Source organism: Anaerobacillus alkalidiazotrophicus, from assembly GCF_001866055.1.
The window spans coordinates 1-57,671 of sequence record NZ_MLQS01000018.1; the positions used below are offsets into that span (position 1 = coordinate 1).

Annotated in this window: 54 protein-coding genes (1 of these 54 running past the window's edge); 46 read left to right on the top strand and 8 right to left on the bottom strand. The window is 33.9% G+C overall.

Annotated features, from left to right (window positions below; genetic code table 11):
• The first annotated feature begins 392 nt into the window (after nucleotides 1-392).
• The 8 genes from BKP45_RS13235 to panF all read left to right on the top strand — a co-directional run bounded on the left by BKP45_RS13235 (nucleotide 393) and on the right by panF (nucleotide 8,367).
• Nucleotides 393-1,151: a carbon-nitrogen hydrolase family protein gene (locus BKP45_RS13235; protein ID WP_071390174.1), complete on the top strand. Its 759-nt coding sequence runs from the start codon at nucleotides 393-395 to the stop codon at nucleotides 1,149-1,151.
• Between the two features lie 218 nt (nucleotides 1,152-1,369).
• Entirely contained in the window at nucleotides 1,370-2,050 is a 681-nt protein-coding gene (locus tag BKP45_RS13240) for a YdeI/OmpD-associated family protein (RefSeq protein WP_071390175.1), read from the top strand.
• Between the two features lie 170 nt (nucleotides 2,051-2,220).
• Nucleotides 2,221-2,526 carry a GIY-YIG nuclease family protein gene (locus BKP45_RS13245; RefSeq protein ID WP_456061768.1) on the top strand — a complete coding sequence of 102 codons (306 nt, stop codon included), beginning with the start codon at nucleotides 2,221-2,223 and terminating at the stop codon, nucleotides 2,524-2,526.
• Between the two features lie 304 nt (nucleotides 2,527-2,830).
• Nucleotides 2,831-3,280 carry a MarR family winged helix-turn-helix transcriptional regulator gene (locus BKP45_RS13250; protein ID WP_169824115.1) on the top strand — a complete coding sequence of 150 codons (450 nt, stop codon included), beginning with the start codon at nucleotides 2,831-2,833 and terminating at the stop codon, nucleotides 3,278-3,280.
• A gap of 102 nt (nucleotides 3,281-3,382) precedes the next feature.
• The gene (locus BKP45_RS13255) at nucleotides 3,383-4,189 is read left to right on the top strand and encodes a hypothetical protein (RefSeq protein ID WP_071390178.1); all 807 of its coding nucleotides are present in this window, start codon (nucleotides 3,383-3,385) and stop codon (nucleotides 4,187-4,189) included.
• Between the two features lie 417 nt (nucleotides 4,190-4,606).
• Nucleotides 4,607-6,265, top strand: coding sequence for a hydroxylamine reductase (hcp, locus tag BKP45_RS13260; RefSeq protein WP_071390179.1), 1,659 nt, complete (start codon nucleotides 4,607-4,609; stop codon nucleotides 6,263-6,265).
• Between the two features lie 375 nt (nucleotides 6,266-6,640).
• On the top strand, nucleotides 6,641-6,925 hold the full coding sequence (locus tag BKP45_RS13265) for a YhdT family protein (protein WP_071390180.1): 285 nt from the start codon (nucleotides 6,641-6,643) through the stop codon (nucleotides 6,923-6,925).
• The gene (gene panF / locus BKP45_RS13270; protein WP_071390181.1) at nucleotides 6,922-8,367 is read left to right on the top strand and encodes a sodium/pantothenate symporter; all 1,446 of its coding nucleotides are present in this window, start codon (nucleotides 6,922-6,924) and stop codon (nucleotides 8,365-8,367) included. The genes BKP45_RS13265 and panF overlap by 4 nt, the downstream gene beginning before the upstream one ends.
• Nucleotides 8,368-8,626: 259 nt before the next feature.
• Here the strand turns inward: panF and BKP45_RS13275 are convergent, their stop codons facing one another.
• A complete protein-coding gene (locus tag BKP45_RS13275; protein ID WP_071390182.1) occupies nucleotides 8,627-8,827 on the bottom strand; it encodes a capping complex subunit for YIEGIA in 201 nt (66 codons plus the stop codon).
• On the bottom strand, nucleotides 8,827-9,750 hold the full coding sequence (locus BKP45_RS13280) for a YIEGIA family protein (protein WP_071390183.1): 924 nt from the start codon (nucleotides 9,748-9,750) through the stop codon (nucleotides 8,827-8,829). Before BKP45_RS13280 ends, BKP45_RS13275 begins: the two co-directional genes overlap by 1 nt.
• A gap of 211 nt (nucleotides 9,751-9,961) precedes the next feature.
• Between BKP45_RS13280 and BKP45_RS13285 the strand changes: the two genes are divergently transcribed.
• The 3 genes from BKP45_RS13285 to BKP45_RS13295 are packed head-to-tail and all read left to right on the top strand — an operon-like array spanning nucleotide 9,962 to nucleotide 13,591.
• A complete protein-coding gene (locus BKP45_RS13285; RefSeq protein WP_139193830.1) occupies nucleotides 9,962-12,286 on the top strand; it encodes a xanthine dehydrogenase family protein molybdopterin-binding subunit in 2,325 nt (774 codons plus the stop codon).
• Nucleotides 12,283-13,131, top strand: a complete 849-nt coding sequence (locus BKP45_RS13290) for an FAD binding domain-containing protein (protein WP_071390184.1) — start codon at nucleotides 12,283-12,285, stop codon at nucleotides 13,129-13,131. The genes BKP45_RS13285 and BKP45_RS13290 overlap by 4 nt, the downstream gene beginning before the upstream one ends.
• Nucleotides 13,118-13,591: a (2Fe-2S)-binding protein gene (locus tag BKP45_RS13295; protein WP_071390185.1), complete on the top strand. Its 474-nt coding sequence runs from the start codon at nucleotides 13,118-13,120 to the stop codon at nucleotides 13,589-13,591. Before BKP45_RS13290 ends, BKP45_RS13295 begins: the two co-directional genes overlap by 14 nt.
• Before the next feature lie 123 nt (nucleotides 13,592-13,714).
• Here the strand turns inward: BKP45_RS13295 and BKP45_RS13300 are convergent, their stop codons facing one another.
• A complete protein-coding gene (locus BKP45_RS13300; protein ID WP_071390186.1) occupies nucleotides 13,715-13,990 on the bottom strand; it encodes a hypothetical protein in 276 nt (91 codons plus the stop codon).
• 375 nt (nucleotides 13,991-14,365) lie between these two features.
• Here BKP45_RS13300 and BKP45_RS13305 point away from each other — a divergent pair, with 375 nt between their 5' ends.
• The 16 genes from BKP45_RS13305 (at nucleotide 14,366) to BKP45_RS13380 (ending at nucleotide 27,794) form a co-directional block, all read left to right on the top strand.
• Nucleotides 14,366-14,857, top strand: a complete 492-nt coding sequence (locus BKP45_RS13305; RefSeq protein ID WP_071390187.1) for a flavodoxin domain-containing protein — start codon at nucleotides 14,366-14,368, stop codon at nucleotides 14,855-14,857.
• A 15-nt stretch (nucleotides 14,858-14,872) separates the two neighbouring features.
• Nucleotides 14,873-15,739 (top strand): DUF6920 family protein, encoded by an 867-nt coding sequence (locus BKP45_RS13310; protein WP_071390188.1) that lies wholly within the window; start codon nucleotides 14,873-14,875, stop codon nucleotides 15,737-15,739.
• A gap of 264 nt (nucleotides 15,740-16,003) precedes the next feature.
• Nucleotides 16,004-16,210 (top strand): zinc ribbon domain-containing protein, encoded by a 207-nt coding sequence (locus BKP45_RS13315; RefSeq protein ID WP_071390189.1) that lies wholly within the window; start codon nucleotides 16,004-16,006, stop codon nucleotides 16,208-16,210.
• A gap of 202 nt (nucleotides 16,211-16,412) precedes the next feature.
• Complete coding sequence (gene sigY / locus BKP45_RS13320; protein WP_071390190.1) at nucleotides 16,413-16,958, top strand: RNA polymerase sigma factor SigY; 546 nt, start codon at nucleotides 16,413-16,415, stop codon at nucleotides 16,956-16,958.
• Nucleotides 16,942-17,268: a YxlC family protein gene (locus BKP45_RS13325; protein WP_071390191.1), complete on the top strand. Its 327-nt coding sequence runs from the start codon at nucleotides 16,942-16,944 to the stop codon at nucleotides 17,266-17,268. Before sigY ends, BKP45_RS13325 begins: the two co-directional genes overlap by 17 nt.
• Nucleotides 17,265-17,474 carry a transcriptional regulator gene (locus BKP45_RS13330; RefSeq protein ID WP_071390192.1) on the top strand — a complete coding sequence of 70 codons (210 nt, stop codon included), beginning with the start codon at nucleotides 17,265-17,267 and terminating at the stop codon, nucleotides 17,472-17,474. Before BKP45_RS13325 ends, BKP45_RS13330 begins: the two co-directional genes overlap by 4 nt.
• A gap of 2 nt (nucleotides 17,475-17,476) precedes the next feature.
• Entirely contained in the window at nucleotides 17,477-17,677 is a 201-nt protein-coding gene (locus BKP45_RS13335; protein WP_071309126.1) for a PLD nuclease N-terminal domain-containing protein, read from the top strand.
• 11 nt (nucleotides 17,678-17,688) lie between these two features.
• Entirely contained in the window at nucleotides 17,689-18,582 is an 894-nt protein-coding gene (locus BKP45_RS13340) for an ABC transporter ATP-binding protein (RefSeq protein ID WP_071390193.1), read from the top strand.
• Nucleotides 18,579-19,355 (top strand): ABC transporter permease, encoded by a 777-nt coding sequence (locus tag BKP45_RS13345; protein ID WP_071390194.1) that lies wholly within the window; start codon nucleotides 18,579-18,581, stop codon nucleotides 19,353-19,355. Before BKP45_RS13340 ends, BKP45_RS13345 begins: the two co-directional genes overlap by 4 nt.
• A 494-nt stretch (nucleotides 19,356-19,849) precedes the next feature.
• Nucleotides 19,850-20,023 carry a hypothetical protein gene (locus BKP45_RS22140; protein WP_211272974.1) on the top strand — a complete coding sequence of 58 codons (174 nt, stop codon included), beginning with the start codon at nucleotides 19,850-19,852 and terminating at the stop codon, nucleotides 20,021-20,023.
• A gap of 183 nt (nucleotides 20,024-20,206) precedes the next feature.
• Complete coding sequence (locus tag BKP45_RS13350) at nucleotides 20,207-20,608, top strand: GNAT family N-acetyltransferase (protein ID WP_071390195.1); 402 nt, start codon at nucleotides 20,207-20,209, stop codon at nucleotides 20,606-20,608.
• A 614-nt stretch (nucleotides 20,609-21,222) separates the two neighbouring features.
• A complete protein-coding gene (locus tag BKP45_RS13355; protein WP_071309130.1) occupies nucleotides 21,223-21,555 on the top strand; it encodes a hypothetical protein in 333 nt (110 codons plus the stop codon).
• Nucleotides 21,556-21,795: 240 nt separating this feature from the next.
• Nucleotides 21,796-22,296, top strand: a complete 501-nt coding sequence (locus tag BKP45_RS13360; protein ID WP_071390196.1) for a YkyB family protein — start codon at nucleotides 21,796-21,798, stop codon at nucleotides 22,294-22,296.
• 940 nt (nucleotides 22,297-23,236) lie between these two features.
• A complete protein-coding gene (locus BKP45_RS13370; RefSeq protein WP_071390198.1) occupies nucleotides 23,237-25,012 on the top strand; it encodes an SLC13 family permease in 1,776 nt (591 codons plus the stop codon).
• 308 nt (nucleotides 25,013-25,320) lie between these two features.
• Nucleotides 25,321-25,698 carry an ArsR/SmtB family transcription factor gene (locus BKP45_RS13375; RefSeq protein ID WP_245747490.1) on the top strand — a complete coding sequence of 126 codons (378 nt, stop codon included), beginning with the start codon at nucleotides 25,321-25,323 and terminating at the stop codon, nucleotides 25,696-25,698.
• The gene (locus BKP45_RS13380) at nucleotides 25,680-27,794 is read left to right on the top strand and encodes a heavy metal translocating P-type ATPase (protein ID WP_071390200.1); all 2,115 of its coding nucleotides are present in this window, start codon (nucleotides 25,680-25,682) and stop codon (nucleotides 27,792-27,794) included. The genes BKP45_RS13375 and BKP45_RS13380 overlap by 19 nt, the downstream gene beginning before the upstream one ends.
• Nucleotides 27,795-28,003: 209 nt before the next feature.
• On the opposite strand, the gene sigH is transcribed toward BKP45_RS13380, so the two are convergent.
• Nucleotides 28,004-28,642: an RNA polymerase sporulation sigma factor SigH gene (sigH, locus tag BKP45_RS13385; protein ID WP_071390231.1), complete on the bottom strand. Its 639-nt coding sequence runs from the start codon at nucleotides 28,640-28,642 to the stop codon at nucleotides 28,004-28,006.
• A gap of 517 nt (nucleotides 28,643-29,159) precedes the next feature.
• On the opposite strand from sigH, the gene BKP45_RS13390 reads away from it, so the two are divergent.
• Nucleotides 29,160-30,857 carry a methyl-accepting chemotaxis protein gene (locus BKP45_RS13390; protein WP_071390201.1) on the top strand — a complete coding sequence of 566 codons (1,698 nt, stop codon included), beginning with the start codon at nucleotides 29,160-29,162 and terminating at the stop codon, nucleotides 30,855-30,857.
• 642 nt (nucleotides 30,858-31,499) lie between these two features.
• On the opposite strand, the gene BKP45_RS13395 is transcribed toward BKP45_RS13390, so the two are convergent.
• Nucleotides 31,500-31,976, bottom strand: a complete 477-nt coding sequence (locus tag BKP45_RS13395) for a glutathione peroxidase (RefSeq protein ID WP_071390202.1) — start codon at nucleotides 31,974-31,976, stop codon at nucleotides 31,500-31,502.
• A gap of 526 nt (nucleotides 31,977-32,502) precedes the next feature.
• Between BKP45_RS13395 and BKP45_RS13400 the strand changes: the two genes are divergently transcribed.
• The 11 genes from BKP45_RS13400 (at nucleotide 32,503) to BKP45_RS13450 (ending at nucleotide 44,047) form a co-directional block, all read left to right on the top strand.
• Nucleotides 32,503-32,769 carry a hypothetical protein gene (locus BKP45_RS13400; RefSeq protein WP_071390203.1) on the top strand — a complete coding sequence of 89 codons (267 nt, stop codon included), beginning with the start codon at nucleotides 32,503-32,505 and terminating at the stop codon, nucleotides 32,767-32,769.
• An 823-nt stretch (nucleotides 32,770-33,592) separates the two neighbouring features.
• Entirely contained in the window at nucleotides 33,593-34,123 is a 531-nt protein-coding gene (locus BKP45_RS13405; RefSeq protein WP_071390204.1) for an RNA polymerase sigma factor, read from the top strand.
• Nucleotides 34,124-34,552, top strand: a complete 429-nt coding sequence (locus tag BKP45_RS13410) for an anti-sigma factor (RefSeq protein WP_071390205.1) — start codon at nucleotides 34,124-34,126, stop codon at nucleotides 34,550-34,552.
• A gap of 17 nt (nucleotides 34,553-34,569) precedes the next feature.
• Entirely contained in the window at nucleotides 34,570-35,652 is a 1,083-nt protein-coding gene (locus BKP45_RS13415; protein ID WP_071390232.1) for a hypothetical protein, read from the top strand.
• Nucleotides 35,649-36,545 (top strand): hypothetical protein, encoded by an 897-nt coding sequence (locus tag BKP45_RS13420; protein ID WP_071390206.1) that lies wholly within the window; start codon nucleotides 35,649-35,651, stop codon nucleotides 36,543-36,545. Before BKP45_RS13415 ends, BKP45_RS13420 begins: the two co-directional genes overlap by 4 nt.
• A 173-nt stretch (nucleotides 36,546-36,718) precedes the next feature.
• On the top strand, nucleotides 36,719-37,363 hold the full coding sequence (locus BKP45_RS13425; RefSeq protein ID WP_071390207.1) for a hypothetical protein: 645 nt from the start codon (nucleotides 36,719-36,721) through the stop codon (nucleotides 37,361-37,363).
• 120 nt (nucleotides 37,364-37,483) lie between these two features.
• Nucleotides 37,484-38,284, top strand: a complete 801-nt coding sequence (locus tag BKP45_RS13430; RefSeq protein ID WP_071390208.1) for a carbon-nitrogen family hydrolase — start codon at nucleotides 37,484-37,486, stop codon at nucleotides 38,282-38,284.
• Nucleotides 38,285-38,400: 116 nt separating this feature from the next.
• Entirely contained in the window at nucleotides 38,401-38,910 is a 510-nt protein-coding gene (locus BKP45_RS13435) for a GNAT family N-acetyltransferase (protein WP_071390209.1), read from the top strand.
• Nucleotides 38,911-39,207: 297 nt separating this feature from the next.
• Entirely contained in the window at nucleotides 39,208-41,613 is a 2,406-nt protein-coding gene (locus BKP45_RS13440) for an EAL domain-containing protein (RefSeq protein ID WP_071390210.1), read from the top strand.
• A gap of 330 nt (nucleotides 41,614-41,943) precedes the next feature.
• Nucleotides 41,944-42,183, top strand: a complete 240-nt coding sequence (locus BKP45_RS13445; protein WP_071390211.1) for a hypothetical protein — start codon at nucleotides 41,944-41,946, stop codon at nucleotides 42,181-42,183.
• A 661-nt stretch (nucleotides 42,184-42,844) separates the two neighbouring features.
• On the top strand, nucleotides 42,845-44,047 hold the full coding sequence (locus BKP45_RS13450; RefSeq protein WP_139193832.1) for a glutaredoxin family protein: 1,203 nt from the start codon (nucleotides 42,845-42,847) through the stop codon (nucleotides 44,045-44,047).
• A 762-nt stretch (nucleotides 44,048-44,809) separates the two neighbouring features.
• Here the strand turns inward: BKP45_RS13450 and BKP45_RS13455 are convergent.
• Together BKP45_RS13455 and BKP45_RS13460 are read right to left on the bottom strand one after the other, a co-directional pair.
• Nucleotides 44,810-45,304 carry a L,D-transpeptidase family protein gene (locus BKP45_RS13455; RefSeq protein WP_071390213.1) on the bottom strand — a complete coding sequence of 165 codons (495 nt, stop codon included), beginning with the start codon at nucleotides 45,302-45,304 and terminating at the stop codon, nucleotides 44,810-44,812.
• Between the two features lie 229 nt (nucleotides 45,305-45,533).
• The gene (locus tag BKP45_RS13460) at nucleotides 45,534-46,535 is read right to left on the bottom strand and encodes a DUF3231 family protein (protein WP_071390214.1); all 1,002 of its coding nucleotides are present in this window, start codon (nucleotides 46,533-46,535) and stop codon (nucleotides 45,534-45,536) included.
• A 433-nt stretch (nucleotides 46,536-46,968) separates the two neighbouring features.
• Between BKP45_RS13460 and BKP45_RS13465 the strand changes: the two genes are divergently transcribed.
• Entirely contained in the window at nucleotides 46,969-47,175 is a 207-nt protein-coding gene (locus BKP45_RS13465; RefSeq protein WP_071390215.1) for a hypothetical protein, read from the top strand.
• A 305-nt stretch (nucleotides 47,176-47,480) separates the two neighbouring features.
• A complete protein-coding gene (locus BKP45_RS13470) occupies nucleotides 47,481-50,258 on the top strand; it encodes a tetratricopeptide repeat protein (RefSeq protein ID WP_071390216.1) in 2,778 nt (925 codons plus the stop codon).
• Between the two features lie 176 nt (nucleotides 50,259-50,434).
• Here BKP45_RS13470 and guaC read toward each other — a convergent pair whose 3' ends face one another.
• Complete coding sequence (gene guaC / locus BKP45_RS13475) at nucleotides 50,435-51,418, bottom strand: GMP reductase (RefSeq protein ID WP_071390217.1); 984 nt, start codon at nucleotides 51,416-51,418, stop codon at nucleotides 50,435-50,437.
• A gap of 484 nt (nucleotides 51,419-51,902) precedes the next feature.
• On the opposite strand from guaC, the gene BKP45_RS13480 reads away from it, so the two are divergent.
• The 5 genes from BKP45_RS13480 to BKP45_RS13500 form a co-directional block, all read left to right on the top strand.
• On the top strand, nucleotides 51,903-53,363 hold the full coding sequence (locus BKP45_RS13480) for an NADP-dependent isocitrate dehydrogenase (protein WP_071390218.1): 1,461 nt from the start codon (nucleotides 51,903-51,905) through the stop codon (nucleotides 53,361-53,363).
• A 768-nt stretch (nucleotides 53,364-54,131) separates the two neighbouring features.
• Nucleotides 54,132-54,596, top strand: a complete 465-nt coding sequence (locus BKP45_RS13485; protein ID WP_071390219.1) for a hypothetical protein — start codon at nucleotides 54,132-54,134, stop codon at nucleotides 54,594-54,596.
• Between the two features lie 523 nt (nucleotides 54,597-55,119).
• On the top strand, nucleotides 55,120-55,578 hold the full coding sequence (locus BKP45_RS13490) for a DUF421 domain-containing protein (protein WP_071390220.1): 459 nt from the start codon (nucleotides 55,120-55,122) through the stop codon (nucleotides 55,576-55,578).
• A 172-nt stretch (nucleotides 55,579-55,750) separates the two neighbouring features.
• Nucleotides 55,751-55,951: a hypothetical protein gene (locus BKP45_RS13495; protein ID WP_071390221.1), complete on the top strand. Its 201-nt coding sequence runs from the start codon at nucleotides 55,751-55,753 to the stop codon at nucleotides 55,949-55,951.
• A gap of 621 nt (nucleotides 55,952-56,572) precedes the next feature.
• Nucleotides 56,573-57,671, top strand: the 5' portion of a protein-coding gene (locus BKP45_RS13500; RefSeq protein ID WP_071390222.1) for a MotA/TolQ/ExbB proton channel family protein. It continues 728 nt past the right edge of the window; only the first 1,099 of its 1,827 coding nucleotides appear in the window; the start codon lies at nucleotides 56,573-56,575; its stop codon lies beyond the right edge, outside the window.

Sequence of the window (57,671 nt, forward strand, 5' to 3'; positions counted from 1 at the left end):
ATGGTGGACATGGAAGGCAATATCATTTTTTTGTAATTTTACTTCTAAATCTAAAGGCAAAACTAATTGGTTCATGTTATAATCTTTAAACATATCATTTTTTTGTAATTTTACTTCTAAATCTAAAGGCAAAACTAATTGGTTCATGTTATAATCTTTAAACATAAGGACCCTTCTTTCTGTTGAAATTTGGTATGGTAACTTTATTTTATCAGAAGTGGTCCTTATTTTTATTAAAAATAATCAAAGCCGGTGAAATTTTACTCGTCGTAAAATTTCACCGGCTTTTTTCATCTAAGAGGTGGTTTTGTCCCAGCCCCTTATAATTTGAATATTATGTTATGATCGTTGTAAGATAAAGGTGAAATACTAATAAAGGAGTACATACATTTATGAGAAAGATAAAAGTTGCCTTATTACATTTGTTACTAGTTGCCGGTGATCTTAAACATAATCAAAGTCTTATTGAAAAAGCGGTTAAGGAAGCAGCAAGAAAAGGTGCTGATTTGATAATAACACCCGAATTAGCAACTAGTGGTTTGCAGTTCACCAATATTATCGGAGAAAATTGGATTGAGCATCAACCAAATGAATGGATGGTTAAATTTTCGAACTTTGTAAAATCGAATAATACAACTGTATTTCTTGGCTGTGCAGAAAGGTCAGCTGAAGGGAAGTTACATAATTCAGTATTTGTCATTGATAAAAAAGGTAGGTTACTAGGAAAACAAAAGAAGATTACAAGAGTAGATCATTGGTCTTCACCAGGTGAAAGTGTTGAAGCAATAGATTTAGGGTATATAAAAGTTGGTGTATTAATATGTGCAGATGCCTATCCGAAGACCATAGCTAGTACATTAGCGAAGAAAGGCGCAGAAATTTTAGTAGCTCCCTCATCTTGGGGACCAGGTTTACACGGACCAGAAGGAGAGTGGGAAGAAAGATCTATTGAGACCGGGTTGCCTATATTTGTTTGCAACCGCACAGGAGAGGATAAGACAGTGGTTTTTTGGGATGCAGAAAGTAGCGTAATCAAGAATGGTGAGCGACTTCTCTCACATAAATCTTCTTATTCGGCTCTTTTAATGTTTGACTGGAATTTGGATAAGATGGATGTCATGAATTCTAAATTTGAAGTTCTTGCTTTATAAGAAACATAGGTAATTTTTCAAATAAAAATTCATTTTATGAATATCATATTCAGTTATTTTATTAAAATTATTTAGAGATAAACCTTTATCCCACTCTTAAGGGGCCGATATAGAATAACTTTCATCAGAGAAACTGATGATTAGTTCAGGTTTATGCAAACTACTTGGTGACATCAACCATAAAATGATATTATGAATAAAAAACTACGGAGAATATCATGACAATTATAAATAAATTAAAACTTGATACGTTTACGAATATGGCAGTCATTAATCAACCAAACGATTACCAAGTATTTACTGACCACGCGACTATACTTTCTAAAGATCATGATGCTATTTTCTTTTTTGTTGAAACGGTTGAGGAAATGGTTACGCATGCACAACATATCATTAATAATCAGCTTTTACTTGAGAAAGGCTACGTCTTTTTTGCTTATCCAAAAAAAGGTAACAAACGCTATCATACATTTGTACATAGAGATGAAATTTTTCCGAAAATGGGTGTTGGAGAAGATGGGTATGTGGGTAATAGCGATGTGAAATTTTCACGGATGGTAAGTATGGATGATGTTTTCACTGTTGTTGGATTAAAGCGTGAAAAAAAGAAGGAACTAAAATCATCAACCCCAAGTCAATGTATTGCTGATTATGAGGACAAGGTTGAGGATGTCGAGATCCTGTTAGTGGACTATCCTGAGGAGCTAAAATTTTATCAAAGCTTAACGCCGGGTTACAAGAAAGATTGGGCACGTCAGATTTTCTCTGCAAAACAAGAGAAGACAAGAGAAAAGCGAATTCATCAAATGATTAATGTGTTATCGCAAGGCTATAAATCGATCGATTTGTATCGGCAGAAGGTGATCACTTTAAAAAAACGTGTGCATTATGACTTGTAAAGAAGTTGTTCAGTTATGTTTTAATGGTAAGGAGTGGTACTAGTAGGAGCCTCCCCTTAGTATAGTGAAAATTAGAAAGGGTAAGTTTTATGATGAAACCGGTAAACTATAATTCGAGTGATAACCTATATGCGATAAAGACGGTGATGACCGAAGAGCACTCAGAGATTATGATAGGAAAGCTAGGTAATTTTTCTTTTCAAAAAGGAATATATGTTTACGTTGGAAGTGCCAAAAGAAATATACAGTCTAGAATAGAAAGACATTTGAAAAAAGAAAAAAAGCAACGCTGGCATTTTGATTATTTACGACCTTTTCTTCAAGTAGTAGAGGTCGAAACTTTTTCTGGAGAGGAAGGGGAATGTCAGCTTTTTCATCGATTAATGATAGAAAATAAGGGAAGTATACCTGTACGAGGCTTCGGTTCCTCTGATTGCAAGTGTAGATCTCNTTTGTTTTATAGTGAAACTATGTAATACGAAAGAGAACTCGTTCTAGCTTCGCTAGAACATCGAAAATTCAGATGGAGTCTCAACTCCAGAATGGAAGTTCCCACCTACGCTACGCTTAGAGGTGGGGGTCTATGACCCTTAAGAACAAATCATTTGATTGAGATTACATGTACTGTCCTGTGAAGAAGCCTGAAATGGAAAGGGGAGTTAAATGTAAATAGCTCAGGTTTATTTCGCTACGTTTGTTTATGAAATTCATTAAAATGACTAAAAATAAGCTTGCAAAAAAACAATTATGTAATATATTACATATATAGAGGTGATGAAAGTGCGTGAAACAATAGATGAACAAAAATATATATTTGGAGCATTATTTATATTAGCAAACAAGCTTCAAGTAAAAGGAGACCAAATGCTTGAAGATGATGGGATGACACTTCGGCAGTGGTTTTTAACCGTTATGATTCTTCAATTTAAAGATCGGCCTCCAACACTAACTGAAGTGGCAAACCTTATGGGAACATCTCACCAGAATGTGAAGCAAATAGCCAAAAAACTCGAAGAAAAAAACTTCTTAACGTTTATCAAAGACGAAAAAGATGGTCGCATTCTTCGCCTTCAACTGACTGAATTAAGTCGGAATTACTGGAACAAACGCGAACAAGATGGAGATCATTTTATTGAAAAATTGTTTGAACATGTAACCGATGAGGAGATCAAAACGATAGTCGCTGTCTTCAATAAACTATTTCAGTCTCTCGAAAATTGGCAAGAGTGAACCCCGCTCTTTTTTGTTGCCTTTGGAGACCTTTTGACCCGAATAAGAATTTGATTAAAAAGGTAATATATTATGTATTTTCAATAAAGAAAGGGTGATAAGATGAAAAATATTTCGAGAGTTTTTCTGAGAATTGGAATAGCTATTATGCTTTTAAGTGCAACACTTAGTTTAATAGGTTTATTGTGGGAGGAACTTTATCAAGATACTAATTTGTTAATAGTAGAAGGTTGGTGGATGAACGACTGGGTCACTCTTTTACTAGCGGTACCACTTTTTGCGATTGCAATTTTTCTAGGGAAGAAAGGTTCAAAACATGGTTTCGGATTACTTGTAGGATTAATGATGTATACCGTCTATAATTATTCTTTTTATTTATTTGGTGCTGCTTTCAACGCAGTGTTCTTAGGTTATGTTGTTGTGTTTGTTCTTGGGTTATTTGGTCTATTAACTGGAGCTTTGACATTGTTCACCTTACTCAGAAAAGAAGACGTACCATCTATTAAAGTTGCGAGAGTCATTAGTATTTATATGGTTGTCACTGCTTTGTTCCTATGTATAGGCTGGGTTGGACAGTGGCTAAGCTTTGTAGTAACAGGAACTACTCCAGCGTTAATGGAACAACTTGAGGCGACAAATCATCTTGTAGCTGCACTAGATTTAACGTTTGTTGTGCCTTGGTTTATATTTGGTGCCGTTTTATTGTGGAAGTATCGTGTTTCTGGACTAATCGTTTCGTTGATGGTACACATGAAGACTGTTATTTATAATGTGATTTTGTTATGGAGTTCAATTTCTCAGCACACGTCAGGAGTTGAAGGAGCCATTGACTTTATCCCACTTTGGGGCTTCTTCTTCGTTGGATCATCTGCAGCCATGGTAGGATTGCTTCGATCGTTAAAAAAATAATATGTGTTAGGTTTCTTCTTAAAAGGTTGCTAAAAATATAAAAGTGTATTGAGAGGACTCTCGTTCCGTTATTTTGCGAAAGTACTTTAATTTTGCACTTTTTCGGACACAGGATCCTTTATTCTGGTTTTAGTTAGCTGAAGTTTGATAATTTTGATCAAATAACTGATCTGGTGTCCGTAAGCACCACTATAATTCAATATTTTCGGTAAATAGAGGAATGTATGTCCGCTTATTTTATAAAGCTCTTAGATAGTACTAAGTGAATGAAGAGAGTGGCAGCTTCCTAATCCGATCTAAAATTAATTATTTTTTTCTTGAACTTGTGACAAAGGTCACCTCATAAATTTCTCCTAACTGATATTCTATTCTTAGCAAAAGAAAGCAAACAAGTTTTAGCAAGGGGGACTTTTATTAATGAGTATGTTTTGTCATCAATGTCAAGAAGCTTTAAAAAATACTGGCTGTAATTTAGCGGCTGGGGTTTGTGGAAAAACAAGTGAGGTTGCAAATCTTCAAGATTTATTAATTTATACATTGAAGGGTGTTGCAGAATTTAATCAACAAGCTCGTATTGCGGGGATTAATCAATTAAAAACAGATCGAATAATTTTAGATGGACTATTCACGACGATCACAAATGCTAACTTTGAAGATAGTTCGGTTGCGAATCGCATAGAAAAAGCACTAGAAGTACGCGATTCAATCAAACAAGAATTAGTAGATAAAGGTGTTTTAAAAGACAAAGAATACCCTGACTATGCAACATGGGATGGTTCGTTTGCAGATTTTGAAAGAAAATCTGAGGAAAAGCAAGTCGGTATTTTGGCTACTGAAAATGAAGATGTACGTAGCTTACGTTCATTAATTTTATTTGGTTTAAAAGGAATGGCAGCTTACGCTAAACATGCATTAAACCTAGGACATGAAGGCAATGAAATTTATGACTTTATCGAAAAAGCATTACTTGCTACTGAAGACGATTCGTTAACTGCTGACGAACTAGTTAGCTTAGTAATGGAAACAGGGAAATACGGTGTCGATGTAATGGCATTATTAGATAAAGCGAACACATCTAGCTTCGGTCACCCAGAAATGACAGAAGTAAAAATTGATACACGTAACAATCCTGCTATTCTCGTAAGTGGTCATGACTTGAAAGATTTTGAGGAATTACTTCAACAAACAGAAGGAACAGGAGTCGACGTTTACACTCACTCTGAAATGCTTCCAGCAAACTATTATCCAGCGTTCAAAAAATATGAGCATTTCTATGGAAACTATGGAAACGCTTGGTGGAAACAAAAAGAAGAATTTGAAAGCTTTAATGGACCAATTCTCTTTACGACAAACTGTATCGTGCCGCCAAAAGGAAGCTATAAAGATCGAGTTTATACGACTGGTTCAGTAGCTTATCCTGGATTTAAGCACATTTCAGATCGTGAAGATGGTAAAACGAAAGATTTCTCTGAAATCATTGAACATGCGAAGAAATTACCTGCACCAACTACAATTGAAGAAGGGACAATTGTTGGTGGATTTGCTCATAACCAAGTAACACAATTAGCTGATAAAGTTGTAGATGCAGTTAAAACTGGAGCAATCAAGAAATTCTTTGTAATGGCAGGTTGTGACGGACGAATGAAGTCACGTGACTACTATTCAGAATTTGCACAAACTCTACCACAAGATACTGTGATTTTAACGGCTGGCTGTGCGAAGTACCGTTACAACAAACTACCTTTAGGTGACATCGGTGGTATCCCACGTGTTCTTGATGCTGGACAATGTAACGATTCGTATTCATTAGCTGTTGTAGCAATGAAATTAAAAGAAATCTTTGAATTAAACGACATTAACGAATTACCGATTGAATATAACCTAGCTTGGTATGAACAAAAAGCCGTAATCGTTTTATTAGCTCTATTATACCTAGGTGTGAAAGATATTAAATTAGGGCCAACACTACCAGCGTTCTTATCTCCAAACGTAGCGAAAGTTTTAGTGGAGAACTTCGGAATTAGTGGTATTACTACTGTAGAAGAAGACATGGATGCGTTCATGGCTAAAGCATAAAATAAACGAAAAACCCCAATTCCTTTTTATGATGGAATTGGGGTTTTCGTTTATTATGAGCTTCTAAATATCAAGGTTAGAATGTTACCGATTACGTAAAATTTACGTGGTATTGTCCTTCGTGTTTAGAGGCAGATATTCATAGGAATTTCCAATTTTCCATTTGATAAAATGAACGTTTATCGTATTTTTTCTCTTTTCATAATTTACTAATACTACGTATTGTACTGAGTTTTTTGCCGCAATTTACACCATAATATTTAAATAAATGGAAATGATAGGAATAATATCATTTTTCGTTTATAATAAAATTTTTGAAAGTTATTGATGTTTTGTCATTGAAAATTTGTTTATTAAAACGAAAGGAGATGGAAAATGACTCAATTTGATAAAAAAAATGATCCTAGGTTTAAAATTGCCCATCGTGAAGCTTTGATTGGTGTTGGACTAGTTATTTTTAATTTTATTTGGTGGTTTGGTTTTGCATATGGACTAGGTTCTACTCCAGTAGAAGAATACACGTATATTTTTGGATTACCTGCATGGTTTTTTTATAGCTGCGTAGTTGGCTTAATTGTGATGATCTTTTTAGTTATCGTCATTGTAAAGAAGTTTTTTGTTGATGTAGATTTTGAGACCGAAGCGGAGGATACTGAATGAATTGGTCGGTTATTATTCCATTAATTATTTTCTTAGTTATCATATTTGGGATTGGATTTTGGTCTTCATTTCATTTAAAGAAGACGAATAATTTTTTACAAGAGTACTTTTTAGGTAGTCGTGAGTTGGGTGGGTTCATACTAGCAATGACGATGATTGCAACATATGGAAGTGCAAGTAGTTTTATTGGTGGGCCTGGGGCTGCTTATACACAAGGTTTAGGGTGGGTTTTACTTGCTATGATTCAAGTGGCGACAGGGTATTTTGTTTTGATGATACTTGGAAAGAAATTTGCTATTTATGCAAGAAAATATAAAGCGATAACTTTAATTGATTTTTTACGAAAAAGATATGATAACAGCAAATGGCTCGTATTAGTGTCAGCCTTTAGTATTATCATTTTCCTATTTTCAGCTATGGCTGCACAATGGGTTGGCGGAGCAAGATTAATTTCATCACTAACAGGATTAACTTACTCATCAGCTTTGTTCATTTTTGCGATTGCAGTTTTACTTTATGTTATTATTGGTGGATTTAGAGCAGTTGCTGTTACGGACTTACTTCAAGGGATTGTCATGTTTGTCGGAACGTTAATTATTCTAATCGGTACAATTGTCGCAGGTGGCGGAATTCCGAATATCATGGCTACTTTAGTGGCTGAAAATCCTAATCTTGTAACGCCGTTTGGACATGATGGTGGTTTATCACCAGCTTATGTTTCGTCTTTTTGGATTTTAGTCGGCGTCGGAGTTGTTGCTTTACCACAAGTAACCGTTCGGGCAATGTCTTATAAAAATTCGAAGGCCATGCACCGAGCATTAATTATCGGTACGATTGTCGTAGGCTTTATTATGCTTGGCATGCATCTAACAGGTGTGTTTGCAAGAGCAGTTCTACCAGGAATTGAAGTAGGGGACACGGTTATGCCATTGATTGCGATGGAAGTACTCCCACCTTGGGTTGCGGGAATAGTTTTAGCTGCTCCAATGGCAGCAATCATGTCAACAGTGGACTCATTGTTATTACTTGTTAGTTCGACAGTTGTGAAAGATGTTTATATGAACTATATCAAACCCCAAGCCTCAATAAAGGAAGTAAAACGAGTAAGTTTTGGTGTCACAGCAGTATTAGGTGTACTCGTATTTATCATGGCACTAAGTCCACCTAACTTATTAATTTGGCTAAATTTATTCGCGTTTGGTGGCCTGCAAGCAACATTTATCTGGCCAGTGATAATGGGTCTTTATTGGCAAAGAGGAAATAAATATGGTGCCATTGCTTCAATGGTTGTTGGAATTAGTTCCTATATATTAATCCATACATATTATCCAAATTTATTTGGCGTTCATACCGTGGTTTTTCCGATTGTCTTTTCATTGTTAGCCTTTGTAGGTTTTAGTTTGCTAACAAAACAAAGTAGAGAGGAACAGCTGTCGGCTTAGGTATTAGCAGCACACTAGGAATAAAAATGATGTCAATTTATCATTAATAAGTGATTACTGACAAAACAAAAGGTAGGCTTATCACCAAATATTTGAAAATATAATTTTTAGGTTGTTTGTATTTAATCAATGAGCTGCTCAAAATAAATTATAATAAAAAGGATGTTACAAAATTTGTATGTAACATCCTTTATTACTTGACGGGCGCACGGATCCATTAATTATAAAAAAGTGATGATGATTGCCAATGAAAATGGTGTTATTTTTTAATAATCAAATAGTCCCCGCTTTTAAGTTCAAGAATATCTGCTAAAAAAGCTTCAGCAATTGCTTCGGAAAATTCAACTACTTCATCTTTATCCCTTGCTAATATCGAGAGAGGGGCCCCACCTAGATACCTATCTTTATCAGTTGTGATAAATGCGAGAATCCCTTGGATCCTTCCAGCTGATTGTCCCATTATTTATTCGCCCCCAGTGTTGTATTTAATAATTCAGGATTTTTCTTAACAGTTTCTAATATTGGAGTAAGTAAAATCGTTTCTTTTAGCAAGTCAAAGTTTTTAATAATTGGTACTACTGCGATAACAATGGTTCCTTTTCCAGGGTCCTGAACACTATATAATTTCTTTTGTCCTAGTCTTCTAGTTACCTCAAATATAATTGCTTGCCTTTGCCCACCATTTAGCAAAGGAATTAAATAGTGTTCTTCATTTGGTTTGATAACAGCAGCGATACCATCATTTAAAAACCAGTCTTTGGCTTCCTCTCTACCCATTAGATGAGAAACGAAATTTCCATTGACATACAAATCAGATCCTTTAATTTCCATTTTCCCTTCCGTTACAGTAGCAATATCTCTTACTTTTTGTCTTGATGTAAAACGTTTTAGGAGATAATAGATAATAAAACCTACGATGGAGCCTGAGGCTACTTGGATCCAGAAATCAACCTCTAAAAAGTGTTGAATTAATTGGATAGTTAGCGCAGTTGAAAAGGAAACAAGAAATACGATATAGTTTCTTGCTTCAAATATTTTTGAGATCCCGTCAATATATGCATTTCCTCGTTTCGTAAACTCTTCTCCTTCAAGGTCCATTAAGCTTTCTCTTTCAATTTTACGAACTTCTCTAAAATGTTGAATAGCTAAGGCGAGAAATGTAACAGCTGTGAATTCTTTTTCCATTAAAGCGGGAATAATGAACGCTCCGATTCCTGCTGCTAGTGCTCCTGTAACAATATGTATTAAGTAACCATTAGGATAGTTCGGATACTGCCGATAATCTAGTTTAATCGAAATGATACGTGCAATTGTTCCGATAACGGTTGCTGTAATGATAATAACTAAAATTTCTGGTGATATAACGTCATTGTTATTTGGCATCATATAAAGCTCCTAATTAAGAATTGGTTTATAAATAAAAGAAAATCGATTATTAGGTTATGTTTTTTAGGAATTTCTATGCAATAACAAAATTTTAATCTGAGTTGGCATTTTCTAGTAAGGGGCGAATGAATAAGAAAAGTAAAGGAATAATAAACCAATGTACAACTACATAGAAAATTGGATTTTGTTTTAAAGGTGGTGTTATTTGATGAGTTGGAGTGTAGGAAAGAGCATTTATCGAAAAGATTCTTTTGAAAAAGTAACTGGAACAGCGAAATATACCGATGATTATTCATCTACTAATATGTTACATGTGAAATTGGTTGTGAGTTCATATGCACATGCAAAAATAAAAGGAATTGATATATCAAAGGCTCGAGAAGTGATTGGAGTAAGAGCCATCATTATTGGACAACCACAGCCTCTTACAGGAGAAGAAATTAAAGATCGTCCACCAATTGCCTATGATCGAGTCCGTTATCATGGGGAACCTGTTGCGGCAATAGTAGCAGATACTCCGGTACAAGCAAAAAAGGCTGCAGACTTAGTAAAGGTGACATATGAACCGTTACCAGTTATAAACTCACCAACTGACGCGCTTCTTAACGATGCTCCATTAGTACATGAGAATTTAGAAAATTATGTAAAGATTGAACATGTTTATCCAGAACCAAATTCGAATATTGCAGATCGAATAAAAATTCGAAAGGGGAATGTAGAAAAAGGTTGGGATGAAAGTGATGTTCAGATTGAGGCTAACTTTTCCTTTTCTCCTTCAGACCATATTGCAATGGAAACTAGATGCGTGACAGCAGAAATACGTTCAGATGGTTTTGTTGTATTTTCCTCTGCTACTCAATCACCTTATATGATAAAAAAGTTAGTAAGTAATTATTTCAATCTAGAGGAAGGGAAAATTATTGTTAATACACCATTAGTAGGTGGTGGGTATGGTGGGAAAGTAGCGATTCAACTTGAACTAATAGCCTATATGGCCACACTTGCTGTTGGGGGAAGGCCTGTTAAACTGTTAAATTCAAGAGAAGAAGATATGATTACTTCTCCTGTACATATCGGATTAGATGCAAATATAAAACTTGGAGCGACAGGAGATGGAAAGTTAACTGTTGCAGAAATTTTGTATATGTTTGATAGTGGTGCATACTCTGACAAAGGTGTAACAATCAGTCGAGCAGCTGCCGTTACTTGCACTGGCCCTTATCAAATCGAAAATATTTGGTGCGATTCTCTTTGTGTTTATACAAACCATCCATATGCAACCGCTTATAGGGGTTTTAGTCATTCTGAAATTTTATTTGCTTTCGAACGAGCACTTGATATGTTAGCACAAAAATTAAATATTGATCCATTCGTGTTAAGGAAAAAAAATGCATTTTTGCCAGGACATATAACACCTACGCAAATCAGGCTAAATCAGAGTACGATTGGGAATTTACCAGAATGTATAGATCGATTACAACAATTGATGAATTGGAAAGAAGGACAAATTGTAAAAGTCGATGAGCGAAAAATTAGAGCAAAGGGAATCAGTTGTTTTTGGAAAACATCTACAATAGATTCTGATGCGAGTTCAGGTGTCACAATTACTTTTAATCGAGATGGTAGTGTTAATATAATTTCAGGCATTGTTGAGATTGGAACAGGAACAAAAACGATCCTCGCACAATTACTTGCAGAGAAGCTCAAAATGGATATTAATAAGATTTTTGTGAAAATGGAAGTAGATACACAATCAACTCCTGAACATTGGAAAACAGTCGCAAGTAGAGGTACTTTGATGGCTGGCAGAGCTTTACTAAAAGCTGCCGAAGATGCTGTTGAACAATTAAAGGATATTGCTTCACGAGTGTTAATGTGTGCACCTGATGACCTTGAGGTAGGTGGAGATAAAGTTTACGTGAGAGATGAGCCAGATACTTTTGTCCATTTGAAAGACGTTTGCCATGGATATAAATACCCTAGTGGATATGCGATTGGTAAACAGGTTATTGGTAGAGGTAATTATATGTTGCGACATTTAACTCATCTTGATCATGAAACCGGGACTGGCAAACCTGGACCTGAATATACGGTGGGGGCCCAAGGTGTAGAGGTTGAATTTGATACGAGAGATTTTACTTATAAAGTATTGAGCGCATATTCAGTAATTGATGTAGGAAAAGTGTTAAATAACAAAGCTGCAAAAGGGCAAGTAATGGGTGCCATGGCTATGGGATTAAATTTTGGTAGCAGTGAAACATTTGTGTTCGATGATGAAGGAAAGGTGCTAAACAACCGACTTCGCACATATGTTCCATTTCGGTATGGAGATCATCCGAAATATATCGTTCATTTATTGGAAACGCCTCATATGGATGGCCCTTATGGTGCTCGTGGTATAGGTGAACACGGGTTGATTGGAATGCCAGCAGCCTTAGCTAATAGTTTATCAATTGCAGCTGGTGTTGACTTAAATAAACTGCCACTAACTCCAGAATTAATTTGGAAGGAAAAAAGGCGGTGTAAGAAATGATTTCCTATGATTTTGAATATCACAAACCTATATCGATAGAAGAAGCTATTGACCTATTCCATACGCTTGATGAACAAGGGAAGAAGCCCGTTTATTTTTCAGGCGGTACAGAAATTATTACATTTGGTAGAGAAAATAAAATTGTAACGGGTGCGGTTATTGATATAAAAGCTATCCCTGATTGTCTCATAGTAAAAAATGATGAACACTTGCTAACGATAGGAGCAGCGCAATCTTTAACAAAAATAAGAGAAATGCAGTTATTTCCTTTTTTAAGTAAAACAATTGTAGAGATTGCCGATCAAACAGCCCGAAATAAAATAACATTAGGCGGTAATATATGTGCAAACATTAGGTATAGAGAAACCGTATTACCGCTTTTATTAACAAATAGTAAAGTTGTTATTGCGAGTAAAGATGGTTTAAAAGAACAACAAATTAATAAAGTATTCGATAAGACGTTACAGTTAGAAAAAGGAGAGTTTCTTGTTCAAGTAATAACAGAACAAAGTGAAATTGCACTACCTTTTCGAAGTGTGAAAAAGCGTAGACAATGGGATGTCGGTTATCCACTAATAACGACTGCCGCTATTAAAAGGCAAGATCGGATCGAAGTTGCCTTTAGTGGATTATGCTCTTTTCCATTTCGAAATAAAAATGTAGAAGATAGTTTAAATAACAGAAAATTATCTAAAGAATCAAGAATTGAAGAAGCTATTCATTCTATACCAGCACCAATTCTTGATGATGTACATGGTTCTTCAGAATATCGTCAATTTGTTTTAAGAAATACGTTATACGATGTTTTGGATGCATTGGAAGGAGTAGGAAATGGACAAAGCTGAAGTGACATTAAATATAAATGGTGAAGAACGCATGGTGTATATACGGTATGCAGACACATTATTGTATGTCCTGCGAGAAAAGCTAGGACTAACTGGTGCGAAACCTGGATGTTTAAATGGTGATTGTGGTGCTTGTACGATTGATGTTGACGGGCATCCAATGAAGTCATGTTTGATGTTGGCGGTTGAAGCTATAGATAAAAAAGTTACGACTGTTGAGGGGTTAAAAAACGCCCCTATTCAGATGGAGTTTATTGAAAAGTTTGCCTTCCAATGTGGCTATTGCACACCAGGTTTTATTATGAACTGTCATACATTAATGAAAAAGCACCCAAATGCAGACGAAACAGTAATAAAAGATTGGTTAGAATCTAATATATGTCGTTGTACTGGCTACCAAGAAATTGAAGAAGCGATAAAATCAGTTTTATTTAAACCTACGGCCTCAAATGGTAATTGAATATTTTTTTGAATAATTGGAAGGTGAAAGCTGATGATTAGTGATTGTTATGTCCGTCGTATAAGTGAAACTAACAATCAGTGGGATGAAGGAAAACCCCCACTGATTTGAAGTTCACCTTTATTATTGTTGTTGATTTTGCTGTTGTTGAGCTTGCTGCAGTACTTGAGAAGCTTGTTGTAATTCTTGTTGGACTTGTTGAAATTGCTGTTGTTGAGCTGGTATAGCGCTACTTTGAGCTTGTTGAATCATTTCAGTAGCTTGTTGTAGCTGTTGTTGAGTCTGCTGAATAGCTAAGGGGTTGTTTTGTTGGGTAGCTTGTTGAATAGATTGCTGAGCTTGTTGAATTATTTGTTGAGCTTGCTGAGCTGCTTGTTGAGCTTGTTGGTTTTGTTGCATACTGTAGCCCTCCTACAAAGTTTTTGTTAACACTTAATATCATCCCATTATCATTTTGAAGTATACAACATAAAAATAAAATTAAGAGAAAGTGAAAAGAAAACAATTAGAGTTGCGTACTATTGTGCGACATCTGCCATGTCATCCTGTTCACATATATTCACTGAATTGTCATAAAATAATAGGCCGATTGCGCACTATATGTAATATATTACATATTGTAAAGAATGAATAATGATAATCTTTTATGAGAAGTTCATGGCGAGAGTAGTAGTTATTCCGCTGTGTCCCATCTTTGTGTTGACTTTTAGATTAAGACCTTTAGTCGTCTCAAATAGGAACAAAGATAATAACTTAAATGTAGGAGGAGAGAGTATGAAAACGGCAATCATTTACGCTACTTCGCGAGGGACAACAGAAAAAGCAGCAAATATTTTAATGAACGAGTTGCACAGTGATGTAACTCTTATTAATCTAAAAAAGGAAAAATCTATTCATCTATCTACCTATGATTCTGTCATTTTAGGCAGCTCGATTCATGCAGGGATGGTTCAAGGTAAGATGAAAAAATTTATTAATATTAATCAAGAAGAGTTACAGTCAAAAAAGCTAGGGTTGTTCATTTGTTGTATGTACGACGGGGAGAAAGCAAAGCTACAATTTGAAATGGCCTACCCCGAACAATTGCGAAAAAATGCAGTTGCTACTGGAATTTTTGGTGGTGAATTTGACTTTGCAAAAATGAATTTTTTGGAAAAATTTATTGTAAAAGTAGTAGATCAGAAAGCATCAAATATTTCTACTTTGAGCCAACAAGAAATTAAAAAATTTGCGAATGCATTTAACGATAATTTAAGTCTTGTGTAAATTGGGGTCGATTTTATGAGATTTTTAAAAATGGGGTTAATTTGTATCTTAGTCATTGTTTTTATTCTACTAATGGTATCGTTCGTTGGAAATTATGTTTTTCGCCAACAAGTGAATAAAGAGATTGATGAATTTTTAAATGCACAAAAAGAAGTAGCAATGAAAACGATTCGTTTGGAAGATATCGAACATTTGCCGACACCAGTAAAAAACTGGTTGAAAAAAGCAGGTGCCATTGATTCTGAATCTATTCATACTGCTCGTTCGAAACAAACTGCTCTTGTGCGTTTAGACAAAACCACCGATAATTGGCTGCCTCTTGAAGCAGATCAATACTTTACAGTCAATGAACCGGGGTTTCTTTGGAAAGCAAAGTTTAAAATCGCTCCCTTTATCCATATCGTTGGTAAGGATAAGTACCATCACGGAAAAGGGCAAATGCTGATCAAGTTTCAATCGCTACTTACCATTGCTGATGCAACAGGTTATGAAATTGATCAAGGTTCACTCGTACGGTATTTAGCAGAAATAGTTTGGGTTCCTACTGCAGCTCTAGCAGAATACATTACTTGGGAAGAAATTGACCAGCAATCTTCCAAAGCAACGATTGATTTCGAAGGTGTATCGGCCACAGGGGTTTTTACTTTTGATGATGATGGAAATCCCATTCATTTTGTTGCTGATCGATATGGTGAATTTGACGGAAAGTTTATGATGCAACCTTGGTCGATAAAAATGCATGACCATCAATTCGTGAACGGATTTAAAGTTCCATTTAAGGCGGAAATTACTTGGAAACTAGATTCTGGAGATTACACTTGGTACTCACTTGAATTAAAAGAATTAGAATTTAATAGGGCTACTCGGTTTAAGATGAATTAAATGGGAGTTAAGAATACATTGGTTCTTATTCGCCTTGTTACAAACCAATTCGCAATTATTTCCTTTTATGTTAGTAAAATAGTGAGTGAGTAGAGGAAAAGCGGTACAAAAGCGTATGATACTTACAGGAAGTGTGTGTGAAGAGGAAAATTGTCGCGAATACGTACAATACGAACTCACTAACAGTGTATGAAAGAGAAAAAAAGGTAAATCACATGAAGTAATACATATTAATACATGAAACTAAAACTAGGGGAGATGAACATGGAAAAGCGTGGTTGTATCAAATGTGGTGGAACAGAGGTTGGAACGAAGGAAATTGCGACAACAGGAACAGGACTTTCAAAAATGTTTGATATTCAGCATAATAAGTTTCTTGTTGTATATTGTAAAAATTGTGGGTACTCTGAGTTTTATAATAAGCAAACCTCGACGGCTTCTAATGTAATAGATTTCTTTTTTGGAAGATAAAGAAACGTAAAAAGAGCGCTACTTCTTTTTTAGGAGGTAATGCTTTTTTTACATTTATGTAGAGATTACTATCGATGAAATTATCATTCCCTACATTCTCCTAAGGTATTTTATTTAATTTTTTAAAAAAGTAATATAAAAAATGAACGATTGATTATTCTCGTTCGTCATATAACTGATCACCAATAGAAAGGGGAAGCATATGGAACATGAGGATGACGTGGTCATCATTCAAAAAGCAATGACTGGAGATGACGATGCGTTTGCTCATCTCTTTCAACGGTATTTTTCGTTTCTTTATAAATATCTTTTAAAGTTGACACTTGATGAAGAAGTGAGTAGGGATCTTGCTCAGGAAACGATGTTGAAGTGTTATACAAATCTTGCATCGTTCAATGGGGATGGGAAGTTCTCGACTTGGATGGTTTCGATCGCTACTAGGCTATATATTGATCTGATCCGAAAAAAGAAACGTGAGAGGAAATGGATCGAACAGCTAAAGCGAACGTTGTCACGTCAACTTTCTTGGCAAGCGGATATGAAAGGGATGGAATGGAGCGATGTGTTTACTGATTTCAATCAATTAGATGCTGATGTGAGAGTGCCAATCCTACTACATCATTATTATGGGTATACGTATGACGAGATCGGAGTGATGATTGGTATAAAAACTGGAACAGTAAAATCTAGAGTCCATAATGGCCTAAAACAGATACGAAAGGAGTGGGATGATGAAAAGAAGAGATGATCAAGAGAAAATCCTAAAGTTGAAACATGACTGGGAACAGGTGGATAAATTAGGGGGAAATTCCTCTATTTCTGTATTAGAAATAAAAAATCAACTTAAAGTTCATGAAGCTAAGCAAGCAAAGAAGTTTTATAAAGAACTTACACTCTTTTTGTTCACAGCTGTCTGTATTTTAAGTGCCATTATTATGAGTTTCGTTCAATCTCCTGTTCTTTTTATCGCAATACAAATTGGGTCAATTTTCTTTGCACCTCTCGTTCTTTTTGTACTTTTGAAAAGAAGCAAACAAGAAGGGATGTTCTCTAAATGACAACATTTGAGTTATACGTCCTATTTCCGTTAATTATTTTGATTTTACTACTACAAAGTACCCTTTTATTTATAGATGCGAAGAAGAAAAGAGGTTTTGCATGGTTTTGGGGGCTTTGGGGATTAATTCAATTCCCATTACCGTTATTGTTTTATTTCATTTTTGTGATTTTGCCACATAAAAGAAAACAAAACAAGGAGAGATGAACATGGAACTTTTAAATGATATTAACTGGGCACTTGTAACGCCGTTGATAGTTTTACAACTCATATTAATGGTATTTGCGTTAGTGAGTTGCGCAAAACAAGAGGAAACGAATGGGCCAAAATTGATGTGGGTATTAATTATTATTTTTGTAAATTTAATAGGTCCAATTTTATACTTTTTACTTGGCCGAAAAAATGGATAGGGGAGGAAAGTATGCTAGTAACCATTAAAGATTTAACAAAGAATTATAAGGAACATACTGCAGTCAAACAGATTACTTTTTCCATTGAAAAGGGTCGGTGTATTGCTTTACTTGGCCCTAATGGTGCGGGGAAAACAACGACGTTACAAATGTTAGCTGGCTTACTCGCGCCGACATCAGGAAAGATTGAATTTGAAGGTTGCCAAGAGAAGGATTATCGAACTTTGATTGGATTTTTGCCGCAGCATCCTTCATTTTTTAACTGGATGACCCCAAAGGAATTTCTACAGTTTGTAGGAGATCTCTCACATGTACCGAAAAAACAGTTGACTAAACGTATAGAGGAAATACTCGAATTTGTCAGCTTAACAGAAGTGAAAAACAAGAAAATAGGTGGTTTTTCCGGTGGAATGAAGCAAAGGTTGGGGTTAGCACAAGCATTGTTACATGAGCCAGAATTACTTATTTTAGATGAACCGGTTTCAGCACTTGACCCAACCGGAAGAAGGGATGTTCTTCACCTTATCGATCAACTTAAAAACCAGATGACGATTATTTTCTCAACGCATATTTTACATGATGCCGAACAAGTTTGTGAGGAAATCTTAATGTTAAAAGACGGAAGTCTAAAATGGAATGGTACTCTCGATTCTCTGAAAATAGAGTTTGATTCGTTAGCAATAAAGCTTCAAACAGATGAGGCGATCAAAGGTGTATTAGAAAAATTGGATTTTATTGAAAATATTGAATATCTTGATTTAACGACTGTTAAATTTACAATGCACGATGTTGCAAAAAACAATGTGTTATTGCAACATTTGATTAGTCAAAATCTCACAATCGTCCATTTTGAAACGGTGAAAGACTCATTGGAAGACGCATATATGAAGGTGATGAAGCGATGAAAAATTTTCTAGTTTTATTAAAAAAAGAAATGAAAGAAAGCTTAAGTAATGGTAAATGTATCTGGCTACCGATTGTTTTGATGGTCATTGGTATTTCACAACCGCTATCTATCTATTACATGCCTCAAATTCTCGAAGTTGCAGGCAATCTCCCAGATGGAGCGATCATTAATTTTCCAACACCAACAGGGGAAGAAGTGTTAATTGGTATAATGTCCCAATACGGGTCGATCGGAACATTATTATTCGTCTTAGCTGTAATGGGAGTGATTTCTCAAGAGCGACAAAATGGTTCCTTAACCCTTGTAATGGCAAGACCTGTAAGTGCACTTCAATATATCGGTAGTAAATTTATCGCACAGCTCTGTATTTTACTCGTATCAATAACAGCTAGTTACGTTTTATCTTGGTATTATACGAATTTACTTTTTAATCATATATCATGGACATTAATGGTAAACAGCTTGTTTGTTTATAGTCTATGGGTAGTTTTGGTTGTCGCTGTAACAATATTAGTAGGAACATTAATGCGAAACAATGGCGGTATAGCTGGAGTGAGTATTTTTCTTTTAGGGACACTAAGCGTTCTTACCTCATTGTTGCCAAGATTTATGGAGTGGAGTCCTGCCAACCTTCGAGCCGAAGCTTCAATTATTTTATTGGAAGGAGCGTGGGAAAGTTCCACTTGGCTTGTAGTAAGTAGCACATTGCTGATTTCAGCATTGTGCTTTGGATTAGCTGTGTTTACGTTTAAAAAGTTTGAGAGTTTTTAATGAGTGAGGGACATCTTTAATGTTTTTCTTTTGCTACACTCTTAAAGAGCAGAAAGCCTACCTTAAAATTAAAGAAAATCGAAGTTTAGGTGGGGAATTAACTGCGCCTAAAGGTTTGATATAGTATAATTTTCAGGTAAATCAATTGAAGCAGAATGACGAAGGCGCTTTTCATTAAAAGTGGTAAAGTGCTTTTTAAAAAGATGGGGAAATTTCTAAAATTATTATAGTTGATTAATCAAACTGATTTGAACTTAAGGGTCATAGACCCCCACCTCTAAGCGTAGCGTAGGTGGGAACTTCAATTCAGGTGGAGTTGAGACTCCATCTGAATTTCCGATGTTCTAGCGAAGCTAGAACGGGTTCTCTTTCAGAGGAAGTCCTTACCAAAAAATTTAGAATGTTGCAAGCTTTGAAAAGTGATTAGCTGTGCTTAAAGTACTAATTAATGAGGATGAAGAACTTCCCTACTAAAATATGATTTAGAGGCTATTATGTTTGTACATAATATTGATGAAGACTTAGCTTTGAAGTTAATAGAAGTAAAAGATGCTGAGAGTTTATTTAAATTAACGAATTGTTCAAGAGGATATTTAAGAGATTGGCTTCCTTGGTTAGATACAACAACAAAAGTAAGAAGATACAATCGAGTTTATCCCACTCTTTAGGGGCAAGTAAGACCCCCACCTCAAAACTTAAGAAAATCGAGAAGTTTAGGTGGGGGATAAACTGCCCCTAAAGGTCCGATATAGAATAACTTTCATCAGTGAAAGCTGATGATTAGTTATTCTTATGCCCGTGGTATAAGTTGAACTAACAATCAGTGGGGGATGAAGGAAAACCCCCACTGATTGAAGTTCAGCTTTATCAAAATATCGTTAAAAGGTTTTTCCGAAAACAAAAGTTTAAACACTGTTATATTGTTTAAAGGAGAAATTGTTGGAGTAGCGGGTTACAACAATATTAATTGGGCAAATCGAACAGCCTATATAGGTTATTGGCTTGGGGAAGGATTTCAGGGAAATGGAATTATGACCAAGGTAGCCAAAGCGTTGACTGACTATGCTCTTCACGATTTAAAACTAAATAAGGTTGAAATTCGAGCAGCGGTAGGAAATAAAAAAAGCAGAACAATTCCAGAAAGGTTAAATTTTGTAAATGAAGGCACGATCAGACAAGCTGAATGGCTATATGACCGTTATGTAGATCATGTTGTTTATGGAGTTTTAAAAGAGGAATGGAATAAAATATAGATAAAACTAAAGGTTGTCGATCAAAAAGTGTAACAACTTTAATTAGTTGCGTTGAAGATTACTAGTAATATAGAATATCACGGACTACAGGTCCTCTATTTTGAAAAAAAGACTTAATTATTTGATTTATAGGACCCAGGATCCTTTATTTGTACATTTGAATAAGATTTTCGTCAGATTTTTATCGATTAACGGATCTGGTGTCCGAATAAATTACAAATTGGCGAAAAATTAAAAAATAGCGGAACCTCTGTCCAAAAATTGCTACCAAAATCTCATATACATTTTATGAGTTAAAAAGCACACGAATCTGTGCTTCTTGTTTACATTTACAGCATTTACACTGGCACAAGGAGGAAATATGAAAACACCTGAATTATTAAAATCATGTGTTAATGATTAAGAATAATAAGTCAAAATATTTATTTTACAACGCACTCTTCTACAGGAGTTGCGTTTTTTTGTATTTGAAAATGTTAAGTACATTATATTTACGAATTCAAAATACCTCGAAAACTCATACAACCATAAATTAAACTCCTTAATTTCGTATAAAGCATTCCTTTTTTTATGATAATACTATAAAAAGATCTAATTAAGGAGTATGGAAAATTATGCCAAGAAAAGCTATTCAAATTAACAAGTTAGGTGAAAAAGATAAGGAAACAAATGGTTCTGTTGTGAACGATAAAGAAAATAACAAAGATGAAATCATTAAACTAAATAACATGTTAGCAGCTGTGTTAAATTATCTGTCAGATGATGAAGTAGACGAAATTGATATAGAATATCTTCTGAAAAATACGGAAGGTTTACGAGAATGGTGGGAACAATATCGGGAAAAAAATCGAAAACAAATCGAAGAAGAAATAAAAAAATCTTTAAGTGAACTGTCTTTAAAAGAACTAGAAAGTATCCGCGAAAAGATAAAAGAAAAAGAAAGCTGAGGTTTCAGTTACCATAAAGACATTCAATTGTAGTAATTTTTCTTTTTTATCAAAAATTCGCAAGAAAACCTCCAGCTTTAAGAAGTGTAGCGAGTAGTGCAGGCTGAATGGCTCTTCTTATCTCAACAAACTTTAGTGTACTAGCGCTTTGAAAATTACTTCCAAAAAATAATTAAAGTGTACATAATCACTAGAAACACTGTATAATAAGAAGAACTATATGTATGAAAGGGTGATATTGTGAAAAACTCAAATTCTAGTATGAATTTGGATATTGAGTCGATCCAACATGCCCTGTACTCTGTAAACCGCCATGCCAAAACAGCGATTGTTAAGCGTGATCTGTATGAGATTAAGAATAATACGCTGCAAAAACTTATTAATATTGGACATGCCAAAAAGTTGTGGCTTGAGTATAGTACTCAACCTGGAAAAGCAAAACAAAGTACAGTGGTGCTTGTTAAAGTTGGAATTAAAACAAAAGGAAATCCCCATTTTTTTCATATGATACCTGAAAAAGAAGATTATATAACATTAAAACATAAAGGAGTAGTATGCCCTCAAGATCTCCATAACCCCAAAAGCTCGATGTCTCTTAATACAGCAAAAAAAATTCTGTTGCAATTTATTGGTGCGAAGCCTCAAAAAGTAAAGGTACAAAAACCAACTAAACCAGCACTAAATAAAAATGTTTTCATTTCTTCTTTTCTTGATGGTAGTTCCCGATCACGAAAACGTTGATTTTTAATACTTTTTACATTTTTTTGTAAGGTAGTGGGGATAATATTTACCATAAGAATAAGTTATGGGAGAAGAATATGAGAAAAAAGCAAATAAGTATAATACTTTTTATTGTTTTAATGAATTTTTTATTTAAAACTTGGAAAGTAGTGCCGAAATATTATAAAAGTTTAATTTTTGTTAGCTTTTGGAATTCATTTTATTATTATCTTTGCAAAAGACATCTAGTATTTGAATATACGAATAAGGGCATAAATTGGAAATTGTTGAGAGGGCTTCATATATTTATTGCTACTCCTTTATTGGTTCTACTCTTTTTATGTAAACTGCCTAAAACACTTTCAAAGCAGATCGTATATATTTTAAAATGGGGAATCGGTTCTTTTTTTATTGAGCTATTTTTACTCAAACAAAAGTTGATTAAATTTAAGTACGGGTGGAACATTTATTGGTCAGGTCTAATATATTTTAAAATGTACACTTATAGTTATTTATTCAACAAAAGACCGTTTCTTACTTGGGTGCTATCGATATTCTCTCTATTGTTTTATATTTTTAAATTTAATGTACCGTTAACTAAGAGACTTTTAAAAGGACCTTTTCTTTTTTTTCTACCCAAAAGTATTAAGTATCCAATTAACTTTAAAACAAGACTAAATTCTTATTATTATGAAACCGTTAAAGACTTGTTGAATTATGTGAAATTTAAATAAAGACTTTAGCGTCTACATACATAGTAGATATTAAATTACAAACACATCAAATTCGAGTTGACAGATCGGAATTACTGGAATATTATAAGAATAATTACATAGCTGATTGGAAATACCAAAGGCACATACTTCGTTAACTACGTTGTGTGTCTTTTTTTGCACTTAATTCATAGTAAGTTGATACGAATTATACGAATTTAGAAAACATAAGATTTGGGGAGAGTAATATGACTTTTGAAATAGCTTTTGTACTATTTGTTGTACTAGGTATGCTTGTATGTTTAATAAAAGAAATAGCTAGACCTGATTTTATTGTCTTTTTTGCATTGGCTGCACTTATTATTAGTGGAGTTTTAACACCAGCTGATGCATTGAGAGGATTTTCTAATGAAGGAATGCTGACGGTTGCACTTCTTTTTATCGTAGCTGGTGCTGTGAAACAAAGTGGTGTTTTAAATCAAATTATTTCTAGTTCATTAGGTTCTGGACGAAGCCCGAGAAGATCTCTTCTGCAAATGATGTTTCCGATGGCAGGGTTATCTGCTTTTTTGAACAATACACCGATTGTAGTTATGTTTACTCCCGTTGTTCGAAAGTGGTGTATTGAGAAAAATATACCTCCATCTAAATTTCTCATTCCACTTTCCTATGCTACTATTTTTGGTGGTACGCTGACGTTAATTGGAACATCTACAAATCTAGTAATACATGGGTTTATGTTAGAACAAGGTCTTGATGGATTTTCAATGTTTCAACTTGCGATTGTAGCTTTACCAGCGGGTTTCATCGGTATTATATATATGACTATAATTGGATATAAGTTATTGCCAGAACGTAAAACATCAAAACAATCTTTTGAGGAAAGTTCACGCGAATATCTTGCTGAAGCTTATGTTGAACCTAATTCTCCTTTAATCGGAAAAACAATTGAAGCTGCAGGACTTAGAAACCTTAATGGACTTTATTTAATTGAACTTATGAGGAGAGGCGAACGCATTGCCTCAGTTCCTTCTTATATAAAGCTAAATGAAAATGATAAATTAATTTTTACAGGTGTATTATCCACCATTGTAGACTTGCAGAATATTAAAGGCTTAAGAGTTTCAACAGGAACAAACTTGAAATTAGAAGATTTGCAGAACGGTAGTGCGAAACTTGTTGAGGCAGTCGTTTCGCATCAATCTTCTTTAGTACAAAAAACAGTAAAAGAAACTAAGTTTCGTAGTAAATATGGCGCGGGTGTAGTAGCGGTTCACCGAAATGATGAAAGAATTAACAATAAAGTAGGGGATATCAATTTAAAGCCAGGAGATACATTATTACTATTAACGAACAAAGACTTTGAAAATAGATGGTCTAGTTCAAGAGATTTTTATTTGATTTCCCCAATAAAAGAGGCAGACGTGATCGACCCAAGAAAATCGATTATTGCCATGGTAACCTTACTATCAATGATTTTATTAGCTGCATTTAATATTTTGCCTATGTTTAAGTCTGCACTTTTAGCTGTAATTGTACTATTTTTAACAAAAACCATCACATTTGTAGGTGCTAGAAAATATATTCAATTTGATGTTTTACTTTTAATTGCTTGTGCAATTGGTGTCGGTATCGCCCTTGAGCAGACTGGTGCAGCTTCGTTAATTGCAAGTTATTTTATTAAAATTAGTAAGGGTGCAGGTATTATTGGTGCAATTATTGTTGTTTACTTACTAACTACGATATTTACCGAAATTATTACAAATAATGCTGCTGCAGTCTTAATGGTTCCTATTTCACTTGCCATTGCTAATCAATTGTCTGTAGACCCTATGGCATTCTTTGTAGCAATAGCGATTGCTGCGTCAGCTAGTTTTGCTACGCCTATTGGGTATCAATGTAATTTAATTGTTTACGGACCGGGTGGCTATAGATTTTCGGATTATTTGAAAATAGGGATTCCTTTAAATATTATGTACCTAATTGTAACTGTCGTTATTGTATATTTTGTATGGGTTATTTGAAGGTATAAAAGCATTGCTCATGTAGTCAAGAGTAATGCTTTTTTAATTTGAAAATCAGGTGAGAAAGATCTATAAATTCAAGTTATAGAAATTCTACGTTTATTAATCATCTTAATGGCGTTGAATGCAAATAGAAATATATTGATTACCAACTGTAATACTTAAAATGACTGCCTAAAACACGAATCAAAAGTTTCCTTAAGGAAGATTTTTTTTTATTTAATATTCAAATGAACATTTGAATATTAAGAGGAATATATTTATAATATAATCAAATGTTGATTTGAATGAATATAGGAGTGAATGAAGTGAAGAAGGATACTTGTGATATATACTGTTATGACAAAGAAAAAGTTAATCGAATTCAAAATGAATTAAAAAAGGAAAATCTAAAGGGAGTTTCACAATTATTTAAAGCACTAGCTGACGAAAATAGAGCAAAGATAGCTTTTTCACTTTGTCAGGATGAAGAATTGTGTGTATGTGATATTGCTAATATTATTGGTTCTTCTGTTGCAACAACTTCCCATCATTTACGTACTTTGTATAAGCAAGGGGTTGTAAAATACCGAAAAGAAGGAAAGCTCGCTTTTTATTCGTTAGATGATGATCACATTAGGCAATTAATAGTTATAGCATTAGTGCACAAAAAGGAGATGGAAAAACCATGTTTGAGCAAAAAGTAACAACCTATCGAGTCCAAGGCTTCACTTGTGCCAGTTGTGCTAAAAAGTTCGAAACGAACGTCAAATACCTGGATGGGGTTATAGATGCTAAAGTTAACTTTGGGGCTTCAAAGCTTGTAGTTCAAGGTGCAACAACTATAGAAGAATTAGAAAAAGCTGGGGCTTTTGATAATTTGAAAATTCGTGATGACAAAGTACAAAGGATCGAACGTATTCCATTTTGGAGACAAAAACAAAACTATAAAGTGTATATAGCAATTGTTTTGTTAATGTTTAGTTTTCTTCTTCGATTGCAAGTAGGTGACGACCATATTTTTCCGATTATCGGTTATGCATTAGCAATTGTAATTGGTGGGTATTCCCTCTTTATCAAAGGATTAAAAAATTTAGTTCGATTAAATTTTGATATGTCTACCCTAATGACAGTGGCAATCTTAGGTGCTGCAACGATCGGGGAATGGGGAGAAGGAGCAGTTGTTGTTATCCTTTTTGCAATAAGTGAAGCATTAGAACGATATTCAATGGATAAAGCTCGTCAATCGATTGAATCATTGATGGATATTGCACCAAAAGAAGCATTAATTCGTCGTGAAAATCATGAAATAAAGGTGCATGTTGATGATATAGAAATTGGCGACATTATGATTGTAAAACCAGGGCAAAAAATAGCGATGGATGGCGTTGTGACAAGAGGGACTTCTACGATTAATCAAGCTGCCATTACTGGAGAAAGTGTCCCAGTAACAAAGTTAATAGATGATGAAGTGTTTGCAGGAACATTAAATGAGGAAGGCTTACTTGAAGTAAAAGTAACAAAGAAAGTTAATGATACAACATTATCAAAAATCATTCATTTAGTAGAAGAAGCACAAGCAGAACGGGCTCCTTCACAGCAATTTGTAGATCGCTTTGCTAAGTATTACACACCTGTGATTATCGTTTTTGCTTTTTTGCTAGTTGTCATCCCCCCTGTATTTTTAGGAGGTAATTGGAGTGAATGGATTTATCGTGGTTTAACTGTATTAGTGGTTGGTTGTCCTTGTGCGTTAGTTATTTCTACCCCTGTTTCCATTGTAACAGCCATTGGAAATGCAGCGAAAAATGGAGTATTGATTAAAGGTGGTATTTATTTAGAACAAGCAGGCGCACTAAAAGTTATTGCTTTTGATAAAACAGGAACATTAACAAAAGGAGTTCCTTCTGTAACGGATATTGTTACGTTTGTTAAGGGTGAAAAAGATTTATTGACTATCACAGCTGCAATCGAAAAAGGATCTCAGCACCCACTTTCTTCTGCAATTTTAAGAAAGGCTGATGAAGACAGAATAGGTTATAATGATTTAGCAGTTGAAGATTTTCAATCAATTACAGGTAAAGGCGTAAAAGCAAGAATAAATAACGAAATATATTATGTTGGAAGCCCGAAGCTTTTTGAAGAATTGCACGGAAAGATAGAAGTTAGTAAAAAACAAAAGATTAATGAAATGCAGGGACAAAGTAAAACTGTAATAGTTTTAGGAACAGAAAAAGAAATTCTTTCACTCATTGCTGTAGCTGATGAAATACGAGAGTCGTCGAAAGAAGTTATCCGAAAACTTCATCATTTGGGGATTGAAAAAACTGTGATGTTAACAGGTGATAATAAGCGGACTACAAAAGCAATTGCAAAACAAGTTGGGGTTTCTGACATGAAAGCCGAATTACTTCCAGAAGAGAAATTGAATTTTGTTAAAAAACTTAGAGCCAATTATGACGGTGTTGCCATGGTTGGTGATGGTGTAAACGACGCACCAGCTCTTGCAGCTTCCAATCTTGGTGTGGCAATGGGTGGAGTCGGAACCGATACAGCATTAGAAACAGCGGATATTGTGTTAATGTCAGATGATTTAAGTAAGTTGCCATATACTATTAAATTAAGTCGTAGAGCATTATCTATTATTAAACAAAACATTACCTTTTCTTTAGGAATAAAAGTTTTAGCATTATTGTTGATTGTACCTGGTTGGTTAACATTATGGTTAGCGATATTTGCCGATATGGGGGCAACATTACTGGTTACATTGAATAGCTTACGATTATTAAAAATAAAGTTTTAGTTTCATCATTGCTCGTTTATTTTTAATCTAGTATTATATAACTCTTCTAATAAAAACCACACCAAAGAATTTTTCTGGTGTGGTTTTTATTTTTATTCCAATCTTAAAGGATATCGAACTAAACAAATCAAGATTAGGATGGGGATTAACTGCCTCTAGAGGTCGTATAAGTTAAACTCTAATTGATCGAAGTTCAGCTTTATAAAATATTAACGTTTCGTCATTAATTTTTTTGAAACCAAATATTTTTCTAGTTTTCTCTTAACGCGGGTTAGTGCATTATCAATAGCTTTCACTGAGCAATTATTATTTTGAGATATTTCTTTATATGAAAGCCCATCCAAGTATAAATCAAGAACATCGCGTTCTAAATCTGTCAAAAGTTCAGATATTTTAACCTCAATATTATTATAGTCTTCCTGATTAATAAATAGCTCTTCAGGATCTAGTGTTTTTGAGCAAGTGACCAAATCCATTAATGTCCGGTTTGGTTCTTCGTCAAAAATAGGCTTGTCTAACGAGATAGACGAATTTAGTGGGATATGTTTTTGCCGGGTTGCAGATTTAATGGCCGATATTATTTGTCTTGTAATACAAAGCTCCGCAAAGGATTTAAAAGATTTTAATTTATCTTTCTTAAAATCCCTTATTGCTTTAAAAAGACCAATCATACCTTCTTGAATGATATCTTCACGGTCAGCTCCGATTAAAAAATATGATCTAGCTTTGGCGTGAACAAATTGTCGGTATTTATGTATTAAAAAATCGTGTGCATCATTATCTCCACGATGAACTAAATCTACTATTTCTTCATCTGGCACATCTTTATATTTGTAATTATGGAGCATTTTACCATTTCTGTTCAAAAAATCTCCCCCGACTCGAAACCAAGTTAGTTTGAGTAAATTATACTATACGAATTTTTATAGCGTCAAGGTTATAAGGTACTACTCTTGACAGGTGCCATGCACTTTTTGAATATATTGAACTACTAACCACTTAACTTCTAACGAAATTTGAAGTGGAGGCTTCGTAGTTCCAATAAACAACCTTTCATCTCCCTAAGCGTTACTCCCGTTGTTCCAACGGATGGAATTTGTTACGTTACCTTGATTATTTTACGAGTGGAAAGAATTAGCTTACTTTTCGCATTTTAGTTTGTCCACCCAACCTTCTCACAAATTTGTTCTTTATAATTCCAAAAATTGGTGTGCTATCAGACTGGGAAATATGACATTTTCATACAAAATACACATAATTGTAACATTTTATCCACAATCACTCTGAATTTTCTAGTAATATAAATAACATTGAAGATCGATTTTTATTTTATTTATTACTTATGACAATAATGAGGTGTATTTTTTGAACTGGACAATCGGGAAAAAATTAATTGCATTTGTCTCACTTTCAATTTTTGCGTTAACGGTTATTTTATCGACAGTTAACTATATTACTACAAAAAATAGTTTAATTGAGAGTGCCCAACACAAATTAATTTCAGACTTACAATTAGGATATCAATACTTAGATTTTAGATTTCCAGGTGATTGGAATGTAACGGACGGAGTATTGTATAAAGGTAATGTGGAAATTAATGAAAACTATGAAATTGTTGATAAAATAAGTGAATTAACTGGTGGAAATTCAGTTACTATATTTTTATATGATACAAGGGTAACGACTAACGTGGTTACAAATGAGGGTGTAAGAGCAATCGGATCAAAAGTTTCAGATGAAATAAAAGAATCGGTTCTTGATAAAGGAGCTCGTTTTATTGGCAGGGCTGATGTAGTAGGTGTATGGAATCAAACAGCTTATGATCCAATTCTTAATAAAAATGGTGATGTAATTGGTATTTGGTACACAGGTGTACCTGAACAGCCTTATAACGAAATTGCCTTAAAAGGTTCTTTTCTAAACATTGGTATTGCTGGAGTTATTATGTTTTCGATCTTTGTCATTAGTTATTTTTATTTAAACCAAATGATCATTAAACCGTTAAAAATGTTGACTGAATTTGCAAATAAAATTGCGAATCTCGAACTTAATGGAAAATCTTTTAATCCAAAGAAGAATGATGAGATTTCACAACTCGGTAAATCCTTTACAAAAATGAAAGAAAATCTATATAAAATTGTTCAAAATTTAATTGAAAGCAGCGATAGTGTAACAGATGCTTCAACGAGCCTTTCGGCTAGTGCAAAACAAACAGAAGAATCTGCAACACAAATTGCTTCGGCTGTTCAAGAAATCGCTGCTGGTGCTAGTGAACAAACAGATCATACCAAGGAAATTATAAAGATGATGGAAGCTTCTGTAAATAAAGTTGAAGAAGGGCTTCAACAAGCTAGTGATACGCTTATGTTTTCAAAAAAGTCAACTCAATCTGCCTATGATGGGAACAACGCTATTACTAATGCAATTAAACATCTAGAGAAAATTACAAAATCTGTAGAAGCTTCTACCGAAAATGTTAATAACTTAGGAAAACGCTCAGAGGAAATTGGGAGTATTATCACAACTATTACTTCAATCGCTGATCAAACAAACTTGTTAGCTTTAAATGCTGCTATTGAAGCGGCACGTGCTGGGGAACACGGTAAGGGTTTTGCAGTAGTCGCTGATGAAGTAAGGAAACTTGCTGAAGAATCAAGTAAGTCGGCAGGACAAATTACTGCTTTAATCCAATCAATTCAAGCAGACACCAATGTAACTGTGGAGTTCATGGAGAAAAACTTAAAAGATGTTCATGAACAGGTACAAATTATTGAAAAAGGTCAAAATTCTTTAAAAGAAATTGTTCAACAAACTGAAATGACAGAGCAAAGTGCACTTAGTACAAATCAAGTTTTCAATGAATTAAAAGACAATGCTGAACAAACTTTAGGTGCTGTCAAAGAAATTTCAAGTATTATTGAACAAACATCAGCATCGACTGAAGAAGTATCAGCTTCAACTGAAGAACAGACTGCAACTGTCGAAGAAATTTCAGCGAACGCTGAGCAGTTAGCTAAGATGTCTGAGAATTTACAGACGCAAATTAATCATTTTAAATTATAGTATTTTCATTTTAGATTTTAGATTTGAAGTTAGCCTAAGAGTCAAAAGACGAGCTTAAAAACTCGTCTTTTTTTACATAATCAGAATTTATAAATTTCTAATTTGGAAACTGTCTAGCGCAAGCAGCCTACGAGCTCGGTCACTTCAGGCAAGCAACTGACTTCAATTACCTCTTGAAATCCTTCGTTGATTAGCTTCATGCAGCTTTGCTCCTGCGATTACTCGTCGCACAAAACACTGCTTCGAGGAAGCTTACTACGAAGCAGTACTTGAAGACGCAGAAGCACGTAAGAAGCCAAAGAGCGGCTTCTGTCAAAGGCCGACCCAGTGAAGCTACTACTTGGATTACTTGAGCAAACGGAGTGGCACAGGAGCAGCTGCTCGTGACCAAGGCGCTTGCGCTTTTCTTGATAATAATTGTAACAGCGCCTTATTATGTTCTTTATAAGCAAATATTATCAAATCTAAACTCACTAATAAACGGTTCACTTGTTCACACTAATTGAAGGTTATAATTATCCGTGCTTTAGTAATTGAGTTGGGGGTAAATTTCACCTTAATAGTAGGATAAACATTTACAAGTGATTAAAATGAAGTCATCTATTTGATTTGAGATTAAGATAACATCTGAATTTTCTATTATCATTTCAACAAGTTCTTAATATCTTCCTTTATTTTTAACGGAGATTTGGTAGGTCCATAACGTTTTACTACATTTCCATTTTTGTTAATTAGAAACTTTGTGAAATTCCATTTGATTTTAGGAGTCAATATTCCCTTAGTTTCCTTCGTTAAATAGTTAAACAGTGGGTGAGCATTATCTCCTTTAACATCTACTTTTTTAAAAAGAGTAAAGGTAACTCCAAAGTTCAATTTACATCGTTCTGCCATTTCCTCATTAGTACCAGGTTCCTGGTTCATAAATTGATTACTTGGAAAGCCTAAAACCTCAAAGTTGTTGTCTTTATATGTATCATATAATTTTTGTAATTCATTAAATTGAGGAGCAAATCCGCATTTAGTTGCAGTATTAACAATTAAGAGTACTTTGCCTTCATAGTCTGCTAATGACTTATTTTCTCCATTTATCATCAGTGCCGAAAATTTATATATACTCATGTCTATTATCCTCTCAAAATTGATTTCTATATTTTAATGGACTTCATAACTCCTTATTCTTGTTTATGGCATTTAAATAATGTAGCTATTGGCAATTAAGGGTATGCACGAAACAATGCATAAGCACAGCTTTACACGGAGAGGTGCGGATAAAAATACAGTTAATCGTATTTCCTTAATTGCCATTTCATGCAAAAATTAAATGCCAAATACATTATTCTTCCTAATTATAATACTATATCAAATTACGAGACCTGTTGTGAGGAACTAATCTTGTAAATAGATGTTTGTTTATCGGATTATTCAAATTTGTAATAATAGCACACACCTAAAAAATTAATGAAACTTTTAGCAGTTAGTTCCGTATTAATAATTGATATCTTTTCCATATTTTATAAAGCTGAACTTCAGTCAGTTGGGGTCTTACTGCCCCTTAAGAGTGGGATAAAAAGACAAACAGATGTGACTTTTTTGACTTCTGGTTGAATCTAAAGAGTAATTGTGAAGTAATTAAGGGGTGAGTTAATTGAAAATTTTTTTTGGTAAACAAAAAGGTGATATTTTGATTGAAGTAGATTCGATGGTTACAGGCGAAGTAACTGGTGATATAGTCGTTCTGCCGGGAGCACATTTAGATTTATCAGCATCGGTTGAAGGAAATGTTACTTTGATGAGACATTCAAAAGCATCAATCAGAGGTCCAATTAATGGAAATCTTTATGATGAAGGGGGAACGATCGAACTTTTTAGTATAGTGAGTGGAGATATTGTAAAAAGTTACGGTATAAAGTAACCTGGTTGTCTCGTATGATGAAATGAGGAGGATAATTGAGTATCTGTTTACTTTCCACTAAATAATTCTATGCATTAATAATTGATAAACTAATATATTTTTTACTCTATAACTATGAATACTGATATATTTGATAAAAGATTAACAATCCGCCTCTGTAGCTCTAGAAGGGAAGAGCGCCGTAAAACATTGTAGAAACGGGTCGCAAGGCAAGGGTTTCAGAAGCACCGAAAAGCAAATGAGCTGAGACAGGTGAAATTCCTGTCGGTGAAATTCCGTAGGGAAGCGTGTTCCCCCTAGCCTATGCTTACGTGAGGAGTGCGGGTTCGAATCCCGTCAGAGGCATCACTTAATGGTATAGAGCATGATGATTATTTCATTATTAGTCTTCTTTAATAAATAGAACAGTATAAAATTAAGGAGGATAGGTTATGAGCCGAAATAGAGAAAACACTGATTTATTCGATAGAGGTTTTTTTGGGAAACCAGGATGTATGATTTTACTTATCGTAGCTATTATTGCATTTTTTACAATTAAGAATCTATTTTAGTTTTGAGCCAGTAATTATAAGGGACAATTTGAACAAACAAACCATGTGAGTAAACATAGTTAGGTGACACAAGTGTATTTCCTTTGGTTTTTAGACGTTAGCTAGAAATACTTAGAATTACTTTGACTTTCAGGCGCTTCTCCTATAAACCTAGGAGGGCGCCATTTTAATGACAAGAAAAATATTTTCTAATAAAGTGTAGTGTTTTTTTATTATGCGTCGTCTATTATTGTGAAGGTGGAAAGGAGGAGAGAGAGATTAGTAGTGATGAAGTGTTGATAAAGCAAATCCTAGCAGGCAATGATCATGCCTTTCGTTTACTTGTTCAAAAATATCGCAATCATATTTATAAAATTGTTTATTCAGTACTTCGGAATGAAAAGGATGCAGAAGATGCCGCACAGGAAGCTTTTATAAAAATTTATTCTTCTCTTCCAACATATGAGGGGAAAGGGTTAAAAACGTGGATGACGAGAATTGCGTTGAATCATTCAATCGATACTAAGCGAAAGCGAGATCGAATGAAAGAAGAAGTAAAAGAAGAAATAAGCTTACAACTTGTAATCTCTAATAATGGAAATGTAGAAGAAGATCTATTAAAAAAAGAGAAGAAACTCCAAGTTCAAAAACATATTAATGAATTACCCAAAAATTACCGGGATGTTGTTCAGGGCTTTTACATACAAGAAAAAAGTTTTCAACAATTAGCGAGTGAGCAAGGTGTTAAAGAAAAATCAATCGAAGTGAAACTTCATAGAGCTCGAAAGTGGATGAAAGCCCGTTGGAAGGAGGATGATTTTTAAATGGATCATTATTCAAGAAATGACTTAGAGCGATATGCAAAAGGTGAATTAGAGGAAAGACAGCGTTATGAATACGAAACTCATCTTTATACATGTGATCATTGTATGTGTACGTACATGTCAGTTTTAGAAGCAATTGAATCGTCTTTACCTGACATCAAAGAAGAAAGTTTATTCACTGATCAAATCATGCAAAAAATAAATGAAGATAAAATTGGTAAAGTAGCCAAAAGACCGTTTTACGAGCAAACATTTTTTCATTACATGCTAGCGGCAACACTTACGATCATTTTGATGACTTCAGGAGTATTCCAATCACTTACAGGTTATATCGATGAGGTTCAAAGGACCAGATTATCTGAAGAGACTCCATCGATCACAAACAAAATACTAGAAACGACGTATATTCGAATAAATAATGAGGACTAAGGAGGAAAATGTTAAATATGAAAAATCAAGCAGGACACCCTTTTATAGCATTTTTGCTATCAGTCATTCCTGGTGGTGGGCAATTTTATTACGGAAATTCTTTACGTGGAATGTTTTATTTTTTTGCGACGTTTGGCTTTATTGCTTTAGGAATTGGATTAACGATCATTAGTCATAGCGAAGTTTTTCTATTATTGGCGTTAATTGGGGTTGCTATCTATTTGTTTAGTTTTGTAGATACCATTATTGTCGGTATGCGAAGACCTCGAACAATGAATCAACAGGAAGGGACAGTCCAAGAAAGTAGTTCTGAATCAGAACGTTTCTTCACAATCGTTCTTTCGTTTATCCCGGGAGTTGGCCACTTTCAATTAGGGTTAATGAATCGAGGATTTACATTTTTAACTGCATTTTTAGGCGCAGCGATTATGATCTTTTTTACTTCTATTATTTTACGCCAAGGAGCATTTCTTATTTTTATGGCTTTTCTACCTGTTGTTTGGGTATATAGCTTTTTTGATGCTATCCAACATTTAAATAAAAAGCAACGTGGAGAAACGCTTGAAGATCGTTCGTTGTTAGAAGATATTGAAAATCGCCGTGAAGATGGTCGTAAAAGTAAATCTATCGCTACACTATTATCGATTTTCCCTGGTGCAGGACATCTTTATTTAGGCTACCAACAACGTGGTATACAGTTAATGGCAGCATTTTTGTTTTCACTGTATATATTAGATACACTCAGATTAGGAATTTTCTTGTTTTTAATCCCAATCATATGGTTTTACAGCTTTTTTGATGGGCTTCAAAAAGGAAGCAAACATGTAGAAGGTCCAATTGAAGATACACCAATTATTACCTATTTTGTTAATTATCAGCGTTGGATTGGAATTGGCTTAATGGTTTTAGGTTTGTTTTATATGTTTGATCGTGTATTCATTCCATCAATCGCACCAAAGCTTATCGACATTTTGAACGTTGATATTCGTCGTTGGTATTACGATTATTTTCAAATTGTCATTGTTTGTATTTTACTCATTGGTGGTGGTTTTAAATTAATGATTGGTACTAAAAGGAGAAAAGGAAGTGATGTTTCATGAGAACGTGGCGAGTAGGAACATTTTCAATGGGATTTGCTCTCGTTTTTTTAGGAGTGTTTCTCCTTTTCTCAAAAGTAATTGGAATGGACGTTCATCAGGTAATGATTTCCTGGTGGCCAGTGATCTTAATTATTTTAGGAATTGAGATCTTACTTTTTCTTTTCCTGAATAAGAAAGAATCGGCGATTATTAAATATGATTTTTTTAGTATTCTTATTATTGGTATGTTAGGAACGGTTGGAATTGCCTTTTTTATTTTTAGTTCCGTGGGACTTGTTGACGAAGTAACTGCGGCCATCACTAGCCAAGTTGAGACGCGAAGTTTGCCTGAATTAAGTGAGGTTGTCCCAACTGAAGTGAGACGAATTGTTGTTGATTCAAGCTGGGAGGAACTTACGATTGAAGGTGCAGAAACAAATGGAATTTCTGTTTTTGGAACCTATCGGCAAAATGTTTCTCCTCAAAAAGTGAATGTTTCGGATAAGGCGGAAAAATATGTATCACTCAATCAAATCGATGATACATTGTATGTTACGATGAAACGTTTACCTCATAAAAATGGATTACATAGTAACTATGCAACGGTTAATGGGACATTGGTTATACCTTCTAATCTTGATCTTGAACTTAGAAGTACTGGCAACAATGTTGTTTTACGTCCACGTATACAAGAAGCTGATTGGATAATTGAGCGTGCGAATAACGTGATTGTTCATGTTCAGGAAAACGGAGACGTCGCGGTAGAGGCTTCCCAAATTTCTCATATTTATCATGATCATGTTGAATGGAAATCATCAGAAAGTGAACTTCAAGAAGGTTCATTTACAATTGGCGAAGGGAAAAATAAGATTAAAATCTTAAATGCTTATCAGTTGAATGTCTTTACGTTTTAAGATGTTCTTAAGTTTATGTATTTCTGATTAATCTAAAAGGTTATTCTTAGCAATGTGGCTGCCTCAATGAGGTAGTCATTTTTTGTTACGCTTTATTGAATTTCAGAATTATTTATAAAATGAAAAGACTGAATGGTATAATGACTCATAAAATGGTTATTGTTGGGGGAATTATGAAGCTAAATCGTACTCAAAAAAATTTTAGAAAACAAATGGCTGCGTTAAAAGATGAGGGTTATAAATTTGAAGATGATCTTTATAGCACAACTCGGAAAAAGCGGAAAGCAAAAGTACTTGGGATAAGTTCAATTTTGTTATTTTTACTTTTACTATATCCACTCTATGGTATGGTTAAATCATCGCTAGATTTTATTACTATAAATAAACACGGTCAAGTAGTTACATATGTTTCAAAAACTTCTGAAATTGACTATAATATCATGCAAGATTTATCTTTTTTAATAGAATCTAAAAGCTATACAAGTATTGAACTATTAATGCTTTATGAGCAAAAAATATCAATTTCAATTCAAGAGAGTAATAAAATAAGATCTCCAAAGGAATTAATGAATTATTCTACACTTCTTAACGAAAAGTACGAAAATATATTATCATTAATATTTTTATTGAAAATGAGTAATAAAGCCAATTTTTTTGATGCAACCCAAATCAATGCTGCATTAGAAGAAATATATCTTCTTAATACAAAAGCTTCATTTAATTTAACTAGTGTATTTGATGAAATTGGCATTATCTATACTATTGGTGATCACCACCAAATTATTAGTTATGAATATCAAACATTTTTCAAAAGATAATAAGTATAATGTTAAAACGTAGTAAAGAATTATGACGATTTTATTTCGTGTAATAGACACCCAAAAACGACTATTACTTTCATATTATTCAAAGAAAATATAGAGATTTAGGAGTGAGATATGAAAATATCTATCTATCAAATGGACGTTATTGCTGGAAAACCTGAATTGAATAGGGGAAAAGTTAAGGATTGGTTAGAAGTTACATGTAAAAAAGAAAAACCAGATGTTGTTGTGCTACCTGAAATGTGGACAACCAATTATACATTAAAACATTTAAATAATATAGCTGATCGCGATGGGGAACCTACGACGAGTTTTTTACAACATCTAGCAAAGACGTACGAGGTAAATATAGTTGGTGGGTCATTTGCCAATAGGAAGGGAGGAAATATTTATAATAGCGCTGTTGTCATTAACCGTCATGGTGAAGTAGTGTATCGATATGATAAAGTTCATTTAGTTCCGATGCTAGATGAGCACTTGTATCTGACAGGAGGAACGACCTATCATACATTTGATTTAGAAGGACTCAAAGCAGGTTTGATCATTTGTTATGATTTGAGATTTCCTGAACTTTCTAGGAAACTAGCTGTAGACGGTGCTGAAATTTTATTTATCGTAGCGGAATGGCCAGAAACTAGAAAATCTCATTGGTTTGCTCTCCAAATTGCTAGAGCAATCGAAAATCAACTTTTTGTTGTCTCGGCAAATTGTGTTGGTCAATACAATGGTATCTCCTATTGTGGAAATTCAATGGTTATCGATCCATTAGGGGAAGTACTTTATTGTGCCAGTGATAAAAATGAAGAATCGATAACTAAAGAAATCGATATCAAGCAAGTTAGTGAGATTAGAGAAAAAGTGCCAGTCTTCAAAAGCCGAGTTCCTCATTTATACAAACTGAACACATTGGAGTAGGAAGTAAAGAAGTATCTGTAAAAATGTAAATTTAAAATGTTTTTTTGACAAGAAATTCCGTTTCAAAGAAAGCCTATAAGGAAATGGGCAAACACTAATTTTGGGAGGCTTAGATAATGACAGAAAAAGTGAAATTAAGGGCATTTGAACAAGAAGATATTAAACATTTACATAAATGGTATAATAATGCTGAGTCAATTTTCATGGTCGGAAGGACGCCTATGACATTCGAAGAAACGGAACAGCTTGTTTTTAACATGAGAAATGCTGGTACGATAATAATGGGAATTGAAAATAATGATGAGGAGTTAGTGGGGTGGATTCACCTATCTAACATTGTACAAGAACATGGAAGAGCAGAAATTGGTATACTAATGTCGCCTGATTATCGTGGTCACGGTTATGGTAAATCAGCAATGAAACAAATGATTGAAATGGGTTTTAATCAGCTCCGCTTAAACAAAATTTATTTAACGACGAGAGGGATAAATGAACGAGCTATAGCACTATATAAAAAGCTTGGATTTATTTTAGAAGGTTCATTGCGTCAACATAGTTTTATTGATGGAAAGTATGTCGATACGATTTTTATGGGATTACTTTTACAGGACTGGAGGAATATGTAACTAAACGGAAGCTTATTGACTAGATTGGTATCAATAGAAGAATACGGTAATAAAGATTGCCTGTAAACAGTGAGTGATATATAGCCTCACTGTTTTTTGGTGTTTGATCAAATTATTTAAGTATTATTTGCGAAATTCTAGTTGCGTTTGTTGAATTGTGTCACATTTTGATATACCATAAAAGTACTATTTTAGTGTTGGTAAATTTTGTTTGATCACGAGAGTAAAGAGTGAATGACAATGTTGGTTGGATATCTAGATTTAGCGAACTATAAATGATTTGGGGAGATAAAATATATGAATAGAAATAAAAGAAATGTTACTAATAACTTCAAATTGGTGTATCTCCCTTTACTTTTCACACTATTTTCTGTTTTTGCTATTGCATTTTTTGCACATATTTCAACTCAGCGAGCATTAATCCACCAAATGGAACAAAGTGGTGAAGACTTAGCATTGTTATTATCTAGAAAAATTGAAAGTGAAATAGGCCATTTTAACTATATAAACGAAGTGTTAGAAAGAAATCTACTGATAGCAGGAAAAGCTGTACTAGCAGAAAAAGATTACTTAAATAATGAGCGGTTACGTGATATAAGAGATTTTTTTGAAGTTCATGAAATATTTTGGTACAGCAATCAAGGTGAAGTTTTATTTTCTTCTTCAAGCGACTATATTGGATGGAAGGTAAAACCTGGTGATCCTATTGATCAATTTATGACACAATCAAAAGAAGTTTTTGTTGAAGATATTCGGAAGGCCACAGAAAATGATGAATATTTCAAGTTTGCTTATTTAAGAGATGATGAGGGTTCTTTTGTTCAAGTTGGATATAGAGCAGAATATCTAAATTTAAAAACCGATAAATATAAAATTCAAACCATTGTTGAAAGAATTGCTAACAATGACGATAATATTTTATATGCCTTATTTATTGACGAAAACTTAATTGCAATTGCTGATTCGGACCTAGAGGATATTGGTGTAGACTATTCTGAAGTTGTTGATTACCAAAACGTGCTAAGTGGCGAAGTTCGTGCATTTGAATGGTACTATCCGCAGTTAGGCAATCATGTATTAGAAGTCGCTGTACCTCTTTTTTATGGGGATGAGATCATTGGAATAGCTGCAGTAGGGATATCGATGGATGAAACAGAGAGAAATGTTATTTTACTAACTGTTATGTTCATTTTACTTGCATTTATTATTTCTGTCGGTTTCTATATTATTCAAAGGAAAAATGTTATTAAACCTGTAATGATGTTAAATAAGGATATTCAATTAATTGAAACTAAACAGTTATCTTTTCAGCCTCTCGAGGTTTCTGAAAACAAAAGTTTTGCTGGCCTTTATGATACTATAAATGAGTTGTTAGCTAAACTCCGAGAATCGTTTAATCAAAATAAACATTTAAATCAAGAGATAGAAGAAATGGCTTACAAAGACTATTTAACCAAGTTGCCGAATCGTTTTAGTTTATCAAAAAAGTTTAATAAGTTGGTTAAAAATAATGAGTTAGTATCGATTGTGTTACTTGACCTTGATAATTTTAAAGAATTTAATGATACTAAAGGACATCTTTATGGTGATCAAATTTTGGTAGTAGTATCTGAACGGTTAAAGGAATTGGATAATGATCAAATATTTATTTCTAGATTTGGTGGGGACGAGTTTTTATTGTTATTTTCTTGTCACGATGAATTAGAGTTAAAACGCAACATCTATGACTTAGAAAAGATTATTTCACAGCCCTTTATTGTTCAAAAAGAAGAAGTCGTTATCGAAGCGAGTATTGGTATTAGTCTATATCCAAAAGATGATATCCATTTAAATGGGTTAATTAGTAAAGCTGATATTGCTATGTACCAAGCAAAAATAAGTGGTAAAAACCAATCCACTTATTTTACGGAGTCATTAAAAAATTCTATTGTCCAAAAAAACAATATACAAGAAATTTTGCGCTATTCGATTAAAAATAAACGGTTTAAGCTACTGTATCAACCTCAAGTTGACGTTCAAACTGGCGAGATTATTGGCTTTGAAGCATTAATAAGACTTAAAGACAATTCTATTTCACCAAATGAATTTATTACAATTGCTGAAGAAAAAGGTTTGATTGGAAAGATCGGACGATTTGTAATTGAAGAAGCGATCCTACAGTTATCGAAGTGGAAAGGAATGGGATTGGACCTAAAACCAATTGCTATCAATTTTTCTGCTAAGCAGTTAAGCGATAAAGGTGTCACCAACTATATCGACGTGCTGTTGAAAAGATATAATATTCCTCCACAGTATTTAGACATAGAAATTACTGAGAGCATTCTATTAGATGATGATTGTGAAGCCATTAATTTTATTAATCGGCTCAAAGGAATGGGAGTAAAAGTGTCTTTAGATGATTTTGGTACAGGCTACTCATCGCTAAAATACTTATCGAAATTTCCAGTTGATAAAATGAAGCTAGATAAAAGCTTTATCGATCAATACTTAAACCAATCTGGTAAAAAAATAATTAAACAATTAATACTCCTTGCAGAAGCCTTTGATCTCGATGTAGTTGTCGAAGGTGTTGAAACAATTGAACAAGTTCGATTGCTACAAGATCTTAAATGTAAAATTATTCAAGGATATTACTTTAGTAAGCCACTAAAAGCCGAAGAAATCATTGAAATTTATTCGAAGAAGTTTGATGTGGGGGTCTGACCCCCGCTCGTTTAAAGCGCTAAAGTGTTCGGGTGTCGTAGCTTAAATTTCGTTAAAACATATTACTTATCGATTCATTTTATAAGGTAACTGTATATCCGAGTTTATGAAGTATTATTTATAATTTCAACATATTGACACAATCTAGCTCTATTAAAAAACGTGGTTTTATTTTATGATTATTGTAATGAGTATTATTAAAAATTAAGTATAACTTCTATCAGTGTTACTCCAATCCACTGGTTCCCAGTTATACTCCTACCACTGGCATAACAAACGTTAACTATGCCTTAAAAACTTAAAGAAATAACTATTTGGGAGGCGCATTAAATGAGCTGTGGATGTTCGAAATTAGAAGATGGAAAAGCTATCGTAGATCATGTGAAAGGTAAAGGAAAAGAAAACGCGGTACCTAAAGTTTCACATAAAATTTCTTGTCAATGTGGAGAAATATTTACTTTAGAAAAAGTTGTGATGAATTGTCCAAATTGCAATATGACTTACGCAGTTACACCTTGTAGTTCAGATGATATTAGTAAAGTAAAGCCTGCTGGGATTAAATACGTGTAAATGTTCTAGACATGTTCATTTTTCCGTAGGGAAATTAATAATATAGTCGTCGTATATTAACAGTATCAAAATGGCAAACCATTCATTTAATGGCTTAGAAATCAAATGTAATATGATTAAAAAAACTATATTTACCCGATTGCGCAATTTTTCTCGTGAACATCACGAAATGAATTGCGCGTTTTTTTTACGATATACATATCAGTTATCTGGTAAGTGGATAAGTTATTATTGGGGAAAGGAATTATTAACTTATGATTAACGACAGTAGTATAAAATTAGTTTATTAAGCCAATATCATTAATAATTAAGAAATTTGAAATTACTGATTTACCTAAACGAATGGCTGAAGCTATGAAAATTGAATTTTCACAATAAGGAACGATTAAAATTTTGCGATGTTCATAATATGAGCATCGCTTTCGTTATTTTACAAGGAATTCCATTTAGGTCAGTGATAATAACAATAACTTTTAGTATAAGTTCACATCTTTTTAAAAAATATATAGACAAGATTCATAGTTTTTATGTGATAATAATTACATTGCTTGGGATGATGTTCTATTAAGTTATAAATCATAGATTTTTTTGACACAAAATAAAATAATGATCCGGATGGTTGATATTTTGCCATCTAGATTTAGAGCGAATGCATAGGGGAGTGTTTAAGATTAGTCGTATTTTAATGAAAGTTTTTTTATTAGTATGTTTTTTTATCTCATTTAGTCAAGTAACATTGGCTGAGGAAGAGACGAACAAGATGTATTACTTAGGTAGTGATACTTGTCCTGTCTGCCAGGAGACTGCCAAATTTTTAGATAGGTTGGAGAACGAAGGAAACTTACGATATGAGATTATTCGAATTGAAATTAGTAGAGAAAGAGAAGAGGCACTTAGAATTTATGAAGAGTATGATATACCACCTCAAGAAAGGTTAGTTCCTTTATTTGTTTTCGAAGACAAGCATATACTTGGATTTAATCAAATTGTAGAGGCTGAATTGGCTGAGCGCTTGACTTATGGTAATGAAGGCAAAAGTGGGCGTTTTTTGAATAATGATTTTTTAGAAGGCGTGCCTTTAATTTTTGCAACAATCCTTATAGGCTCTGTGGACGGGTTTAATCCTTGTTCGCTATGGGCACTGATGTTTCTAATTAGTATGGTAATACGATTTAATTCTAGAAAAAAGATGGCCATTGTTGGTGGAGTTTATATTCTTACAATTGCAATCATTTATGGTTTATTCATGGTAGGAACTTTTTCTATAGTCGTTCGTATCATTGATTATTTTTGGTTTAGGTTTGCATTGTTTTTCTTAGCAATGATTGTAGCTATAGTAAATATACGTGAGGGAGTAGGAAAAACATCACCTTTATCCTTTACGATCAAGGACAATCAGAAAAAAAACTTTGTAAAGAAAATTAGAGAAAGACTTTTCCGTGTCGAATCGATATTTGGAATTGTGATCGCTTCTATTTCAATTGCAGCCTTAGCTTCTTTCATTGAATTACCTTGTACTGCTGGATTCCCGATCATATGGAATGGCTTGGTTTCTAGCTATGGTATTGGATTAGGGGAGTACGGTCTGTATTTAATGTTATATTTATCAATGTATATTTTAATGGAAGTATCCATCGTTGTTTTCATGGTTTGGACAATGAGAAAAGCATTTATGGGACAATTTATCGGTGAAAACCTGAAATTAGTATCTGGATTGTTAATGGGATTTTTAGCAATTGTTTTATTACTAGGTTACGAGTATATGAACAATATGTGGATAGTATTAGGTGGGTCATTGGCAGTTATAGCAGTTTCATGTGTTGTTATGTTCGTAAGGAAGTATCAGAGTACGAAAAAGAATTAATTTATGTAAATTCAATAAACAAGACCTATGTTTTAAAAAGGCTTACTCTGTTTCCAAATAGGGTAAGCTTTTTTGTTCCAAAAATAATCTATTCTACTTACTACAGACTTAATGGAAGTAATCCTAACTTTGGGGAAATTTTACTTGCTAGTTTGTTATAATAAAGGAAAATACTTGTTTGAAGGGGGATACGGAATAATGGATTTAGGATTAACTGGGAAAAGTAGCGATAATAATAGGTAAGGATATCCGAGGGCATAATTATTTTTTTGAAAGTTACTAAAGAATAGTGGGGGATTTGTTCCCCACTATTAGTTTCCATTTCCAAGTACTTAAAATGGGTATTTTCTTATCTAATCCAGAATTTATAAATTTCTAACTTGGAAACTGTCTAGCGCAAGCAGCCTACGAGCTCGGTAACTTCAGTCAAGCAACTGACTTTAATTACTGCTTGAAATTCTTCGTTGATTAGCTTCATGCAGCTTTGCTCCTGCGATTACTCGTCGCACAAAACACTGCTTCGAGGAAGCTTACTACGAAGCAGTACTTGAAGACGTAGAAGCACGTAAGAAGCCAAAGAGCGGCTTCTGTCAAAGGCCTTCCAGTGCCTATCGCTCGTGACCAAGGCGCTTGCGCTTTTCTTGTCTATTTGGTGATGAAATACAGTCATGATGATATTCGTTGTTTTAAGTCAATACCACAGAAACTCCCACTTCAAATTTCAGAGAATTTAAAGGCGTGAGTATTCAAATACTTCCAAAATTACGGACGTATTGATACGAGTGTTCCAATAGGAACGATATTTGCTAATTCCTCTACATCTTTATTGTACATACGTATACAACCTCTTGATACAGCTTTACCGATTGAACTTGGATCATCAGTTCCGTGAATCCCATAATGTTGTTTTGATAAGCTCATCCACATTGTACCGAATGGTCCACCTGGGTTTGGTGCTTTATTTATAATAATAAAATCTCCTACTGGTGTCTGATGAAGTATTCTTCCTACAGCAATTGGATACTGTTTTTGAAGAACATCCTCTTTTAGTAATCTTAGCCAACGATTATTAATCGACACTTCTATTCGGTATGGGATAGTATGAGGGGATGGAAGACCTGGGATAATAATTGATTGCCCAGGGTAAATAAGGTTTGGGTTTATTGACGGGTTAGCTCTCATAATTGCCGATAATTGAATACGGTAATCTTTTGAAATCTGATTTAGTGTTTCACCAGGTTTAACGGTATGAATCATTTTTAACACCACCTCTTTACGTCAAGTTATTTCACAACAATTACTATAGACTATGTAATCATCTATATAACGGTTATAGGTCAACAACGAATGAGTTATAGATGAAGAGCGTTTCTAACAACATTTAGCCTTATGTAGGTCCATTTCAGTAATTATGAAATTCACTCAAATAAATTGGAGCGATTTTTATAAATCGCTCCAATAATTTAAACGTATTTTTCTTATATGATCATCTCGTTAGCTTTATGCGATCTTCCATTTGTGGTGGCTCTTCCATCCATCCATTTTTGATCATTATTTTTCCACCTTCATGTGCAAAAGCAAAAATATCCTTTGCAAGTAAAGTCATTTTTGCTGGTAAGTCATTTCGTAAACTAAAGGCTGTACCTAATGCATTACTTCCAAGTCCAAATGTCGTTAACAAACTCGTATTGTACATCATCAATTTATCAGAAAATGGAGTGGTTTGTGATGTAGTCGCTTTACCAGCATGACTAGCTGGGGGTTCAATAAAGTTTTGCCGGTAAAACTCCCCTAGTTCAATTTCAATTTTTTTCGATAGCTTCATTCCTTTTGTAAGATATTTTTTCACTTCATCATTAGTAGCAACTTGAGCGAAGCCAATCATTAACTGCATTCCTACAAGATTTGTTTCTATTGCATGGTGGATAAGAGAAACTTCAATTGTATTTAGTGATCTCTTATCACTAAACCAATCAAATCCACTTAAATAATCATTACTATGTACAAAAGTAACTTCTTTTGGCATTGATACATAAGCAGGTCTTACTAACACCCCTTTTTCTAAAAGGAATTGATTTGCTTGACCGTTTATCATTTGAGCTTCTGCTGTTAATCCTGTAAAAAAATAGTGAATATCCTTACGATAGGAACCACCGGTAAAAAGAGCATAAAGGCTCATCTCTATTTTCGTCATCATATGCAAGTACATAATATCATACATGTAATCGAATAATTTAGGTACACCTTTATTTACATCGCTTTCTGTAAAACCAATTGGAATTACTGCACCTTCTTGCTGGAAAATAGCCGTAATCGTTTCTATATTTTTTTGAGATCCCTCATAATGTGATTGTAACAATTGTTTTTCTTCAGCATTCGCGTGTTCAATTAGATGTTCTAAAATTCTGAGCATCATTGTTTTTTCTTGATATGCCATCCACAGATTTGCCAATTCTGAAGATGTTATAGGTGCTTGTCCTGAAGCCATTTAGGTAATTCCTCCTATTCTTTTTTCTTAATATAACCAGGGGAAAAAGAATTATACAATTATAAGAAAGCTAAGGCTTTCGCCATTAAGACCTGGCGTTAAGCCAAGTTTTTCTAACATAATCAGAATTTATAAATTTCTAACTTAGAAACTGTCTAGCGCAAGCGCCTATCGTTCGTGACCAAGGCGCTTGCGCTTTTCTGTGAAAGTAATATACTTTCATGCTGGTTTGTGCGTGTTAAACGCATGGGTGTTTTCTTGTGATGTTTTTCATAGATGTGATTTTCATCACATCTTTAATAGTGCTGATTATCTTACAATCTTATACAGTTAGACAAATGCACTCTTGATTTTAGTATAGTTCAACCTTATTTTTAATACTAATTTGCAAGTAAGTCGACTTTACTTATCCGATTAAAAAGGGGGAATTTAATTGAGAAAGTTTCTAATTAATATTGATCACAAACCTTTTGAAGAATTTGAAACGGTAGAAGAAGCGAATCAATATTACGACTCTTTAGTAGAAAGGCATGAAAATGTATATGATGATTTTTGTATTCTTGACTCAATGGAACTTGTGGAAATAGCAACATTTAATCAAGACGAAAAGGTGAAGCATCGTCTATCAACTGTATACTAATGATTGAATATTACATATAGATAAACATCAGCTAGGAGAATTATCCTAGTTTTTTTTGTTACCTTCAAATTTCGGGGGTCTGACCCCCGATGAGGTAAAGCTTTAACGCGCTAAAATTAGAGAAAAATTTGGTTAGCTGTTTTTATCCTACCTTTGAAGTATTGTAAATTAATTGGTTATTTGAAATAATAGGTAGTAAAATGATTTTAGTTACCTGGATAATAGAGTAGGTACAAAACTGAGTAATTTTTGAGAAAAGTAGTGGAAACAAAAGGACTAACAAATACATACTTGGAGGAAAAATCATGACAGTAGAAAAACTGCTAATCGAAAAAAAGTATTATGAAATGATAATGCTAGATCAAGAGAATGATAATCTTGTACAATTTCTTGGTAATTTATATATAAGTGAACAAAATAATAAAGATGCAGATCTTTCGTATATTCGTTTTTCACAAGGGGAAGTGTACTTTCAAAACAAAGATTATGAAACTGCTATTTTCAAGTGGGAGAAGGTACATAATCACTTAGAGCAATGGGCAAGAAAAAATATGGCTGATGCTTATTATGAGCTTAGTCAATTTCCGAAAGCTATTGACTTATATAAATCCGTAACTAGTGAAAGTTTAGCTATAAATTCAGAAGTGGCATTAAAATTATTTTCCATTTACAACGAAATGGAGGAACTGGATTTTGCAGCCGACATCATTAAAAAAGCAGTTTCTTTAAATCCAGATTATCCAACTTTGACCGAAGTTGCTCGTTCTTTTTTTGAAGAGTATCGTGATTGGAGTAGCGCTATTGAACTTGTAGTTAATGAAGCAATCCGAACGGAAGACATACAGTGGTTTGAAGTATTAAATCATTATGTAGAAGAAGGGTTAAACAAACCGACTCCGCCCGATTATTTTTCTAAACTATTAGAAGTGTTATATAGCCTGGATCAAAGATGCTTCGAAAAACTTGTTGTTTCACTTTGGAATAGCTATAAAGATGAAGAGGTGTATTTTTCGTGGTTAAGTGAAATCAATCGTTTATTCTTACGTCTCGAAATAGATTCAACTAAGACCTGGCACGATTTAGCTGCTAACTATTATGAAACTTATTTCAACTTGATTAGTGGACAATATTTACTAAAAGAAATAAAAGATATCGTTCCAGATTTACTTACGATTTGGTTACATGTTGCAGATGATACTTATTCAATATTTGCAGCAACATCTGTTCTTGCTTGGAATGAAAGCTTCAAAACATCAGTGAGTTCTAACATTGTAGAAAAAGCTGAATATATCCTAAAGAATTCTAGCAAAGAAACAGTAAACATCGATCGAAGCATAGAATTATTTGAAGAAATTACAAATTGGACGAAGGGTCTTAAGTTAGATATTGACCAACGTTTAAAATACTCCGTAAATAAAGTGAAAGATTTACAAACTAACTATCTTCTAATTACCGGAATGCAAGAGAATGGGAAGACGACTGTTATCAAATCTTTACTAAGCGATAATAGTGGATCTAGTCCAGCTGGCACAGTTGTTTGTTATAGTAATGATAAAGAAATTCAATTGTATGAAATTTCTTCTCATTCAATTCACCCGGTTGAAAGTTTCGATGAACTTCTTGAAATCAAACAAGAAGAGAAAGAGGAAGAGAATACACTGCAAACATCGCTTATTCACGTTAAAATGCCAAACCGTTTTTTAGAAGAAAATCAGTTAACATTAATTAATATACCTGATTTTAATGACAGTACGAATGAAGCGATGAAACATAATAAAAAAGAAGAGTTAACTTATGTCCAGTTCGCTGACGGTTTGTTATATGTCTTAACTCCAACGACCCTCTTTACAGAAAGAGATCGTGAACTTTTACTAAAACTTCAAGAACAATTACCAAACGTGTCAATCCATTTCTTACTGAAAACGGATGCTATTTATCATCAGGAAGAAGTAACTAAATTGGTAGAAGAAACACGTACGATAATTTCTGATAGTTTTCCCAAGGCTAAAATCTTCCCTTATTCAACGCATAATAAAAGCAGCAAACAAACGGATGACTTGTCTGGCTTCATTCAAGGATTATTTAATTATCAGTCGAGAACTGACGTTCGTAACAGAAAGATATTATTTTACATTCGAGAAACCCTTACCTATCTTTTAAAAAGACGAGTGGAAACGGAAACTCAAATAACTGAAGCCATACGATGGAAAGAAGATGTCGTTTCAAAGGTAAATGCAGCTGTTCACCAGTTAAGTGATTTGGAAAAGGAAAAAATGGACTTCATGCAACGTTCTTATAGGGAAATAAAAGATGACATTAAGATGGATCTAAAGATGACGATCCCAAAATTATTAAAAGAATGCTCTACATTAATAAAAGAGGATAGCAACTTTGGAAACATTCATATTGAACTAAACGAAAAGATGAATGAAAGAATTCATAATTATATCGAACATAGTGTATTACCAAAATTTTCAAAGGGTATTAATACCTGGATTGAAAAATCCACTGAGGAGTTTTCTCTTAGTCAAGACTATTTAGAGGAAATGAGTGAAGGCTTTAATATGATGTATGGACAGCTACGCTTTAATCTCAAATGCGACTTTAAAGTAGTTGACGATTGGAGCCGTGATGCTCTCAGAATATCAAATGGGGTACAATTAGAAACGATTAACATTCTAAATCGATCAACACCTTCACAATTGGTTATGAAAGGGGCTGGAAAAGTATTTGGAACTCTTCTCCCAAACAAGACGATGTTATGTAACATGTACAAAAATCTTATCGAAAAAGAAGATTATGAAAAGGTAGCAGCAGCGATTACCAATCAATTTATGTTACAATTTGAATTGTTTGAAAAAGGCTTAGAACGTGATATTACGATGTTCTTTAAAGAACCATATATCGATTTACAAGAAGTAATCACAAACGAACAACTAGATATACAACATAAAAAAGAAAGATTACAACAGTTAAAATCGAACCCCGAAAACTACATTGATCCAATTACACTTTTTAAAGTGAAATTACTACAAATTGAAATGATGCAAGAAGAAACAAATAAGAGTTTGTTCTTTGCATAAAAGATAAAATCTGTATTTATTTTATGTGAAAAAAGGAGTTGTCAATCTAAAGTGTACCCTTTTTAAAGGACATTTTAAACTGACAACTCCTTTATTTTTTAGGTAAGTATAAAATTTTTGAAGTTGGAAAGCTGTCTAACTTCAGGCGCCATGCGCTTTTCTTGTTATTCTAAGAATTAGTAAACCTTATCTCCGTTAAAGATAGAATTTTTAACAATGACATAATCTACATGGCGGATTGCCTCTAACTTGTTTCCACCTGCATAAGATATAGAGGATTGAAGATCCTGTTCCATCTCAATTAAGGTATCTTGTAGAAAACCTTTATGTTCGACATACATTCTTTTTCCTTCAACATTTTTTCTTTCACCTTTTTGAAATTCTGAAGCTGAACCAAAATATTCTTTGCAAAGAATTCCATCTTTCTCAATGGTTTGTCCAGGTGATTCTTCGTGACCGGCAAATAATGAACCAATCATGACCATTGATGCTCCAAATCTAATCGATTTTGCTATGTCCCCATGTGTACGAATACCACCATCCGCTATTATTGGCTTTCTTGCTGCCTTTGCACACCAACGTAGTGCAGCTAATTGCCAACCGCCAGTTCCGAATCCGGTTTTAATTTTTGTAATACATACCTTGCCTGGTCCAATTCCGACTTTTGTCGCATCAGCTCCAACATGTTCTAATTCCCTTACCGCTTCAGGTGTTCCAACATTTCCTGCAATAACAAAACAATTAGGTAAATTTTTTTTTATATGTTGGATCATCTCAATTACAGCATTTGAATGTCCATGTGCTATATCAATCGTAATGTAATCTGGTGAAAGTTGTTCTTCTGACAATTGCTTAACGAATTGATACTCAACATCTTTTACACCAACACTAATTGACGCAATTAACCCTCGAGATTTCATGTCCTTAATAAAAGATATTCGCTTCTCAGGTTCAAAGCGGTGCATAATATAAAAGTAACCATTTTCAGCTAAGTAAATGGCTATTTTTTCATCGATAATTGTTTGCATATTTGCCGGCACAACAGGTAACTTAAATGTATGACCACCAAAGTTTACGGTTGTATCACACTCAGAGCGACTTCTTACCACACTTTTTGCAGGGATCAACTGGATATCTTCATAATCAAACACGTTGTCCATCATCTACACCCCTTAATTAGAATATTAACCAACATTAATATTGAGTTAATGGATAGGATAAGGTTCAAAGGTAGGTTAGCCTGTAAGAATAAGTCTTATGCATATTTAACTGTATCGATAAAGCTGAACTTCAATCCGGGTGGCCTTCATTCCCGACTGATTTTTAGTTGACTTATATCAAATCCATAATTTGAAAAAACAAAGTAAATAGTCACAAATAATATTTAAAGGTTTCGGTAACGTTGTTATTAAGAAACCGTCGTTTTCTTGATAGATAATCTCACAAACAAAGTGTGGAGATTGTCGGAAAAAGCTTATAATACATTTATCTGACTTTAAAAGATTGTAACTACAAACTTAAAACTTATAGTGATAAGGGAATTTTAGTAAAACATTGCTTAAAGGTTAGATATTGTAATTTGTTCAATCATAAGAACCAATGATTAATAGGTTACAACTTATTTTTAAATAGGGGGTATCTAAAATGACAAAAAAACGTCATATTACAGTTGCAAAAGGTGATGGAATAGGACCTGAAATAATGGATGCAACACTAAAAATATTAGAGTTTTCTGGGGCTGAAATTGAACCTGAGTTTATCGATATCGGGGAAAAAGTATATTTATCTGGTGAAACATCCGGGATCAGTGAAGAAGCATGGGAATCTCTTCGCCGCACAAAAGTTTTCTTAAAAGCGCCAATTACTACGCCGCAGGGTGGTGGGTTTAAAAGTTTAAACGTTACAATTCGTAAAACGCTAGGTCTTTATGCAAATATTCGACCAAATATTTCATATGATCCGTTTGTAAAAACGAAGCATCCGAATGTAGATCTTGTCATTGTTAGGGAAAATGAAGAAGACTTGTACGCAGGAATTGAACATCAGCAAACACCTGAAGTAGTACAATGTTTGAAATTAATCACTCGTCCTGGTAGTGAGAAAATTATACGATATGCGTTTGAATATGCGGTAAAGAATAATCGAAAAAAAGTAACTTGTTTCTCAAAAGATAATATCATGAAATTAACGGATGGTCTTTTCCATAAAGTATTTAATGAAATTTCAAAAGAATATCCTCAAATTGAAACTGAGCACTGGATCATTGATATTGGAATCGCAAAAATCGCGGATACTCCACAGGACTTTGATGTAATTGTAATGCCAAATCTCTATGGAGATATTGCTTCTGATGTGGCTGCGCAAATTACAGGAAGTGTAGGTTTAGCAGGCTCCGCTAATATCGGTGATCATGTAGCCATGTTTGAAGCTATTCACGGAAGTGCACCTGACATTGCAGGAAAAGGAATTGCGAACCCTTCTGGATTAATTCATGGAGCTATTATGATGCTAGTACACATTGGTCAACCAGAGGTAGCGACGAAAATTCATAATGCATGGTTAAAAACTCTTGAAGACGGAATTTTCACCGGAGATATTGCTAAGGGCAGTGCTTCAGTAGGAACCATGGAGTTTGCTGAAGCAATCATTCAACGACTTGGCCAACAACCTTCTGCATTTAATCCTGTTACATATAAAGAAATTAAAGAAGGTGAAGAGGTTAAATTAGAGTTCGCTCCTCAAGCAAAAGACCGTGTGAAAACTGATGTTGTTCAAGAATTAGATGGCGTCGATGTTTTTGTTTTGAACAACACATTAACATCTAATGAATTAGGAGAAGCACTTGAAAAAGTTGCAGGGCCTGAATTTGAGTTAGTTGTCATTACAAATCGTGGTGTGAAAGTCTATCCAAATGGATTTCCAGAAACCTTTACAACTGATCATTGGAGATGTCGTTTCCAATTAACATCAAATGCCCCAAAAAACAATAAAGATATTATAAACTTATTACAACGTGTTAACGAAGCGGGGATCAACTGTATAAAAACAGAAAATCTCTATAAGTTTAATGGTGAACGTGGTTATTCATTAGGGCAAGGGCAATAAAGCTGAACTTCAATCAGTGGGGGTTTACCTTCATCCCCCACTGATTGTTAGTTCAACTTATACCACAGGCATAAGAATAACTAATCATCAGCTATCACTGATGAAAGTTATTCTATATCGGACCTTTAGGGGCAGTTTATCCCCCACCTAAACTTCTCGATTTCCTTAAGTTTTGAGCTGGGGGTCTTACTTGCCCCTTAAGAGTGGGATAAATAATTTTCACAACAAGAAAAGCGCAAGCGCCCTTGCTCATCGACGTAATAAGCTGGACTGAGTCGAGTGAGATATAGGAGAGTCGAAAGATGTTAGACTTTCGTTCTCGACTTATCGTAGACGAGACGAAGGAAGCTTTCTAGTCGATAGGGCGCTGAAGCTAGACAGTTTCCAAGTTAGAAATTTATAAATTCTGATTATGCAAGAAAGACCTATTCGCAAATGCGAGTAGGTCTTTGTGATACAAAATTTAACTATCATTATATGCCAAGAGGACTACTTCTTCAAATGATCGTTAGAAAATTACGTGGTGAGAGTATTCATATTGGCCATTCGATCAACACAACGTCATTATAGTAAGTACTGCCATCTGTGAAATCAACAATAATATTTTTACTGAAATAAGTAAACTTTTCTCTAGTACATGAATAGGGAAGTAACTTTTTTTCGTTTCTCCCGTCTATAATTAAAATAAGAATTTAATTTGAATTTCTGTTGTAGAATGTATGGAAAGACTAATTGTTATTTTATGCTAACTAAAAGCGAGGTGAAAAAATGGTTTCTCTTTTATTTCCTATTGGTTTTTTGTGTGTGGTGTTATTTATTATTTTTGTTATTTTTGCAGGTAAGCACGGCGAATCTGACCAAGAGAGGGTGAATGAATTGATAAAAAATCTTTATGTTTATTTAGTTTGTTTTGCAACGTTGATGATGTCTATTGGTGGTGGAGTGGGTTTATTTATGGCGGCTTCTGATATTATTGTTCCTAATGATTATTATATGAGTTATGAAGAATATAAAATGAACCAAAATTATAAGTTCACACCAGACCATGAAAGAGTTGTAGAAGAGTATAGTGAAGAAGAAATGAGAGCTATGTACAATAATTACAGAGAGGCAGAAATTGAACGTTCAAAAAATCGAGCAAAGAATAGTTTGATTAAGTCTTTTGGTTGGATCATCATTCCTCTTCCTATCTTTATTCTTTTTTCGAGGAGACTACGTAAGCAACAAGCATAAATTCGTTTAAAAAACTAAAAAAGTCTTCCTGTTTTAAAAAAGGTATAATTCCCCAAAAATTAGGGGATTATACCTTTTTTGTTAAGTAGTTGGATTTTTGATGCAAGAACAACAAACTCTTAAGTTAAGTTCTATTGTGGAAGTCAATGAACTAGTATTGTAAAAAAGGCAAGGTTTTTGAAAGTTAATCAAACTGATTTGAACTTAAGGGTCATAGACCCCCACCTCTAAGCGTAGCGTAGGTGGGAACTTCCATTCAGGTGGAGTTGAGACTCCATCTGAATTTCCGATGTTCTAGCGAAGCTAGAACGAGTTCTCTCAGTTAGTTGATATATCCATTGATGTAGAAATATTGTTGAGCCCTCAAATACGATATGTCAATTAAACTATTTAAATATATCAACTGAAGTAAAGGACTATAATACTTCCAGTTCCTTATCCTATAATATTTCCCTAGAAAATTTTTTTATATCTTGATTGGATATACTTAAAATGTAAAGAAAAGAAAAATGAGGTGAATTTAATGGAATATTTACTTTCATTTACAAAGGCTCTAGGGATGTTTGTTGTTGGTTTGACAGCTTTTCGAATTATGGGAAGCCAAGCTGTAGGTAGATTAACTGACTTTGATCTCGTAGTTGCTATTGCTATAGGTGCATTAATAGCAAAACCCTTATCTGATCCTGAATTAAATCCTTTAATCTCAGTAGTTGCTATTTCAGCATTAGTTATTGCTCAACTTGTATTGAGTGTTTTATCAATGAAGAGTAGTTTGTTTGAAAAAATCGTTCAAGGGAGCCCGATAAAATTAATTGAAAATGGGACAATAATTTTGAGTGGGTTACGTAAGGCTAGGATCAGTAAGAATGAATTAATGGAAGAATTACGAATAGCAGGTTATTCATCAGCATCAGAAGTTAAAAAGGCATATTTAGAGCCGAGTGGAAAGTTTAGTGTTTTTGAAAAAGATGTTATGAAATAACTGTGTTTGAAAGAAAAAATAATAATACAAAATTTACGTCAGTTGACATAGTTTCACATCACTAAATTAATGTAATTTAAAGCATATTCTAATAAAAGAATATTTTCTCAGCTCACTCACTCCGAGGAATTTGATGCATAGAATAAAGCATCAAACATAGGAGTGATGCAGTATGGGAAAAAAGAAAAAAGTTGCTCCATTATCAGCAAATCAAAAATATGAATATACAATGAAGGTGGTAACATCTAAATCTTGTATCACGTGTAAACGTCAATGTGCAAGAGGATTGGCTTATATAGAGAAAATGAATAAGCCTGGTGCGGTAGGTAAAGGAGTTCCGTGTATATTAACAAAAGGAAAAGCATATCAATAGCCCATAAATTTGGGCTATTTATTATATTTACATATAACTAGTTACTGCACGACGCAGATGAAATTCGTTCACAGATTACGAGTAAACAATCAATTTATCTTTAAACAGTAAGATCCCTAATAGTATGATATTTTACTGTTTCTTCAAATTACAATAATAGAAATGTTGCTAATACACAAGAAAAGCGCAAGCGCCTTGGTCACGAGCAGCTGCTCCTGTGCCACTCCGTTTGCTCGTCGCAAAGCAGCTTCGAAGTAATCCAAGTAGTAGCTTCACTGGGTCGGCCTTTGACAGAAGCCGCTCTTTGGCTTCTTACGTGCTTCTGCGTCTTCAAGTACTGCTTCGTAGTAAGCTTCCTCGAAGCAGTGTTTTGTGCGACGAGTAATCGCAGGAGCAAAGCTGCATGAAGCTAATCAACGAAGGATGACAGTTTCCAAGTTAGAAATTTATAAATTCTTATTATGAAAAAACAGAAAGTAAACGCTTTAAACTCCGACCCCCCATGCATGAATTGTCCACCTTCTGAATAGCTATAAAAAAAGAGGTTTAAGTGACAAGTTGCAAAATATTTGCACTTTCTACTTTCGTCTTTTTAACTCTTTTAACTAGGGGGGAAATTTAGTGGTTGAAGCGATTTTAAAAATTTTTATAAGTGAACAGCAGGCTCAATCTATTTTATCAAATTCATTGATTGAATTTATTTTTATGGTCTTATTTGTAGGGTTTGCATTTGCTGTTGTCAGTCATTTTATTTTGTATAGCAGATTAAGAAGAGTACGTGATTTCATTAGTTCAACAAATTCATTAGACATTGATCCTTTGAATAAATTTCAAGGAGAATTTGAACAAAAGAAAAAAAGTGAAAAAGTAAAAGTAGAAACTTTTGTTCAAAAGAAGTTTTCAAGTTGGCGAATGTTAAATGTACCGGTTGTTAGTCTCATTAAAATCATCCAGATGACTGTATCTGTTTTTATTTTAGTTGGTGTATTAGGGACATTTATTGGTCTTGCAATGTCACTAGGTAGTATCGATTCAACAGGAGATCAGTTAGTAGAAAACGTGGCACTTGTACTATCTGGAATAGATGTAGCATTTTATACGAGTATTGCAGGTATGGGACTATCGTTAATCATGACAATTCTCACAAAAATAGTAAACACCGAATATATGTTAACGGACATAATGTTAAAAACAGAGTCTTATTTAGAAGAACAAGAACAAGATGAGATGGGTCGGCTTATCAAAGTTTCAGAAACGATTAATACCTCAATTGTTGAGCTTCGACAAACAAATGAAGAAGCATTAGGTAACATTGTAGAATCTTTCAAAGGTTTTCAAGAGTATACAGTTGGTTTGCAGCAATCAGCACGTGATTTAGCGAAATTTAATGATGGTTTAACGGAAAATTTGAGAGACTTCAATGTGCTTTTTCACAGTGTAAAAAAAGTAACTGAAGGTTTTGATAGTGGTGTCACTAAGCTAAATAAGAATTTTGATCAATTATTCTCTTATTTTTACAAGATGGATCAAAGAAACGAAAAAATGACGGCTGCTTTTACTGAAACATATAAAAAAGTTTCAGACCTTACAAACTCTCAAACAGAAACGTTGAATGAATTTCAAACTTCTGTTAGTGATTTGAAAGACTTCTTCTCAACTATTTCTGAAAGGCAAGAAGCCATGTATGGTGCATTTGAGAGAATGAATGTGCAGAGCGATA

What these genes read in the sequence shown, in the direction of transcription:
- BKP45_RS13380 (WP_071390200.1), top strand. Translation starts at nt 25,680, where the DNA reads ATGTTTGAGCAAAAAGTAACAACCTATCGAGTCCAAGGCTTCACTTGT.
- BKP45_RS13490 (WP_071390220.1), top strand. Translation starts at nt 55,120, where the DNA reads ATGGAATATTTACTTTCATTTACAAAGGCTCTAGGGATGTTTGTTGTT.
- BKP45_RS13300 (WP_071390186.1), bottom strand. Translation starts at nt 13,990, where the DNA reads ATGCAACAAAACCAACAAGCTCAACAAGCAGCTCAGCAAGCTCAACAA.
- sigY (WP_071390190.1), top strand. Translation starts at nt 16,413, where the DNA reads ATGGAACATGAGGATGACGTGGTCATCATTCAAAAAGCAATGACTGGA.
- BKP45_RS13240 (WP_071390175.1), top strand. Translation starts at nt 1,370, where the DNA reads ATGACAATTATAAATAAATTAAAACTTGATACGTTTACGAATATGGCA.
- BKP45_RS13395 (WP_071390202.1), bottom strand. Translation starts at nt 31,976, where the DNA reads ATGAGTATATATAAATTTTCGGCACTGATGATAAATGGAGAAAATAAG.
- panF (WP_071390181.1), top strand. Translation starts at nt 6,922, where the DNA reads ATGAATTGGTCGGTTATTATTCCATTAATTATTTTCTTAGTTATCATA.
- BKP45_RS13410 (WP_071390205.1), top strand. Translation starts at nt 34,124, where the DNA reads ATGGATCATTATTCAAGAAATGACTTAGAGCGATATGCAAAAGGTGAA.
- BKP45_RS13445 (WP_071390211.1), top strand. Translation starts at nt 41,944, where the DNA reads ATGAGCTGTGGATGTTCGAAATTAGAAGATGGAAAAGCTATCGTAGAT.
- BKP45_RS13440 (WP_071390210.1), top strand. Translation starts at nt 39,208, where the DNA reads ATGAATAGAAATAAAAGAAATGTTACTAATAACTTCAAATTGGTGTAT.
- BKP45_RS13485 (WP_071390219.1), top strand. Translation starts at nt 54,132, where the DNA reads ATGGTTTCTCTTTTATTTCCTATTGGTTTTTTGTGTGTGGTGTTATTT.
- BKP45_RS13435 (WP_071390209.1), top strand. Translation starts at nt 38,401, where the DNA reads ATGACAGAAAAAGTGAAATTAAGGGCATTTGAACAAGAAGATATTAAA.
- BKP45_RS13310 (WP_071390188.1), top strand. Translation starts at nt 14,873, where the DNA reads ATGAGATTTTTAAAAATGGGGTTAATTTGTATCTTAGTCATTGTTTTT.
- BKP45_RS13265 (WP_071390180.1), top strand. Translation starts at nt 6,641, where the DNA reads ATGACTCAATTTGATAAAAAAAATGATCCTAGGTTTAAAATTGCCCAT.
- BKP45_RS13340 (WP_071390193.1), top strand. Translation starts at nt 17,689, where the DNA reads ATGCTAGTAACCATTAAAGATTTAACAAAGAATTATAAGGAACATACT.
- BKP45_RS13495 (WP_071390221.1), top strand. Translation starts at nt 55,751, where the DNA reads ATGGGAAAAAAGAAAAAAGTTGCTCCATTATCAGCAAATCAAAAATAT.
- BKP45_RS13420 (WP_071390206.1), top strand. Translation starts at nt 35,649, where the DNA reads ATGAGAACGTGGCGAGTAGGAACATTTTCAATGGGATTTGCTCTCGTT.
- BKP45_RS13455 (WP_071390213.1), bottom strand. Translation starts at nt 45,304, where the DNA reads ATGATTCATACCGTTAAACCTGGTGAAACACTAAATCAGATTTCAAAA.
- BKP45_RS13355 (WP_071309130.1), top strand. Translation starts at nt 21,223, where the DNA reads ATGCCAAGAAAAGCTATTCAAATTAACAAGTTAGGTGAAAAAGATAAG.
- BKP45_RS13460 (WP_071390214.1), bottom strand. Translation starts at nt 46,535, where the DNA reads ATGGCTTCAGGACAAGCACCTATAACATCTTCAGAATTGGCAAATCTG.
- BKP45_RS13285 (WP_139193830.1), top strand. Translation starts at nt 9,962, where the DNA reads ATGAGTTGGAGTGTAGGAAAGAGCATTTATCGAAAAGATTCTTTTGAA.
- BKP45_RS13275 (WP_071390182.1), bottom strand. Translation starts at nt 8,827, where the DNA reads ATGGGACAATCAGCTGGAAGGATCCAAGGGATTCTCGCATTTATCACA.
- BKP45_RS13425 (WP_071390207.1), top strand. Translation starts at nt 36,719, where the DNA reads ATGAAGCTAAATCGTACTCAAAAAAATTTTAGAAAACAAATGGCTGCG.
- BKP45_RS13430 (WP_071390208.1), top strand. Translation starts at nt 37,484, where the DNA reads ATGAAAATATCTATCTATCAAATGGACGTTATTGCTGGAAAACCTGAA.
- guaC (WP_071390217.1), bottom strand. Translation starts at nt 51,418, where the DNA reads ATGGACAACGTGTTTGATTATGAAGATATCCAGTTGATCCCTGCAAAA.
- BKP45_RS13370 (WP_071390198.1), top strand. Translation starts at nt 23,237, where the DNA reads ATGACTTTTGAAATAGCTTTTGTACTATTTGTTGTACTAGGTATGCTT.
- sigH (WP_071390231.1), bottom strand. Translation starts at nt 28,642, where the DNA reads ATGCTCCATAATTACAAATATAAAGATGTGCCAGATGAAGAAATAGTA.
- BKP45_RS13470 (WP_071390216.1), top strand. Translation starts at nt 47,481, where the DNA reads ATGACAGTAGAAAAACTGCTAATCGAAAAAAAGTATTATGAAATGATA.
- BKP45_RS13415 (WP_071390232.1), top strand. Translation starts at nt 34,570, where the DNA reads ATGAAAAATCAAGCAGGACACCCTTTTATAGCATTTTTGCTATCAGTC.
- hcp (WP_071390179.1), top strand. Translation starts at nt 4,607, where the DNA reads ATGAGTATGTTTTGTCATCAATGTCAAGAAGCTTTAAAAAATACTGGC.
- BKP45_RS13345 (WP_071390194.1), top strand. Translation starts at nt 18,579, where the DNA reads ATGAAAAATTTTCTAGTTTTATTAAAAAAAGAAATGAAAGAAAGCTTA.
- BKP45_RS13305 (WP_071390187.1), top strand. Translation starts at nt 14,366, where the DNA reads ATGAAAACGGCAATCATTTACGCTACTTCGCGAGGGACAACAGAAAAA.
- BKP45_RS13255 (WP_071390178.1), top strand. Translation starts at nt 3,383, where the DNA reads ATGAAAAATATTTCGAGAGTTTTTCTGAGAATTGGAATAGCTATTATG.
- BKP45_RS13480 (WP_071390218.1), top strand. Translation starts at nt 51,903, where the DNA reads ATGACAAAAAAACGTCATATTACAGTTGCAAAAGGTGATGGAATAGGA.
- BKP45_RS13315 (WP_071390189.1), top strand. Translation starts at nt 16,004, where the DNA reads ATGGAAAAGCGTGGTTGTATCAAATGTGGTGGAACAGAGGTTGGAACG.
- BKP45_RS13335 (WP_071309126.1), top strand. Translation starts at nt 17,477, where the DNA reads ATGGAACTTTTAAATGATATTAACTGGGCACTTGTAACGCCGTTGATA.
- BKP45_RS13330 (WP_071390192.1), top strand. Translation starts at nt 17,265, where the DNA reads ATGACAACATTTGAGTTATACGTCCTATTTCCGTTAATTATTTTGATT.
- BKP45_RS13280 (WP_071390183.1), bottom strand. Translation starts at nt 9,750, where the DNA reads ATGCCAAATAACAATGACGTTATATCACCAGAAATTTTAGTTATTATC.
- BKP45_RS13325 (WP_071390191.1), top strand. Translation starts at nt 16,942, where the DNA reads ATGAAAAGAAGAGATGATCAAGAGAAAATCCTAAAGTTGAAACATGAC.
- BKP45_RS13290 (WP_071390184.1), top strand. Translation starts at nt 12,283, where the DNA reads ATGATTTCCTATGATTTTGAATATCACAAACCTATATCGATAGAAGAA.
- BKP45_RS22140 (WP_211272974.1), top strand. Translation starts at nt 19,850, where the DNA reads ATGTTTGTACATAATATTGATGAAGACTTAGCTTTGAAGTTAATAGAA.
- BKP45_RS13295 (WP_071390185.1), top strand. Translation starts at nt 13,118, where the DNA reads ATGGACAAAGCTGAAGTGACATTAAATATAAATGGTGAAGAACGCATG.
- BKP45_RS13235 (WP_071390174.1), top strand. Translation starts at nt 393, where the DNA reads ATGAGAAAGATAAAAGTTGCCTTATTACATTTGTTACTAGTTGCCGGT.